At 56.0% G+C, this 57,671-nt stretch carries 59 protein-coding genes; 35 read left to right on the top strand and 24 right to left on the bottom strand.

Features of this window, described 5'->3' with window-relative positions:
* Positions 1-95 precede the first annotated feature (95 nt).
* The gene (locus MP439_05830) at positions 96-878 is read right to left on the bottom strand and encodes an enoyl-CoA hydratase-related protein (GenBank protein ID MCI2975580.1); all 783 of its coding nucleotides are present in this window, start codon (positions 876-878) and stop codon (positions 96-98) included.
* A 43-nt stretch (positions 879-921) separates the two neighbouring features.
* On the opposite strand from MP439_05830, the gene MP439_05825 reads away from it, so the two are divergent.
* The 6 genes from MP439_05825 to MP439_05800 are packed head-to-tail and all read left to right on the top strand — an operon-like array spanning position 922 to position 7,448.
* Positions 922-1,872, top strand: coding sequence for a TlyA family RNA methyltransferase (locus MP439_05825; GenBank protein ID MCI2975579.1), 951 nt, complete (start codon positions 922-924; stop codon positions 1,870-1,872).
* Positions 1,873-1,884: 12 nt separating this feature from the next.
* The gene (locus tag MP439_05820) at positions 1,885-2,727 is read left to right on the top strand and encodes an NAD(+)/NADH kinase (GenBank protein ID MCI2975578.1); all 843 of its coding nucleotides are present in this window, start codon (positions 1,885-1,887) and stop codon (positions 2,725-2,727) included.
* A complete protein-coding gene (locus MP439_05815; GenBank protein MCI2975577.1) occupies positions 2,720-4,291 on the top strand; it encodes an AAA family ATPase in 1,572 nt (523 codons plus the stop codon). Before MP439_05820 ends, MP439_05815 begins: the two co-directional genes overlap by 8 nt.
* Positions 4,292-4,321: 30 nt before the next feature.
* Entirely contained in the window at positions 4,322-5,929 is a 1,608-nt protein-coding gene (locus MP439_05810; protein ID MCI2975576.1) for a CTP synthase, read from the top strand.
* The gene (locus MP439_05805) at positions 5,930-6,523 is read left to right on the top strand and encodes an NUDIX hydrolase (protein MCI2975575.1); all 594 of its coding nucleotides are present in this window, start codon (positions 5,930-5,932) and stop codon (positions 6,521-6,523) included.
* Entirely contained in the window at positions 6,507-7,448 is a 942-nt protein-coding gene (locus MP439_05800; GenBank protein ID MCI2975574.1) for a tyrosine recombinase, read from the top strand. Before MP439_05805 ends, MP439_05800 begins: the two co-directional genes overlap by 17 nt.
* Here the strand turns inward: MP439_05800 and MP439_05795 are convergent.
* Entirely contained in the window at positions 7,445-8,494 is a 1,050-nt protein-coding gene (locus MP439_05795; protein MCI2975573.1) for a cytochrome c oxidase assembly protein, read from the bottom strand. The genes MP439_05800 and MP439_05795 overlap by 4 nt on opposite strands.
* A 182-nt stretch (positions 8,495-8,676) precedes the next feature.
* Between MP439_05795 and MP439_05790 the strand changes: the two genes are divergently transcribed.
* From MP439_05790 to MP439_05780, 3 genes are all read left to right on the top strand, one after another.
* Entirely contained in the window at positions 8,677-9,459 is a 783-nt protein-coding gene (locus MP439_05790) for a cytochrome c biogenesis protein CcdA (GenBank protein MCI2975572.1), read from the top strand.
* Between the two features lie 96 nt (positions 9,460-9,555).
* Positions 9,556-10,062, top strand: a complete 507-nt coding sequence (locus tag MP439_05785) for a bifunctional nuclease family protein (protein MCI2975571.1) — start codon at positions 9,556-9,558, stop codon at positions 10,060-10,062.
* A 312-nt stretch (positions 10,063-10,374) separates the two neighbouring features.
* Positions 10,375-10,689: a DUF308 domain-containing protein gene (locus tag MP439_05780; protein ID MCI2975570.1), complete on the top strand. Its 315-nt coding sequence runs from the start codon at positions 10,375-10,377 to the stop codon at positions 10,687-10,689.
* Here MP439_05780 and MP439_05775 read toward each other — a convergent pair.
* From MP439_05775 to MP439_05755, 5 genes are all read right to left on the bottom strand, one after another.
* Complete coding sequence (locus MP439_05775) at positions 10,659-11,456, bottom strand: MerR family transcriptional regulator (protein MCI2975569.1); 798 nt, start codon at positions 11,454-11,456, stop codon at positions 10,659-10,661. The genes MP439_05780 and MP439_05775 overlap by 31 nt on opposite strands.
* Positions 11,457-11,479: 23 nt before the next feature.
* Positions 11,480-11,851, bottom strand: a complete 372-nt coding sequence (locus MP439_05770) for an FHA domain-containing protein (GenBank protein MCI2975568.1) — start codon at positions 11,849-11,851, stop codon at positions 11,480-11,482.
* A gap of 108 nt (positions 11,852-11,959) precedes the next feature.
* Entirely contained in the window at positions 11,960-12,340 is a 381-nt protein-coding gene (gene gcvH, locus MP439_05765; protein ID MCI2975567.1) for a glycine cleavage system protein GcvH, read from the bottom strand.
* A 109-nt stretch (positions 12,341-12,449) separates the two neighbouring features.
* Positions 12,450-14,966, bottom strand: coding sequence for an NTP transferase domain-containing protein (locus MP439_05760; GenBank protein MCI2975566.1), 2,517 nt, complete (start codon positions 14,964-14,966; stop codon positions 12,450-12,452).
* A gap of 30 nt (positions 14,967-14,996) precedes the next feature.
* Positions 14,997-15,584 carry a CDP-alcohol phosphatidyltransferase family protein gene (locus tag MP439_05755; protein MCI2975565.1) on the bottom strand — a complete coding sequence of 196 codons (588 nt, stop codon included), beginning with the start codon at positions 15,582-15,584 and terminating at the stop codon, positions 14,997-14,999.
* A gap of 89 nt (positions 15,585-15,673) precedes the next feature.
* Between MP439_05755 and MP439_05750 the strand changes: the two genes are divergently transcribed.
* The 4 genes from MP439_05750 to gcvPB all read left to right on the top strand — a co-directional run bounded on the left by MP439_05750 (position 15,674) and on the right by gcvPB (position 20,270).
* The gene (locus MP439_05750) at positions 15,674-16,111 is read left to right on the top strand and encodes a hypothetical protein (GenBank protein MCI2975564.1); all 438 of its coding nucleotides are present in this window, start codon (positions 15,674-15,676) and stop codon (positions 16,109-16,111) included.
* A gap of 32 nt (positions 16,112-16,143) precedes the next feature.
* Entirely contained in the window at positions 16,144-17,181 is a 1,038-nt protein-coding gene (gcvT, locus tag MP439_05745; GenBank protein ID MCI2975563.1) for a glycine cleavage system aminomethyltransferase GcvT, read from the top strand.
* A gap of 249 nt (positions 17,182-17,430) precedes the next feature.
* Positions 17,431-18,759 carry an aminomethyl-transferring glycine dehydrogenase subunit GcvPA gene (gene gcvPA / locus MP439_05740; protein ID MCI2975562.1) on the top strand — a complete coding sequence of 443 codons (1,329 nt, stop codon included), beginning with the start codon at positions 17,431-17,433 and terminating at the stop codon, positions 18,757-18,759.
* Positions 18,756-20,270, top strand: coding sequence for an aminomethyl-transferring glycine dehydrogenase subunit GcvPB (gene gcvPB / locus MP439_05735; protein MCI2975561.1), 1,515 nt, complete (start codon positions 18,756-18,758; stop codon positions 20,268-20,270). The genes gcvPA and gcvPB overlap by 4 nt, the downstream gene beginning before the upstream one ends.
* Here gcvPB and MP439_05730 read toward each other — a convergent pair.
* A complete protein-coding gene (locus tag MP439_05730; protein MCI2975560.1) occupies positions 20,248-20,751 on the bottom strand; it encodes a phosphate-starvation-inducible PsiE family protein in 504 nt (167 codons plus the stop codon). The two genes, gcvPB and MP439_05730, sit on opposite strands and share 23 nt — an antisense overlap.
* A gap of 47 nt (positions 20,752-20,798) precedes the next feature.
* On the opposite strand from MP439_05730, the gene MP439_05725 reads away from it, so the two are divergent.
* The 3 genes from MP439_05725 to pyk all read left to right on the top strand — a co-directional run bounded on the left by MP439_05725 (position 20,799) and on the right by pyk (position 23,986).
* Positions 20,799-21,725 carry a DMT family transporter gene (locus MP439_05725; GenBank protein ID MCI2975559.1) on the top strand — a complete coding sequence of 309 codons (927 nt, stop codon included), beginning with the start codon at positions 20,799-20,801 and terminating at the stop codon, positions 21,723-21,725.
* A 79-nt stretch (positions 21,726-21,804) separates the two neighbouring features.
* Positions 21,805-22,314: a hypothetical protein gene (locus MP439_05720; protein MCI2975558.1), complete on the top strand. Its 510-nt coding sequence runs from the start codon at positions 21,805-21,807 to the stop codon at positions 22,312-22,314.
* 196 nt (positions 22,315-22,510) lie between these two features.
* A complete protein-coding gene (gene pyk, locus MP439_05715; GenBank protein ID MCI2975557.1) occupies positions 22,511-23,986 on the top strand; it encodes a pyruvate kinase in 1,476 nt (491 codons plus the stop codon).
* Between the two features lie 72 nt (positions 23,987-24,058).
* On the opposite strand, the gene MP439_05710 is transcribed toward pyk, so the two are convergent.
* The 7 genes from MP439_05710 to MP439_05680 all read right to left on the bottom strand — a co-directional run bounded on the left by MP439_05710 (position 24,059) and on the right by MP439_05680 (position 28,728).
* A complete protein-coding gene (locus MP439_05710; protein MCI2975556.1) occupies positions 24,059-24,583 on the bottom strand; it encodes a hypothetical protein in 525 nt (174 codons plus the stop codon).
* Complete coding sequence (locus MP439_05705; GenBank protein MCI2975555.1) at positions 24,573-25,745, bottom strand: DUF58 domain-containing protein; 1,173 nt, start codon at positions 25,743-25,745, stop codon at positions 24,573-24,575. Before MP439_05705 ends, MP439_05710 begins: the two co-directional genes overlap by 11 nt.
* Positions 25,745-26,722 (bottom strand): AAA family ATPase, encoded by a 978-nt coding sequence (locus MP439_05700; GenBank protein MCI2975554.1) that lies wholly within the window; start codon positions 26,720-26,722, stop codon positions 25,745-25,747. The genes MP439_05705 and MP439_05700 overlap by 1 nt, the downstream gene beginning before the upstream one ends.
* A complete protein-coding gene (locus tag MP439_05695) occupies positions 26,707-27,159 on the bottom strand; it encodes a hypothetical protein (GenBank protein ID MCI2975553.1) in 453 nt (150 codons plus the stop codon). The genes MP439_05700 and MP439_05695 overlap by 16 nt, the downstream gene beginning before the upstream one ends.
* A complete protein-coding gene (locus MP439_05690; GenBank protein ID MCI2975552.1) occupies positions 27,152-28,048 on the bottom strand; it encodes a DUF4129 domain-containing protein in 897 nt (298 codons plus the stop codon). The genes MP439_05695 and MP439_05690 overlap by 8 nt, the downstream gene beginning before the upstream one ends.
* Complete coding sequence (locus MP439_05685; GenBank protein ID MCI2975551.1) at positions 28,045-28,251, bottom strand: hypothetical protein; 207 nt, start codon at positions 28,249-28,251, stop codon at positions 28,045-28,047. Before MP439_05685 ends, MP439_05690 begins: the two co-directional genes overlap by 4 nt.
* Positions 28,252-28,326: 75 nt before the next feature.
* Positions 28,327-28,728, bottom strand: a complete 402-nt coding sequence (locus MP439_05680) for a DUF4232 domain-containing protein (GenBank protein MCI2975550.1) — start codon at positions 28,726-28,728, stop codon at positions 28,327-28,329.
* 46 nt (positions 28,729-28,774) lie between these two features.
* Between MP439_05680 and MP439_05675 the strand changes: the two genes are divergently transcribed.
* The 7 genes from MP439_05675 (at position 28,775) to MP439_05645 (ending at position 35,774) form a co-directional block, all read left to right on the top strand.
* Positions 28,775-29,125 carry a hypothetical protein gene (locus tag MP439_05675; protein MCI2975549.1) on the top strand — a complete coding sequence of 117 codons (351 nt, stop codon included), beginning with the start codon at positions 28,775-28,777 and terminating at the stop codon, positions 29,123-29,125.
* 183 nt (positions 29,126-29,308) lie between these two features.
* Positions 29,309-30,100, top strand: coding sequence for a TIGR02206 family membrane protein (locus MP439_05670; protein ID MCI2975548.1), 792 nt, complete (start codon positions 29,309-29,311; stop codon positions 30,098-30,100).
* A gap of 40 nt (positions 30,101-30,140) precedes the next feature.
* The gene (locus MP439_05665; protein ID MCI2975547.1) at positions 30,141-30,323 is read left to right on the top strand and encodes a hypothetical protein; all 183 of its coding nucleotides are present in this window, start codon (positions 30,141-30,143) and stop codon (positions 30,321-30,323) included.
* A 798-nt stretch (positions 30,324-31,121) separates the two neighbouring features.
* On the top strand, positions 31,122-31,841 hold the full coding sequence (locus tag MP439_05660; GenBank protein ID MCI2975546.1) for a TnsA-like heteromeric transposase endonuclease subunit: 720 nt from the start codon (positions 31,122-31,124) through the stop codon (positions 31,839-31,841).
* The gene (locus MP439_05655) at positions 31,835-33,886 is read left to right on the top strand and encodes a Mu transposase C-terminal domain-containing protein (protein ID MCI2975545.1); all 2,052 of its coding nucleotides are present in this window, start codon (positions 31,835-31,837) and stop codon (positions 33,884-33,886) included. The genes MP439_05660 and MP439_05655 overlap by 7 nt, the downstream gene beginning before the upstream one ends.
* 39 nt (positions 33,887-33,925) lie before the next feature.
* Complete coding sequence (locus tag MP439_05650; protein ID MCI2975544.1) at positions 33,926-34,903, top strand: TniB family NTP-binding protein; 978 nt, start codon at positions 33,926-33,928, stop codon at positions 34,901-34,903.
* A gap of 106 nt (positions 34,904-35,009) precedes the next feature.
* Positions 35,010-35,774, top strand: a complete 765-nt coding sequence (locus MP439_05645; protein MCI2975543.1) for a hypothetical protein — start codon at positions 35,010-35,012, stop codon at positions 35,772-35,774.
* 726 nt (positions 35,775-36,500) lie between these two features.
* Here MP439_05645 and MP439_05640 read toward each other — a convergent pair.
* The 7 genes from MP439_05640 to MP439_05610 form a co-directional block, all read right to left on the bottom strand.
* On the bottom strand, positions 36,501-37,448 hold the full coding sequence (locus MP439_05640; GenBank protein MCI2975542.1) for a hypothetical protein: 948 nt from the start codon (positions 37,446-37,448) through the stop codon (positions 36,501-36,503).
* Between the two features lie 498 nt (positions 37,449-37,946).
* On the bottom strand, positions 37,947-38,828 hold the full coding sequence (locus tag MP439_05635; protein MCI2975541.1) for a hypothetical protein: 882 nt from the start codon (positions 38,826-38,828) through the stop codon (positions 37,947-37,949).
* A gap of 96 nt (positions 38,829-38,924) precedes the next feature.
* Entirely contained in the window at positions 38,925-39,563 is a 639-nt protein-coding gene (locus MP439_05630; GenBank protein ID MCI2975540.1) for a hypothetical protein, read from the bottom strand.
* Positions 39,564-40,423: 860 nt separating this feature from the next.
* Positions 40,424-41,320: a hypothetical protein gene (locus MP439_05625; GenBank protein ID MCI2975539.1), complete on the bottom strand. Its 897-nt coding sequence runs from the start codon at positions 41,318-41,320 to the stop codon at positions 40,424-40,426.
* Between the two features lie 6 nt (positions 41,321-41,326).
* Positions 41,327-41,530 (bottom strand): hypothetical protein, encoded by a 204-nt coding sequence (locus MP439_05620; protein ID MCI2975538.1) that lies wholly within the window; start codon positions 41,528-41,530, stop codon positions 41,327-41,329.
* 6 nt (positions 41,531-41,536) lie between these two features.
* Complete coding sequence (locus MP439_05615) at positions 41,537-43,042, bottom strand: pentapeptide repeat-containing protein (protein ID MCI2975537.1); 1,506 nt, start codon at positions 43,040-43,042, stop codon at positions 41,537-41,539.
* A gap of 549 nt (positions 43,043-43,591) precedes the next feature.
* Entirely contained in the window at positions 43,592-44,239 is a 648-nt protein-coding gene (locus MP439_05610; protein MCI2975536.1) for a hypothetical protein, read from the bottom strand.
* A gap of 3 nt (positions 44,240-44,242) precedes the next feature.
* Here MP439_05610 and MP439_05605 point away from each other — a divergent pair, with 3 nt between their 5' ends.
* Positions 44,243-44,503 carry a hypothetical protein gene (locus MP439_05605; protein MCI2975535.1) on the top strand — a complete coding sequence of 87 codons (261 nt, stop codon included), beginning with the start codon at positions 44,243-44,245 and terminating at the stop codon, positions 44,501-44,503.
* Positions 44,504-44,736: 233 nt separating this feature from the next.
* Here MP439_05605 and MP439_05600 read toward each other — a convergent pair whose 3' ends face one another.
* A complete protein-coding gene (locus MP439_05600) occupies positions 44,737-45,066 on the bottom strand; it encodes a hypothetical protein (protein ID MCI2975534.1) in 330 nt (109 codons plus the stop codon).
* A gap of 271 nt (positions 45,067-45,337) precedes the next feature.
* On the opposite strand from MP439_05600, the gene MP439_05595 reads away from it, so the two are divergent.
* The 11 genes from MP439_05595 to MP439_05545 all read left to right on the top strand — a co-directional run bounded on the left by MP439_05595 (position 45,338) and on the right by MP439_05545 (position 57,005).
* Complete coding sequence (locus tag MP439_05595) at positions 45,338-46,213, top strand: DUF2971 domain-containing protein (protein ID MCI2975533.1); 876 nt, start codon at positions 45,338-45,340, stop codon at positions 46,211-46,213.
* Positions 46,214-46,866: 653 nt separating this feature from the next.
* Positions 46,867-47,574, top strand: a complete 708-nt coding sequence (locus MP439_05590) for a nucleoid-associated protein (GenBank protein ID MCI2975532.1) — start codon at positions 46,867-46,869, stop codon at positions 47,572-47,574.
* 308 nt (positions 47,575-47,882) lie between these two features.
* Positions 47,883-48,863, top strand: a complete 981-nt coding sequence (locus MP439_05585; protein MCI2975531.1) for a hypothetical protein — start codon at positions 47,883-47,885, stop codon at positions 48,861-48,863.
* A 705-nt stretch (positions 48,864-49,568) separates the two neighbouring features.
* Entirely contained in the window at positions 49,569-50,342 is a 774-nt protein-coding gene (locus tag MP439_05580) for a TIGR04255 family protein (GenBank protein ID MCI2975530.1), read from the top strand.
* Between the two features lie 356 nt (positions 50,343-50,698).
* Complete coding sequence (locus MP439_05575) at positions 50,699-51,175, top strand: hypothetical protein (GenBank protein ID MCI2975529.1); 477 nt, start codon at positions 50,699-50,701, stop codon at positions 51,173-51,175.
* A gap of 4 nt (positions 51,176-51,179) precedes the next feature.
* Entirely contained in the window at positions 51,180-52,151 is a 972-nt protein-coding gene (locus MP439_05570) for a hypothetical protein (protein MCI2975528.1), read from the top strand.
* A gap of 1,258 nt (positions 52,152-53,409) precedes the next feature.
* On the top strand, positions 53,410-54,003 hold the full coding sequence (locus tag MP439_05565; GenBank protein MCI2975527.1) for a hypothetical protein: 594 nt from the start codon (positions 53,410-53,412) through the stop codon (positions 54,001-54,003).
* A 68-nt stretch (positions 54,004-54,071) separates the two neighbouring features.
* Entirely contained in the window at positions 54,072-54,701 is a 630-nt protein-coding gene (locus tag MP439_05560) for a hypothetical protein (protein MCI2975526.1), read from the top strand.
* A gap of 81 nt (positions 54,702-54,782) precedes the next feature.
* On the top strand, positions 54,783-55,052 hold the full coding sequence (locus MP439_05555; GenBank protein MCI2975525.1) for a hypothetical protein: 270 nt from the start codon (positions 54,783-54,785) through the stop codon (positions 55,050-55,052).
* Between the two features lie 16 nt (positions 55,053-55,068).
* Positions 55,069-56,019, top strand: coding sequence for a hypothetical protein (locus tag MP439_05550; GenBank protein MCI2975524.1), 951 nt, complete (start codon positions 55,069-55,071; stop codon positions 56,017-56,019).
* Positions 56,020-56,111: 92 nt separating this feature from the next.
* Entirely contained in the window at positions 56,112-57,005 is an 894-nt protein-coding gene (locus tag MP439_05545) for a hypothetical protein (protein MCI2975523.1), read from the top strand.
* Between the two features lie 485 nt (positions 57,006-57,490).
* On the opposite strand, the gene MP439_05540 is transcribed toward MP439_05545, so the two are convergent.
* A partial coding sequence (locus tag MP439_05540) for a hypothetical protein (protein MCI2975522.1) occupies positions 57,491-57,671 on the bottom strand: 181 nt, incomplete at its 5' end.

Below are 57,671 nucleotides of genomic sequence, written 5' to 3'. Positions count from 1 at the left end.
CACCCAGGCGAACCCAACGTTGCGATTGCGCAAGGTTGGCAATCTGTGCAGCTGACCCGCCAAGAATTTACAGGAACCCACGGCTGGTGAGTGAACTAGCTATCGGACCAATTTGGGGGGCGTTTTTCAAGGAACGAACTCATGCCCTCTTGGGCGTCACGCGTCTGCGAGGCTCCCGCCATCGCTGCGACCGCGACCGAATACGCGTCATGAACTGGCAAATCAAGCTGTCGATAGAGCGTGCGCTTGCCAAGAGCCTTTGAGTAGCGCGAACCCCGTGAGGCTCGGTCCAGAAACTCGAGCGTCGCTCGATCAAGATCCTCAGGTTCGACGACACGGTTGACGAGCCCCCAGTCAAGCGCCGTAGCTGCGTCGATGACGTCTCCAGTGAATGCCATCTCTGCCGCACGCTTTCGGCCGATGGCATGTCCAATTGCGACCATGGGTGTGTGACAAAACCAGCCACCTTTGCCTCCAGGCGCGGCAAATCCTGCGGTGGTCGCGGCAACCGCGAGGTCGCAGGTGGCCACCAGTTGGGCTCCCGCAGCGGTTGCGAGTCCGTGAACGCGCGCAACCACCGGTTGAGGGACCGTAGTAATAGTCTCCATCAGACGAGTACAGGTCTCGAGCAGTCGTTGCATGTAGGCGTAATCTTGTCCTGCCATCTCCGAAAAGTCGTGCCCGGCGGAAAACACCGGCCCGTTGGCAGCCAATACGATCCCTCGGCTGGTTGCGGTCGCCGCTTCGCTGAAGGCATCGCAGAGTTCCTCCATGTGCGCAAGAGAAAGCGCATTGCGCTTTGCAGGCCTGTTCATGGTGATGACGGTGAAGTCGCCTTCAACCTCGAGTAGGACGTGATGACGAGTATCAGTTTGCATGTAACCCCCTTTGCCCCTCTATCCTAGACGAACGGGCCCCAGCATGCTTTTTTTGGGCAACCGCTCGGCATCGAGTACCCCTTCCAGGGTGGCCAAAGTGCGAGCGGGCGGTGGCCCTTATTCGTCCAATCCGAGCGGGAACGCCATCTCAGACACCACGGCTACCGCGGGGTGCGTAAACTACGGCGATATGGTACGTCGACAGCGCTTAGATCGCGAGCTGCTCCGTCTCGGCCTAGCCCGATCGCGTGCCCAGGCTGAGCGCTTGATCCTCGATCAACAGGTCACGGTCAACGGTGCCGTGGCGCTCAAGCCCGCCCATCTCGTCGCTGCCAGCGACGCCATCGTGGTCTCGGGTGCTGGCCAATGGCGCTCTCGAGGCTACGACAAGCTTCAAGGAGCCTTGGAGGAAACCCAGCTTGACGTCGCCGATGCGCAGTGTCTCGATGTTGGGGCCTCTACAGGAGGCTTTGTACAGGCACTACTTGATGCCGGAGCTCGGTGCGTGGTGGCCGTCGATGTTGGTACCGCGCAACTCGATGCCAAGCTGCGCACCGATGAACGGGTGCGAGTCTACGAGCAGACTGATATCCGCAGTTTTATTAGTCCCTTTGCCACACCACCGGACCTCATCACCGTCGATGTGTCGTTCATCTCGGTTACGAAGATCGCAGATGCCCTCGGCCGACTCGCTGGACCTGACACCCAGCTCTTGGTGCTTATCAAGCCACAGTTTGAGGTCGAACGTGCCATTGTATCGAAGCATCGAGGCGTTATCCGCGACACCGTCGTGCACGAACAGGTTCTCACTACCGTGCTCGGCGGCCTAGCCCAATACGGCCTGATCGCCACAGCGGTGTTGCCATCAAAACGTCGGGGTGCAAAGGGGAACCAGGAGTACTTTGCTCATCTGCACTGTGGACAGCTCATGAACATCGAGTCGGAGGATCCTCCCTGGCAGACCTTCATTGCCCAAGCCCTTGGCGGGCACTAGGCTCTTGCGTTGATGACGACTTTGGGATTTGTGCTGCACCCCGCGCATGCCGAGAGCGCAACGCTGTTTCGCGAGGCGTCTGCGTATCTCGCTTCACGTGGCTGTAAAACCTTAGAACTCGCGGGAGCGGGGGAGCAGGTGCCACCGGTCGATGCCGTGGTCAGCATCGGTGGTGATGGAACAATGCTGCGGGCCATGGCCTGTGCACATCACCAGCAGGTACCAGCCCTCGGGATCAACCTTGGCCAGCTCGGCTACCTGACCGAGGTTGAACCTGGCGAGATGATCGCTGCCTTAGCGTCCATTGTCGACGGCGAGTTCAGCATCGAGGAGCGCCTTGCGTTGATCGCCGAATTCGAGACCGACGATGGCCATCGATGCGCGATCTCGTTCAACGAAGTGGTGGTAGAACGAGAGGTCTCTGGCCACGTCATCCGGGGCGACGTTGCCTTCGGAGGGCGCCAGTTTCTCCGGTATGAGGCCGATGGTCTCATCATCGCAACTCCAACCGGTTCCACCGCCTATAATCTGTCCGCGAGGGGTCCCATTGTGGCACCGGGTCTTCGGGCGATCATCTTAACCCCTTTGTCTCCACACATGCTTTTTGACCGATCGCTAGTCCTCGACGTCGACCAGAGGATCAGCTTTCGCCTTGACCGGGGTCCTAACGCTTCGGTAATGGTTGATGGTCAAGTTGTGCACTCCTTGTGTCCAACCGGAGTGGTTGCTATTGGGGCACATCCCGATCCAATCCAGCTCATCCGGGTGGTCGATCTACCGTTCTACGAGGTCGTAAAGCGTAAGTTTCGCCTCAGCGACGCTCCTGGTCGCCCTGGAAGGCTCGACGATGCTTGAGTCATTGGTTGTTGAGAACCTGGGGGTGATTGGCTATTGCGAGCTCGAGTTCGCCCCTGGTCTCGTCGTGGTAACCGGTGAAACCGGTGCCGGCAAGACGCTGCTCACCACGGCGCTCGGTCTCTTGCTTGGGGCCAGAGGATCACCTGAGCTCATTGGGCCGAGTGGGGATGTCGCCCGGGTGGCTGCGGTCCTTGTCGAGCAGGATCGAGAGCTCCTCGTGCGTCGTGAAATTGGGGCCAGCGGTCGGAGTCGAGTGCGGATCGGTCGTGAGGTAGTAACACTGGGAGAGCTCGGTGAGGCGACCGCGTCTGGCGTCGAGATCTTCGGGCAACACCTCGCCGCTACCCTGACCCAACCAGCCGCTCAGCTGCGTATTCTCGATGGTTTTGGGGGTTGCGATGACAGCGAGCTCAAGCATCTACGCAGTCGCGCTGGCCAACTCAATGACCAACTTCAAGAGATTCGCACCAGAGGACAGGAGCGCCTGCGCCGGATCGAGTTCATTAACTACGAGCTCGAGCTGCTCGATGGGGCGCAACTCGAGGACCCTGATGAGGATCGTAGGGTCGAGGACGCGATTAGCCGACTTGCCTCAACCCGTGATCGCCAGGAACTTCTGAGCGCGTTGCACGCGCTGCTTGTTGGTGATGCTGGCCTCCAAGAGCAACTCGCTCACATCGATGCAGAGGCTCGCGTCCTCATGCCCCAGTTGAGTGCGCGCCTCGAAGGACTCATCGAAGAAATCGAAGATCTTGCGCATGAGAGCCGCAACCTTCTGGAGTCTGAGGCTGAAGATCCCGAGGCGCTAGCTGAGCTCGAGGCACGTCTGGGCATTCTCGTCTCGATGAAGCGCCGATTCGGAGGAACGCTGCACGAGGTGTTGGCTACCCAACAGGCCCTGCGTGACGAACGCTCTCAGCTCGAGCAATCACTTTTGTCTGAGGGTGACATTGTCGCCCAGCTCGCGGAGCTAGAGCCTAAGATTGAGGTTGCGCGTCAACAGCTACGCGACGCTCGTCATCGTGTCGCAGCCGAACTGACCGCCAAGGTACGTGAGCTGCTGGCCGAGGTGGCGTTGACAAATGCCGAGTTCTTGATCGAGTTTGGCGATGTTGATGAGACCCTACCGACCTTCCTCTTCTCGGCGAACCCCGGTATTGCACCCATGCCGCTGTCCAAGGTGGCCTCAGGCGGTGAGCTTTCGCGTTTGATGCTCGCGATAGCCCGGGTAGCCGGTGCTACAACGCCGACACTGATCTTTGACGAGATCGACGCTGGGATCGGTGGCGCAACTGGCTTGCGGATCGCAGAGGTTCTCAAGGCGATGGCCAACGAGCATCAGGTCCTCGTCGTGACACACCTGGCCCAAATTGCGGCGGCCGCGAGCCAACACATCGTGGTGTCAAAATCGACGACGGCTGACCAGGTCACTACCCAGTTCCAGGTCGTCGAGGGCGATGCGAGGGTCTTCGAGATCGCTCGGATGCTTTCTGGACACCCGTCATCGCCGACCGCCCAAGAGCACGCCAAGGATCTGATCGCGCGTTTTGCTCGTGATTGAGACGTATACTGGTTCGAAAAGGGAGCGGGGTTGACTAAGCACATTTTTGTCACTGGCGGCGTTGCGAGTTCGTTGGGGAAGGGCATCACGGCATCCTCGATTGGGCGACTGCTCAAGGCCCGTGGACTGCGGGTCACCATGCAAAAGCTAGATCCATACATCAACGTCGATCCTGGAACCATGAATCCCTTTGAACACGGTGAAGTCTTCGTGACGGCGGACGGCGCGGAAACAGATCTCGATCTCGGTCACTATGAGCGCTTCGTCGATATTCAACTCCGGCGCGGTTCTTCTGTCACGACCGGTGCGATTTACAAAACCGTGATCGAGCGGGAACGCCACGGTGACTATCTCGGCAAGACCGTGCAAGTCATCCCCCACATCACCGACGAGATCAAGGCTCGGATTCATGCACTCGCTACCGACGATGTCGACGTGGTGATAACGGAGATCGGAGGAACGGTTGGAGACATTGAGATTCTACCGTTCCTCGAGGCCATCCGCCAGCTTCGTAACGAGATAGGACGGGATCAAGCCTGCTTTGTCCATCTCACCCTTGTCCCCCATATCGGTCCCGCACAAGAGGAGAAGACCAAGCCAACCCAGCACTCCGTTGCTGAGTTGCGCTCGCGAGGCATCCAGCCCGACATCATTGTCTGTCGTTCGGACCGGCCAATGTCAACATCGGTACGCCAGAAAATCTCCATGTTCTGCGATGTTCCGGAGCGAGGGGTGGTCACCGCCATCGATATTGACAATCTTCTCGCTGTTCCCCTGCTACTCCATGATCAAGGGCTCGACGACTATCTTGTCGAGTTGCTGCATCTCGATGGCCTAGCACAACCGGAGCTTGGGGAGTGGGCTGACTTGGCGCGCCGGGCTTCATCGCCACTTCGTGATGTCCGCATCGGAATTATCGGGAAATATGTCGATCATGCCGATGCCTATCTCTCGGTGGTGGAGGCGCTGCGCCATGGTGGTTTGCATCACGATGCCAAGGTAGCCATCGAATGGATCTCCGCGGAGGAGGTTACTCCCATGATGGCGGATTCGTTCTTTGACGGCATCGATGGAGTCGTGATCCCCGGTGGCTTCGGACCCCGAGGGATCGAAGGAAAGATCAGCGCCGCGATGGTCGCCAGGGAGCGCGCCATTCCTTGTCTTGGGATATGTCTTGGCCTCCAGGTCATGGTTGTGGAGGTTGCTCGACATCTCGGGGATATGCCAGATGCTCATTCCACCGAGTTTGATCCTGAGACCAGTTTTCCAGTGATCGACCTGATGGATGATCAGCGTGAGCTGACCGACCTCGGTGGGACCATGAGACTTGGTACCTATCCGGCACGGTTGGAGGCTGGATCGCTTGTGCATGCCCTGTACGGCTCAGAGGTTGTCTACGAGCGCCATCGCCATCGATTTGAGGTCAACCAGCGTTTTCATGGCCGCCTCCGTACAACTGGACTCGCGCTCTCTGGCTTCTCACCCGATGGAAGGCTGGTGGAGTATATCGAACTTCCCGGCCATCCGTTCTGGGTTGGAACCCAGGCGCATCCAGAGTTTCAATCACGACCCAACCGTCCGCACCCCCTGTTCGCTGGGTTGATCGGCGCTGCGCTAGCATTTGCAAAGGAGCACTGAGTGGGGTTCAAGAAGGTCGGAGAGCGCGCACTCATGACCAACGGCTTCTTGACCATGCTTGAGCGGTCATTTGAGGCCGATGGCGTTGTCTATCAACGGACCGTCGTGACCCATCCTGGGGCCGTGGTGATCGTCCCGATTATCGGCCTAACCGAAGTGGTGATGGTCAAGCAGTTCCGATCATCGATTGAGGCTCACCTTCTGGAGTTGCCGGCAGGTAAGCGTGACGTTGTTGGAGAAGACATCCTGGTGACGGCGGATCGTGAACTCCAAGAGGAGTGCGGGCTCAAGGCTACGCGACTGGTCCCACTTGGATCGTTTTTGAATTCACCTGGGTTTACCGATGAGGAGACCCATGTGGTGCTGGCCCTCGGCCTTTCGGTAGTCGAGAGTGCTCCCCAGTCCCTGGAGGAGGCTGACATGCAGGTACGTACCTTCGATATCGGGGGTTTAGGCGAGTTTTCAACCCTTGCATCCCTCACCGACGCCAAGTCGATCGTTGGGCTCCTAATGGCAAAGACGTACTTGGCTCAACACCCAGCCGATGCCACCAGCTACCCTGACGCTCCGGAGGTCCGTGAGCGAGTCGGTTGAGCCAACCCCCGAGGACCTTAGCTCCCCGCTGGTCGATGAGTATCTTGTGTTTCTCGCCGCCGTTCATGAGCACAGCGAGTTGACCATTGCCGCGTATCGTCGTGACTTGCTGGCGCTCGAGAGATACCTGCGCCGAACCGGTCGGGAGCTGACCTCCGCAAATCGCTCAGATATCGATGCCTATCTTCAGTCGTATCGTCGAGCGACCTCTCCTCGGAGTGCCGCGCGGTCTGGCTCAGCGATTCGGGGGTTCTATGGCTATCTCGTCAGCGCCGAGCACCTCGATCAGGACCCCACCGAGGGCATTCGACTCCACGCTGTCGTGCCAACACTTCCTAAGGCGTTATCGGTAGCAGAGACGGTACTCCTACTTGAGTCCACCCAGCCGACGAATGCGATTGGCGCGCGCGATCGCGCGATGCTCGAGCTTCTGTACGCCTCCGGCATGCGAATTTCCGAGCTGGTGAGTCTGGACCTTGAGGACCTTCGCACGGTCTCGTTCTGGCTGACGGTCACCGGGAAAGGCGCCAAGGAGCGGCTGGTGCCGATTCCGCCGGTGGCAGCCGAGTCCATCGAACGTTACATGGGCGAGCCACGCCATTACCTCACTCGCCATCATCCGCTCGAGCGAGCCGTCTTTGTGAATGCCAAGGGGACCAGGTTGACACGCCAAGGTGCCTGGTTCGCATTAAAGCAACGGGCTGAAGTCGTTGGGCTCGGCCGGCGTTTTTCACCACATACCCTCCGTCATTCGTGTGCAACGCATCTCGTAGAGGCTGGAGCTGACCTGCGAGTAGTTCAAGAGCTGCTTGGGCACGCTTCGATCGCCACGACTGAGATTTACACCAAAGTCTCCACCGCCCATCTCGTCAAGGTCTATAACGCGGCGCACCCCCGCGCCACTGGAGATGCGCGAACTGACTAATCGAGCGGCCCAACCTGGGTGGTGGCGGTAACATTGTCGACTTCGGTCCCCGGTTGCGCGGCTCCGTTCGTACCCGAGAGAGCATCCTGGTGCTGCTCGCGAGCGATCTGGGCCAAGACCACCAGCGCCTCCTGATGCACAGGAGAGTCAACGGGAGTGCGGGCGATAATCTGTTGGGCCCAGTAATACTCCTTTGGCATTCCTTCACCACGCGTTGACAGTGGAAAGGCATCGCGGCTTGCGTTCATGCGCCGGTGTGCGCGATCTTCGGAGGCGATCCAGCTGCCGATGACGATGGCGAGCCCAATGGTCGTCATCGCTTCGCCAGCCCCCCAAAGCACCTGACCTCCAGCATGCCAGTCGCCAAGCGAGTAAATCGCAGGAGCCAGTGATACCTTGTTGGAGCTGATCGTGATTCCCAAGAAGGTCTCAAAGGGTATCCCGATGGCGAGCGAAAGGACCCTACCTCCATAGCCGAGCTTCCAGTGCAAGATTGTGTCCTTGCCGATCAATGGCCACCAGAAGAGCACTCCACCGGCGAAGAACAGGAGGTTCAAGATGTCCATGAGCCACATGTGTGCCATCGCGTACCCGATAGCAGTTGAGGTGAAGAACCACCACATTACGCCGTAATAAAGTATGAAGACAACGAGGGGGAAGGTGATTGCCTGGAGAAACTTTGAATGTAGGAAGCCGTCGATGAGCTTCCGGGCCCGGGGCCTGCTGGTTTGTAAGGCAAGGGTCACGGGTGCCGACAGCGAGAGGAGCCCTGGCGCGACGATCATCAACAGCAGATGCTGGGCGATGTGGGCGGTGAAGTAGTGCATGACATATACCGACACCGGACCGCCAAGGGCGTATTCAATCGCCAAGGCACCACCGAGGAAGGCCGCGACGCGAGCGTTTGACCAGGTACGTCCCTTGGCACGCACTTTGAGCACACCATCGAGGTACCAGGCACACAGCGCCACCAACGCAAAGAGTACAGCGACTGAAAACGGACTCAGTGACCATGCCGTGAGCAGCCCAAGATAGTGAAACGTCACCACCACACCTCCGTTCGTTATCACCATGATAGGTCAAGGCACGAGCTACGACAACACGTGAGTCTGCCCACTGCCGGCAAACTCAGAGAATCGGGCGATAGACCGGATTCCCGACTCTCACTCAGGCTCGCAAACGCGGTGCCAAAGCGCCATGATGAGAGATTGCTAGCGGTGGTTCAAGGTTGCACGCGATTGACTCCTATACTGGCGTTGTGGGAATTGCTGGGAGCTACGTGATCGCCTTCGGTGGAGGAGTGATCTCATTTCTCTCCCCATGCGTTCTTCCCTTGGTTCCAGCCTACCTTTCGGTGGTTTCGGGCCTCGACGCTACTGAGCTCGCCCAGGGGAGCCTTCTCCAGCTCCGAAGGGTCACCACCTCGACCTTGTTGTTTGCGGCTGGCTTTACGGTCGTCTTCACGGCGCTTGGCCTTACCGCGTCGGCACTTGGGCAGCAGTTAGCGCGTGATCACGTGGCAATTGAACGCATCGGTGGCGTTGTGCTCATTATCATGGCCCTGTTTCTTCTCCTCACCCAGTTCACCGCGGCACCCCAACTCGCCATGGAGCGTCGCTTCCATCCGCAACTGCAACGCTTTGGTAAGTTCGCTGCGCCGGTGGCAGGGATGGCCTTTGCCTTTGGGTGGACACCCTGTATTGGACCGATTCTCGGCTCGGTGTTGGCGATTGCTGCAACACAATCCTTGCTGCTCAAAGGCATGTTTTTGTTGTTGGCCTATTCCGTCGGGCTTGCGATTCCTTTCTTGGCCACAGGCCTCATCTTTACTCGAGCCATGGGGGCCATCCAGTTCTTGAAGCGGCACAACCGTGTCGTGACCGTAGGGTCTGCAATGATTCTGTTGACCTTTGGCGTCGTGATGGCGCTCAATCAGTTCTCATGGATAACGACCCATCTTGAGGATTTGGCATCCGCAGTTGGGCTCTCAGTCCTTAATCGCCTGGGTTGACGATGGATCCAGTCCTGATGATTTCTCCTGGATTGGTGCCTGGCGAGTTGACGAGATCCTTCGTTGCGACGATGAGGTAGCGCTAGAATGGGAGCGATGGTAGAGGTCGAGGTTGCAGGCGTTAAGGTGGATCTTCGCTCGAATTCACCGGTGCTCTTGTTGCAAGAGTTGTCAGCGCCATTTCGGGTCGTCCCGATCTTCATCGGTGTTCCAGAGGCCAATGCCATCGATCTGGCGATTGCTCATGTTGACCCCCCGCGGCCCCTGACTCATGATCTCGCCTGCCTCTTCCTCGAAGAGTTAGATGCCCAGATCACGCAAGTAGCGATTACCGAAGTGCGTAATGGAACCTATTACGCCGAGATCTCACTAATGGCCAACGGCATCGAACACCGCATCAGCGCCCGGCCTTCGGACTCTGTCGCACTCGCGATTCGCAGTAACGCAATCATTTATATCGATGAGGCAGTGATGAACGCCGAGGGAACCGTCTTTGATGACACGCAGGCCGATTCCGAAGGAGGGGTCGTCCAACAAGAAGAGATCGTAGGAGAGTTTCGCGATTTCCTCAAATCCATCAAGCCGGAGGACTTTTCGGAGTGACTTTTCGGGCTAGCTTTTCGGGGTAAGGTCGTCTAACAACCCACTCGTGACGTATGGTTGACGCCCGTTGCAGCGTATCTACGATCAAGAGACCTCATAAGCTCTCAGTTTGGTTGCAACCGCTAGCACCGCCTCCCATGCTCCAGAGGTCTTCCGGTCTTGTCATCCCACGATATTCCAGAGCTACCATGTGATGAGGGCAGGCGGCGAACAAGGTTTGGATAGTGCTCGCTACTACAATTTGCAAATTGGCAGCTTCAACGGCCTTTGTGTCGAGCGTTCTACGCTCGATTGACGAGAGGAGTACGTCGCATGCGCAAACCGATACTACTGATCGTCGCTGGAATTCTCGCCATCTGCATTATCGGGGCATTCTTCGTCTCGAAGACACTCGGATTAGCAGCGATCATCGGAGGGGTCTTCTTCATGATCGTGTTTGGCATTGCGCTATCTCGGCCGCCACTGCAGACCGAAGACGAACTTTACGAATCCTATGGTGAAGCGGTGCCTGATTCCCAATCAAATGACAACGCATCGCATACGGAGCAGCACACGCGCAGCGAGTATCCGCGCCAAGAGCAATCAAGCAATCAAGGTCACGACGAAGGCGGTCGCTCAGATGAGTAGTCGGTTAACTTCTTGAGTTGAGCAATGGCGTTATCGAGTAAGAGTCCCCTGAGCCCCGCTCCAAGCTCAACGAGTTCCTCAAGCTCCTCGGCCGCTCTGTGCCGACTTTCAGGACTTCGTTGACGCACCAATGGGGCAAGCAGCTGTTCGATCAGGCCCGCCTCTCGCTCAGTTGAGGTTCGATAGTGTCTCAGGTGGCGCGGTTCAAGCCCAAATTTGGAGAAGGAGTGAACAGCCCGAACAATCTCGATCTCGGTTGGCGTAAAGTGTCGTTCTCCGGCAACCATCACCCCGGCGATGAGGCCGTTACGGATCATCTCATCAATACTGGTCGTTGTGGCGCCGGTCAGACGCGCGAGTTCACCAAGCGGGAAGAGCTCCGGTCGGGTGGTGGAGGCAGGTGAGCTTGGCACTGATGCTCGTTGACTTGGAGCATCAGCGTCGCTCGAGATGTCCTGGTGTGGTTCGCTTGCCACCTCTGGTTCATCAATCTCTTGTGAGAACAGATCGACGCGTGTGTCTGCGTCGAGGTGCTCCTTGATCTTTCGCAAGGGCATGTAGGTGGATTTTTGCAGCCTCAGTACTTCGCAGAGGCGCTCAATGTCGGGTTGAAAGAACCTTCGATAACCCGCAGCATTGCGTTCAGGTGCAATAAGGCCCTGGCTCTCAAGAAAACGAATCTTGGAGATGGTAACTTCTGGAAACTCTTCCTGCAGGAGCCCTAAGACCTCTTTGATTGAAAATTCCCGTTCCGAGTCGCCCCGCAATACCTCCCAACGAGGGTGGGCTGTCAGCGGTCCAGCTCCTGGCGAAGGAACAGCATGCGAAATTTGCCGATCTGTATCTCGTTGCCCGGGCACAATTTCTCCTCCTCAACTCGCTCTCGATCGACGTACGTCCCGTTGAGCGATCCCGCATCCTTGATGTAGTAGTCGTCACCTTTGAGGGTGACCTCGGCGTGGCGCCGTGATACCGTCACATCATTCAAGAAGATATCACTGTCAGGGTGCCGCCCAATGCTCATCGTTGATCGGTCTAGCTGAAACCAGGAGCCGGCCTCTTGACCCATCTGAATCATCAGGTAGCCGTAGCCTCCTTCAGGCTCGATCCCTTCTGACTCTTTACTACGGATCCCGAGGAGCGTGGCATCGAGCACCTCCATCGAGCCCGTAGTCTCGTCGGGGCGTTCAAACAGGCTCGAACCGCACGCCGAGCAGAAGTGGGCGCTCGGGGGGTTGACCTCATTGCATCGGGGGCACACGGACATGGACTACTCGCTGTTAAGGAGCTTGCGATACGCCGCAATGTCAAGGAGCTGGTCGGTGTTCTCACCCTCGACGCTGATTCGACAGATCCAACCCTCGCCGTAGGGATCCGTGTTCAACAGCTCGGGATTCTCGCTTAGTCGACCGTTGACTTCGCCAACAACGCCAGTTACAGGAGCGAAGATGTCAGAGACCGACTTTGTCGACTCAACCTCTGCGATCGAGTCGCCGATCGACACCTGACGTCCGACCTCGGGCAACCCGACGAACACGACATCGCCGAGGGCGTCTTGTGCGTAGTCGGTGATTCCCATCGTCGCCGTGCCATCAACGATGGCTACCCACTCATGCTCCGCTGTATAGAGAAGATGCTCTGGAAAGTTCATAGTTGCCAAGGCTAACGGGTCAGCGCCGACTGTGCTCACTCACTGGAGAAAAAACCGCGTTGTATCCGGACAATGTTAGGTTTTACCAACCGTGTTGAGCTGCTTGGGCTCAGCTTGGATACGGTGCAGCATCGCGAATGACACGGACTCGTTCGTGGAGCGTCGCAATCATCGCGCTTGCTGCAACATCATCGTTGTCACAGACCCATACCTTGAGCAAGGGCTCAAGCTGATCGGGGGCGATAAGCCAGAAGCGGTCCTTGTCAGACACCCGAATGCCGTCGATGGCGATGAGTTCGGCGTGAGGGTCGGCCTCAGCCCACGTACGCAGCGCACGCATGGTGTAGCCCATCTGCGCGTAACTGACCGCAATCTCATCCACATGAACCTTTGGTACGGTAACCGACCGGCGCAGACGCGAGAGCGGTTGTCGGACATGTTCAAGCCCGGAGAGTAGGTAACCAAGGCTCACAGCGGAGTCGGGTACCGATGTGAGGTTCGAAAAGAGGAAGATGCCTTGACCGCCAACCCCAAGGGCTGGCCGCTCGCTCGATCGGACCTTGGTGCTGATGTCATTGAGGTCGAGTCCTGCCCAGGTAAACTCAACGCCCGCGTCATTTGCCAGGGTTTCGAGGGTGTTCGGCATGTTGACGGGGGCGATGACCTCTTCGATGCCATCGCTTTGAATTACAAGCTTGGTGAGCAAGGCAGCAAGTTCAGCATGGCTAATGACAGTGCCCTCGTCGTCGACGACGGTGATTCGCTCCGCCCCAGGATCCACCAGGAGACCGAGCTGCGCCGATGAGGCAACCACCAGCCGTGAAAGGGTCTGGAGTTGGTTGGCGGAGTCGTGGGTGATAGAGCGAATGGTTGACGGGTAAGAGTTGACCGCCAGCACATCCATCCCAAGCGAGCTCAGCAGCTGTGGAAGAGAAAGATTGCCGCTACCGAACGAGAAGTCGATCACGATCTTTGCACCAAGCCTGCGTATCCGCTGCATCGGTAGGCGAGCGTTGATCTCTGCCTTCCAGCTTTCGAACGAACGCGGATACGCGCGCAGATCTCCAACCTCTGAGCCTGATACTCTCCGGAAGTCCTCCCGCTCAAGGGCACGTTCAACCTTGCGCCTGGCACTCGAGGTGAGGTCGCATCCGTTTTCATCGACGAGATGGATGAGGAGTCCCTGCGGCTCACCGGGATCGAGGGCGACACGAACACCTGCCAGGCTATCGGAGTGGGCCACCAGGTGGCGCAACACCGGAAGGGTGGAGACCTCCAGGTCTTCAACCCCCATGCCGACGGAGTTGAACCCCACCATCATCGCCCGTTTGATCGCTCGGGCCGAGCGCGAGGTGTCTCGCGCTGCCATGACGACTGAGTGCGGTGGAAGCATCGAGCCATAAGCCATGGCAATACGACAGGCCAACTCCGGCGTGATATCGATGTTGGCGAGGCCTGCGATGCCAAGGGGACCGAAGACCGTTCTCGGCGATCCAGCCTCCCACACGATGGAGTTGGTGACCGTCGAGAGGGCTTCGATCTTCTTGGCCGGATAGATCTTGATGTCCGGGGCGAGCACCGCTTCACGCCCGACATAGACGCCATCGGCGACGATCACCCCATCGTTGACCACAGAGCGCGATCGGACTTCAGCACCTCGACCAAGGATTGCCGCGCGTATCCGAGTGGCCTCTCCCACGAAGACATGGTCGAAGAGCACTGCGCCTGAGAGCACCGAGCCTGTCTCGATACGAGCGTTGTCACCAATGACGGTGTATGGACGAATCTCGACCCCGGGACCGAGGTAGACATAGTCCCCAATCAAAGCAGGTCCCTCGATCTTGGCGGTTGGATCGACGTTGCAGTCTTTGCCGATCATGACACCACCCTGGAAGCTAAAACCCTGGAGCTGGGTATGGGTGCGGCCATCAAGGATATCTCTGCCTGTTTGGAAGAAGCCTCCAAAGGTTCCTACATCTGCCCAGTAACCCTCAGAGACATACCCGTAGAGCGCCTCACCCTCGTCGAGTAGCCGTGGGAAGACCTCACTGGAGAAATCGACTGCACGGTCGGTTGGGATAGCGTCAAGTACCTCCGGCTCCAGCACATAGATGCCAGTGTTAACCGTATCAGTAAAGACCTCTCCCCAGCTGGGCTTTTCGATCAGCTGTTCGACGCGCCCTCCCTCGCCGGTAGCGACGATGCCGAACTCAGTCGGGGCGTCGACGGATGTGAGAACCATCGTCGCGGCCGCGTTGCGGCGTTGATGAAACTGGACGGCATCGGTAAGGTTGACGTCGGTGAGTACATCGCCACTCAGGACGAGAAAAGTTCCTCGTAGCAGATGCCGTGCATGGGCAACGGCTCCTGCAGTGCCGAGCGGTGTCTCCTCTTGCAGATAGCGGACCGAGACCCCGAACTCAGAGCCATCACCGAGGTAGTTGCGGATCGCGTTGCCTAAGTAGGCGACGGTAACGATGATATCGGTGACGTTGTGCGCAGCGAGCAGCTCCACCACATGTCCAATCATCGGCTTGTTTGCGATCGGCAACATCGGCTTTGGCGTGGTGCTCGTCAGGGGCCGTAGCCTGGTGCCTTCCCCTCCTGCGATAATGACTGCCTGCATGAAAGCCTCCCTTTGGACAACGAATCCACGTCAGTCCAACTCTGGCAGTTCCTTCCGGTGAGCTGTTCTCACAAAGTTTAGGGCATAGAGAGCGAGAGCGACGTACAAGAACGCAACCGCGACCACCATAACAACGATCGCGAAATCCTTGATCAGCACCTGACTCAATCCATCGCCAAGAACTACCAATGGAAAGCCTAGCAGCAAGCCAAAGGTACCCGCCTTGCCGATCCAGACGACATCATTGCGATGACGATGAACGACCAGGTCGCCGAGGACGGTGATCGCTACAAGAAGCTCTCGCACCAATACGATAATCAGAAGCCACGTCGGAACGAGATGATCGACCAACGCCGCCACGGCGATCACGATGAGCACCACTCGGTCTGAGAAGGGGTCAAAGACCTTTCCGAAGGTCGTGACGGCACCCGTTCGTCGCGCCACAAAACCATCGAGGAAATCAGTGATGCCCATGACGGCGAGAAGGATGGCCGCGGCTACGTCGTGTCGACCGTGTAGCAAGAGAATCCAGACAGGGATGAGGAGCACGAGCCGAATGGCCGTGATAACGGAGGGGACCGCCGCGACGATGACGGATGCTACAGGACGTGAGCTCACGGCTTCTAGCATAGACCTTGCAGGTATTTTCAGAATTCTCCCTAGCCTTCCTAGGGTGGGGTAGAATAGGTGCCGTGCCCCAGGGATCCATGCTTTCGCTCGTCGTTTTCCCATCGACCATCGTCTTGATGGGCATCGTAGCCTTTCTAGTGGGCTGGAAACGCCACGCTCGCTTCATGAACTCCATTCGGGCCAAGCGTGCAGCACAATACAATGCGACCCACATCGCTACCACCATGGCCTATGAGCCCGAGGTGATGATCACGAACGTCATGCGTGCTGATGAGTCGTTGTTGATCGGGTATCAGCCTTACCTTCACACCGCTCAGGACGTGACGAAGGCGCAGGGGACATTTGTGGCCTTTGGGACTACCCAAGAGGTACTTGAATGCTTGGAGAACTGGTGCGCTCAGCAAGCGTGTGTTCGAGTTGAACTCAACCACATGGACCACCGGCTGCGGCTCTGCCGGACTTACACCACTGAACAGGTCGAGCTTTCGATGGTGCCCAGCAAGAATGTTGGGTAAGGCTACCGAGGGCCGTTAGCATGTCAGAAGTGATGAAGACCACTGCTCTGCATGGGACCCACCTGGGGCTCGGTGCGAAAATGACGCAATTTGGCGGCTATGAAATGCCTTTGGCGTATCCTGCTGGGACGATCGCCGAGCACCTCGCGGTCCGTAACGATGCTGGCGTCTTTGATGTGAGCCATCTAGGCACGGTCAGGGTACAGGGGCCTGATGCCTTTGACCGACTGCAGTCGGTGTTCACTAACGACCTCAGTCGCATCGGACCAGGCCGAGCCCAATACACCCATCTGTTGGACGACACAGGATCGGTCCTTGACGATATCATCGTTTGGTGGCTGACGAGCGATGGCTTCGATGTCATGCCAAACGCTGCCAACACAACCAACGTCCTTGCCAGTGTCGGTGGGGTTGATGTCACAGATCAGCGAACGATCCTTGCGGTTCAAGGGCCCCAGGCTCGGACGTACGTCCGATCCGTCCTTGAGGTGAACGAGTTGCCGTCCAAGAACCGGATCGTGACGGGCCGTTATCGAGACGCCCCAATCGTAATTTCTGGTACGGGTTACACGGGCAGCGATGGGGTAGAACTATCGATACCCAACGAACGAGCTGAGGCGTGTTTCCTTGATCTGATTCGCGCTGGCGTCCAACCATGTGGACTTGGGTCACGTGACACCCTTCGACTTGAGGCCGGCCTTCCGCTCCATGGACATGAACTTGGCCAGAACCTAACGCCATTCAATGCGCGACTCGATTGGGTTGTGAAGTTTGATAAGGGCGACTTTCCAGGCAAGTCGGCGCTGTTGGCCCAGCGCGAAGCCGGGGTATCCCCACTCTTGAACGGTCTCACCACCAGCACCCGAGCTCCATTGCGAACCGGTGAGCGAATCTATGCTGATGGCGATGAGGTTGGCTGGGTGTCGAGTGGCGGTTATTCTCCGCTGCGCAAAGAAGGAATCGGCCTCGGATTCCTTGATGCTGGGGCCCCGGATGCACTAGTTCTTCATCGAGGAGAGCTTCGCGTGCCGATTACCCGCTGCGCCTACCCATTTGCCGCACTCACTTAGATACGTTGCAATGTTGTGCTTTTGTAGAGGTTCCTTTGCGTCCAGCATGACTCCTGTAAACCATGGGATGCCAGTGCGGCTACCCAAGACCAATGAGCGCGAGACCAATGAGCGCGAGACCATACAGCGCAGGATGAGAGAGAGGCTAAGTGACAAGATTGAGATCCAAACGGAGCCACAGTCGAGTTCTAAAGCCGATTTCGTACTCGCCTGAACGTAACTGACGAGACACTGAAGAAGGAGGATGGTTTGCCGTCTTTTGCCCCACACACCGATGAGGAGATCCGTCAGATGCTGGCCGATCTTGAGCTGACATCCTTGGATGAGCTGTATGCGTCAATTCCGATCGCACTGCGGCGCAGTGAACCGCTGAATCTACCCGAAGATCGCTCCGAGATCGACGTCATCGAGGAGTTTGTCCATTACGGGGCCTCTAACAGCGCGGTTCGCAGCTCCCTAATCAGCTTTGCTGGGGGAGGTGTCTACGACCATGATCTTTCTGCAGCAGCGCGACATCTCGGCACCCAAGCAGCCTTCGTCACGGCGTATACGCCCTATCAGCCGGAGGTCGCCCAAGGCGTCTTACAAGCGTTGTTTGAGTTCCAGACCATGATCGCCCGACTCTTTGGTCTCCCCATCGCCAATGCCTCACTCTACGATGGGGCGGCGAGCCTGGTCGAGGCGGTCAATATGGCGGTGGGCTATACCAAGCAGCACCGTGTCATCGTGTCAAAGGGAGTCCACCCAAACTATCGAGCGGCGCTCGCCACTTTCGGTGCGGGCACCAAGATCGACGTAGCCACCCTTGAACTTGGTGCCGACGATACGACCATCGTCCCTGAGGCTAGGCCCGGCGGACCGGTGGCGGCGGTGATCGTCGGGTATCCAAACTATTTCGGCGCGATCGAGGATCTTCATGAATTTCGGGCACTGGCAACCTCACTTGGGGCCCTATTGATCGTTGTCGCCGACCCGATCGCTTTAGGGCTGCTTGTGTCGCCCGGAACTCTGGGCGCTGATATCGTCGTGGCCGAAGGGCAATCGCTTGGCATACCGCTCTCGTTTGGTGGCCCGCTACTCGGTCTGTTCGCCGCTAAGCAAGACTACGTCCGACTAATGCCTGGCCGACTTGTTGGCGAGACCCGCGACCTTGATGATCGACGAGCCTTTGTGACGACCCTTCGTACCCGTGAGCAAGATATTCGTCGTGAGAAGGCTACCTCAAACGTCTGCACAAACCAAACCCTGATGGCGATCCAAGCTGCGATCCATCTGTCTTGGCTCGGTAAGGCTGGCTTTGCCAAGCTTGCACGGCGCAACTATGACGGTGCCCACTATCTGGCGGCGCGACTGGGTGAGATCGGGCTCGTCCCGAGCACGACTCGATTTGTCCGCGAATTTACGGTGCCCGTTCCAATGAGCGCCACCGAGCTCGTCCACCGCATGTTGGCGCATGGCTTTTTGGCTGGCGTTGTCCCGCCAGAGACCGATGATCGGATCGTCATGGCCGTCACCGAGGCCCGCACCAAAGCCGAGATTGACCGCTTTGTCGACACCCTGGGAAAGGAACTGCAATGAGCTTTCTAACACACAGCGCAGCCGGTGGCAAGGCCTCCTCGGCTCCGTTAGTCGGCGACGCCGAAGAGCCAACCATCTTTGAACTCTCGGTCGCCGATCGGCGGGCGTATTCGCTCCGAGACACTGAGGTGCCCGAGATGGATCTTACGAGCATCGGCGAGTGGCTCCGTGAGGAGCCCGTTGGCCTGCCCGAGGTATCTGAGCGTGATCTCGTTGGTCACTTCACCCGCCTCGCTAGCCGTAACTACTCGGTTGACCTTGGTGCCTATCCGCTTGGTTCGTGCACCATGAAGTACAATCCCAAGTTTGCCGATCAGATCGCGTCGATCGACGGTCTTGCAAACGTCCATCCCTTGACGCCGCCAGAGGCGATCCAGGGTTGGCTTCGACTCTTGAACGAACTCGAGCATTACGTCTGCGAAATGACCGGCATGGCCCAAGCCACGCTCCAGCCCCCAGCAGGGGCCAGTGGCGAGTTGACTGGCTTGTTGATTATGCGGGCTTATCACGCCGCTAACGGTCGCAACCCCTCGAAGATCGTGATCCCTGACTCTGCCCATGGCACGAATCCTGCGTCGGTTTCCCTTGCTGGGTTCGAGGCCGTCACGGTACCAAGTGGACCCAATGGGCTTGTCGATCTTGCCAAGCTTCGTGCCTTGGTGGACGATGACACCGCAGGCATCATGTTAACCAACCCCAACACCCTTGGGCTCTTCGAGCAAGAGATCCAGGAGATCTTGGCGGTGATTCATGCCGTTGATGGGCTCGCCTATTATGACGGAGCGAACCTCAATGCGATCGTCGGTGTGGCCCGACCTGGTGACATGGGGTTCGATATCGTCCATTCAAACCTCCACAAGACATTTGCGACCCCTCACGGCGGTGGCGGACCTGGTGCCGGACCGGTGGCGGTCGTCGAGCGTCTTGTGGACTTCCTTCCAGGACCGATTCCTCGATCGCTCGATGGTGGCGCCACCTATTTGTGGGTGACCCCTCCCAGATCCATCGGTCGAGTCCACGCCTATTATGGCAACGCAGTGGTCCTTGCGCGAGCACTCGCGTTCATGCGCTATCTCGGCCGCGACGGTCTCAAGCGGATGAGCGAACTTGCGGTTCTCAATGCCAACTGGCTCAAGGCCCGTATCGCCAGCACCTTCGACGTCGCCTACGAGCAACCGTGCATGCACGAGTTTGTCGTTTCGGCCGAGAAGCTCAAGACCCGAACTGGAGTCCGTGCACTCGATGTCGCGAAGGCCCTGCTCGATGCTGGCTTTCACGCTCCGACGGTGTATTTCCCATTGGTCGTACACGAGGCGCTCATGATCGAACCCACAGAGACTGAGTCACCACAGACCTTGGAGGCGCTTGCTCGTGCCTTTGAAGAGATCGTAGAGCAGGCAAAGCAGGATCCCCGGGTCGTCTTGGCGCAGCCACAAAACACGCCGGTCCGCCGACTCGATGAGGCTCGAGCCGCTAGGAATCCGATACTTACTGAGGATGGACGTCACTAGTCGCCGAACGCTGCTTGCTTTTCCGGCGGCTAAGGGCATGGAGGTAGAGGGCGACGGTCAACGCGAACACCACCAGCGTCTCAACCAACAACTCTATGATCGACGCATGAAACTGCGGGGCGCTTGAACTCGTCTCGTGTAGCGTTGAGAGCTGGGCGCCAAGTACCAAGATCCTTCGAACCGATGAGACGATGCCGATGATAAGGAAGGGGCGAAGCTGAAAGCCTCCGTGCTTGAGGTGGTTGTAGACGGTGCTCATCAGCTCCAACAAGATGATCACGAACAGGATCTCATTCAAGGTACCAACCAGGGCTCGCGTGACATTGCCATTGAGGTCAATGCCGATAAGTCCATGGACCGCTTGGTAAAGCACCGCCGCAGCCATCACCGCCAGGAACAGCGCTACGATAAGGTAGAACAGCGTCTCGACACTCGAGACATAGTCAGCTATTCGTGAAGAATTGAGGGGGGAGTTACTCATGTGCAGGGTAGCATATCTGGCCGCATCGCGATGAGCGTTCATATCCGGTGAATTCCCGGCACCGACGAGCTCGGACAAGCCTGCTCGCAATCACCGCTCTTTGGGGAGCCACGTTCTCGCTTAACGAGGTTGCGCTTCACTCGATTACCGCTCCTACATTGACCTTCCTTCGCTTCGCGCTGGCATCGGTGTTCTTATTGGTGATCTTCGGACGTCATCGGTCGTTCTGGCGTGATCTGGACCAAAGGGAGGTTGGAGCTGGTGTTGCAACTGGAGCGTTGCTTTTTGGCGGCTATCTGACCCAGACAGAGGGTCAACGGTTCATCTCGGCGTCGCTGTCGGGCTTTCTCACCGGACTCTCGGTGATTTTGGTACCAATTTTGCTCCTTCTTTTCCATCGTCGGCCATCCAAGCTCCAGATTTGGGCGGCGATTCTAGCGCTTGCGGGGCTCTACCTGCTCGCAGCCCCCACGGGGGCAGGACATCTGTTGGGTGTAGCGCTGATGCTCGCGTGCGCGATGTTTTTCGCCATACAGCTCGTGGTGGTGGAGTTTGTTATCAATCACGTCCAGGTAGCACGGTTTACCTTGATCCAGATGGTGACGGTCGCTGTGCTCGCCGGGCTGGTGACGCTGGTGCCGGGTCAAGGAGGGTTGTGGCCCGCTCACGCCTCCGGTGAGGCCTGGTTGACGGTTATCATCAACGGGATTGGGGCTTCGGCGGTCGGTTTTCTCGCCCAGACCTGGTCGCTGCGTTGGCTCGATTCCATCGAGATATCGATCATCTACTCGATGGAGCCGGTCTTCGCAGCGCTGGTTGCCCTGGTAGCCCTCCATCAACATCAGCAGCTCTCCGGATGGATTGGCGGTGCCATCATCGTCGGGGCTATGCTTCTCATCTCGGTGGGTTCACGCGGTGATGAGCAACCAGGAGCTCAGCCTGGAACACAGGGACCCCAAGAGTCGTCTTTTTAGGGGACTAAAGTCACACGCGATCGGCATTGTGGGTCCTGATCGTCTGTTTTGCCTACGATTGAGAGGGAGATGAAGTGCCGTGGTTGAGTACGCAGACAATGACGCAGCCTTGGGTGGCGAGAGCCAGCCGGTTCGTTTTGTCCGTGATTTTGTCGACCTGGATATGGACTGGGAGGCAGCGGCCCTGCAAATCACCCAGCATCCCTCCAGTTGGCTTGGTGAGCTCATCACTGGGACAAGATTGAGCCAGAGCCCGGTGCAGGCGAAGATGGGACTGAGGGCGGCAAAGATCTTTGGTGCCTCAGTAGTCGTGACGCTGGCTGCACCGTCAAGGTCTCGCGATAGCGTCATCTTCCCGATCACCTGGGCGCCAGTTTCACGGTCAAGGCTGTTGCCGACCTTTGAGGGGACGCTGGGTGTCTCAGGGCTCGAACAAGGGGCGAGTCAACTATGGCTGGAGGGAACCTACCGTGCCCCATTGGGTCGACCCGGTCAGCTGATGGACCAGGCGGTCTTTCATCGCCTCGCTGACTCGAGTATCCGGGGCTTTCTCCTCCGTCTTGCACGGTTGCTCCAGGAGTCGAACTGACCGAGCGTGACACGGGCCTCATGGTGGGTGAAGCCCGTTAAGGGATGCACCCGAAGGCGCTGGCCCAACCCTCAAATTCGCTTGACACCGTGGCGAAAGGACCTTGTTGCTAGTTAGGCGTAAATGGGGCGCCACGGGTCAACTTGTCGGCTTGTCGGTCCCGTTAGGGTGATAGAGAAACTGGACTGGAGTCTCTATGAATGGACCGCGACGTACCAAGATCGTCTGTAGTATTGGGCCCGCCTCGCAGGGGGTGGAGCAGTTGGTCACCCTGATCGAAGCGGGCATGAATGTCGCGCGCATCAACATGTCACACGGCACCTTCGAGGAACATCGAGCGACCATCGAACATGTCCGTGCCGCAGCGCTGCGAACCGGGTCGACCATCGGGATCCTTGGCGATCTCTGTGGGCCAAAACTGAGGATTACCGATCTCCCGTCGCGGCTGCATTTGGTCAAGCCTGGCGACCAGTTTCTCGTTACCGAGGGTGACCCAGCCGATCAACCGGATGCGATCGCAATTACCTCACTTGGTGTCCTCGGAGAGGTTGAGCCCGGAGATGGCATCGCCTTCGCCGACGGTGCCGTGCGCGGTCTTGTCCAAGCCAGCGACGAACATGGGGTCAGCGTGCTGGTGACCCAAGGAGGATCGCTCTCCGTTCGCAAGGGAGTCAACCTACCCGACTCACACCTGAGCATTCCTGCCATGACCGACAAGGATTACCAGGACACCCTCTTCCTGCTCGAACAGGAGGTTGACTTCATCGCCCTCTCGTTCGTTGGCGTAGCCGAGGATTTGATGTTGGCTCGGGATTTCATACGCAACAATCTTGAGGGCCCAAACACGCCCAGGCTCGTAGCAAAGATCGAGCGTCGCGATGCCTTAGGCCGCATCGCTGAGATCATCGATGCTGCCGACGCAGTCATGGTGGCCCGTGGTGACTTGGGCGTTGAGATCCCCGTGGAAGAGGTCCCGATTGAGCAGAAGAGGATCATCCATCTTGCGAACGCCAGAGGGAAAATGGTGATCACCGCCACCCAGATGCTCGAATCGATGATCAGTGCACCGACCCCAACGCGGGCTGAAGCCTCCGACGTCGCCAACGCGATCCTCGATGGAACCGACGCGATCATGCTCTCTGCTGAGACCGCGGTCGGCTCCTATCCGAGCGAGGCCGTCGGTCAGATGGATCGGATCGCTCGAGCAACCGAGGCGATCGTTGCCGATCAGAGCCTGACGTTGTTGACACACCCAGCCAGAACAATCCACTCCACGGCGGATGCCATCGGGTTCGCGGCCGCTGATCTGAGCCGTAATCTCTCACTCAAGGTCGTGGTCGCGGTGACCGAATCTGGACATTCCGCACGAACGATCTCGCGCTATCGTCCAACGGTACCTATCGTGGGTGCCACCCCCGATGCCTTTGCGGCGCGTTCGTTGACGCTGAGCTATGGGGTCATCCCGATCACGATCCCTCGGTCACCAAGTACCGAGGTGATGATCCAGGAGGCGATCGAGGCAGCGATCGATCTCGACCTCTGTGAAAATGGGGATGTCTGTGCCTTGGTTGCTGGTATTCCTTTCGGTGTGCGAGGAACCACCAATCTCATCAAGATTCAGATCGTCGGCGAAGGTTTCCTCACCATCAACGAACGCTTTGCCAGTGACTGATCACTGCCCTCATAGCTAGCGTCGAGCTGGGTTGCGCGAGCTGTTGCCTACCTACGAAGCACGTGGCGTTGTTTAGTTCTCGGTGCCTGGACTCCCGGGACTTCTTGCCTGGAAGGCAAGCCGGGAGAGGGCTCCGAGAACGACGATGGTACCCACGCTGGCGAAAAGCTGTCGAGGCAGCGCCGCCAACTGCGTGATCAGTGCGACAATCACCACAAGAGCGGCGAACACCCCCGACCCGAGCACGAGTATCCATTCAAATGGCCACAAGCTAGCGACCGGCGAGTGTTGCGAGGTGATGAACAGTAGGCCAAGCGTGATACAGAGTCCAAGCGGTACCATGATGATAAGGGCTGCTGCATGCACCGGTGGCGACGCGGCCACGATGGCCAGGTCACACACGGTGCTCACGCTTGCGAGCAACGTCGTAGCTCGCGTACGGAGCAAGCTTGCGAGCACGCAGCTGATGATCCCAACCCCAGCTAGACCCCCTGACAAGAGGCTGGTGTGCGACGGTGCGATCACCCCAAGCGCGGCGCCCGTTGCCAACAAGAGCGTGCCAAGGACGCGTGACGCATGCGTAGAGTTAGAAGACATCGACATCAGTGCGTTCTCGCCAGGTGTCTTGGTCGATGACCGTGATGCCAAGATTGGCGATATCGGCCAAGAGTTGCCGTCGAATCAGGAGACCAAGGCGCGCAACTTGGTTGGGCGACGGCTGCACCGGCGAGGTCGTCGGCCGCACCACAATCACCGGATGACCGGCGAACTTGAGGTCTCGAATCGCCTGCACGATTCTGGGGTCGTCCAAACCGCTTACCACCATGACGGTGGCTGCACGGGGGAGTGCGGTCTTTGGAATCAGATCAATCCGCTTATCCGCGGCACTTTCATACGGCCTCACGAGGAGCAATCGCTCGCCAATGAGGCGCTCTTGATAATGTCCGGTGGCCGGGGGAAGCCAACCGATGGTTCCTCCAAACACCACCAATCCAACCCGATCGAAGTTGCGCAGGTGGGCTCTGGCGAGGTTCGACGCGAGTTTCGTGCGCTGTGCGAGATCAGCCGATGGGAAGGTGTCGAGGAAAATGACCAGATCGAGCGGCAGCTCACTACTGCGTTCATTGAGCCAGATGGCATCAGTGCGTGCAGTGGCCTTCCAATTCACGTCGGTCAAAGGGTCACCGGGACCTGCCTGGCGTACGTCCACAAACTCGAGGCCCGCGTGGCTTTTGACCGTCGATCGATGTCGTCCAACGGCGTAGGGTGCCGATACCATTCGCATAATTGGCGCGACCTCCTCGATGGGAGGGAATACCTTGACAGCATCGTCGAGGCGCAGGGGCATCGTATCCTCAAAGAGGCCAAAAGGCCCCTCTCTGATTAGCGAACTCCCCGATAGGTCCACGCTGCCAAAATGGGCAAGAGCAAAGCTGATAGTGCTGGTGGCAGCGGTGACGGCAAAGGATCCAACGAGCAGACCGCGATCCCGCAGAACTACCCGATAGCGCAAGCGTCGATACGGAGTAATGTCGAGCTGAAGAAGCAGCTCATCACCTTCGAAGCAGATCGGTTTGTCATCCAGGGCATAGGTGACCGTACCGCCGTTATCGCGGGGCCAGAGCAGGCCAACGACGGCGATGACCATCAACGGAGCTCCTGCGACGACGACCGCAGGACCAGTCAGCGATCCGAGCACAAGGGCGGTCCATGCGCCAATGAGCACTGCACCAAAGCGTCGCGTATACTGGCGCTGCATCACCGTGCGCTATTGGGCGCCTCGACAGCGACCGGCGCAGGAATCGATCGGATCGCCTCGGCGATGATGCTGTCGCGACGAACCCCTCGGATCCATGCCTCGGGGCTAAGACGCATTCGATGTCCGAGGGCGGGAACCGCCATAGCCTTGACATCTTCGGGCGTGACAAAGTCGCGGCCCGCCACCGCGGCACAGGCGCGAGCCAGCAGTGCGAGAGCAATGGAGCCACGAGGGCTAGCTCCCAACGATACCGACGATCGCTCACGGCTATAATGGGTCAGTGCCACGATGTAGTCGATGATCGCCTCGGAAACATAGATCTGTTGCAGCACTTGGCGTGCGCCAAGTAGTTGGTCCCTGTCGATGACTTTTGACGTGAGTACGTTAGCGGTTCCCGTGCTCAAGTGATCGATAACGACCTGGCGCTCGTCGAGGGAGCTCGGGTATCCGATGGTTGTTGACGCAAGGAAGCGATCAACTTGGGCCTCTGGCAAGGGGTATGTTCCCTCGAACTCGATTGGGTTCTGGGTTGCGATGACAACAAATGGGTCGGGTAGCGGATACGTGACCCCATCAACCGTTACCTGGGACTCAGCCATAGCCTCAAGGAGTGCGGACTGAGTCTTTGGCGAGGCACGATTGAGTTCGTCCGCCAATAGCACGTTGGTAAAGATCGGACCCCGTTGAAAGTTCATCCGGCGGTTCTCGGGATCCCAGATGCTCATCCCGATGATGTCACTCGGCAAGAGATCCGGGGTGAACTGGATGCGGGCAAACTCCACCCCCACCACGGTGGCCAGACTCCGTGCAAGCAGTGTCTTGGCAACCCCCGGGACATCTTCGAGGAGAATGTGTCCACCAGCGATGATGGAGGAGACGACCAAACTCACCACCTGATCCTTGCCGTGGATCACCCGATTCATCTCGTCTATGACATCCTTGATCGTTTGATGATATTGCCCTAGTGTGGTTGCCAACTGTCCTCCAATCTGCGAAGTGTCAGCTCGACGAGCTCAGCGTCAAGCCTGCGGACCTCAGGGTCGTCGTCGGCCTGAGGCGTCAATTGGGCCTCGAGCTCTGCGATCGCCACGCTGTCGTGGCGCAGCCGGGCAGCCCGCACGAGCTCTAGCAACGTGTTGCGAAGCGCAACTTCGGCCCCCTTGTCAACCGAGTAGCTTGACAACAGGAGCTCGAGGGGGTCATTACCGATTGGTTGGTCGAAGCTGTGGTGCTCTGCGACACCAAGTCCTAACCAAGCCACGACTTCCGAAGGGAGCGAAGCGACCACGATGAGAACGCAAATCGCGACCGTACCTCCCCGGATCGCGTCTGATGTCGACGCAATATGGAAAAAAGCAAGCGCAATTGAGAGAGCAGCGATCAAGGCGATGAGCACGAGCACTGACTTACGCATGAGCCGTCACCCGGTCGCAGGCGGCATCCAAAAGGACGGTCAACGTGTAGGCAAGGTCGGCGTCCTTGGCCTGGATAGTGTGGTCCGAGTACCGAGCCTCAACAAAGAGGCTAGCGATCGTCTGTAGCTCTAACGCCGGGAACGGTAGCGTGCGAGCAATCCTTTGAGCGAACTCGGTTGGTGACTCGAATGGATGGCGAGCCAAACCGATATCTCCAAACCGTGCCTCAACGTGGTCCCAACAGGCATACACCTTGTCATGTGGATCATCGATGGCCGATATGTCCTCAAGCTCCTGTGTCACTCGAGACGTTGGACCTCGAGGACTTAAGTGCCGCAAGAGGCCCAGATTACGCTTTCGCAGTAACCGCTGGCGCAGGAGGGCTCCGGCTCCAAGGGCGATCAGAATCACGACCGCGATAAGGATCGGCACAAGGTAATTGAAATGGTCGAGTGCGCGAGGCGGTGGCACATACTTGGTGAATAAGGAGTTGCCAAGGTGTTCGATGGCGGTCTTTTGACGTTTGCGTCGAGGGGCCAGCAGGACAAAGACAAAGCCCAGGAAAACTAGGAAAAAGATGGCGGCTGCGGTGACCAAGAGGCGAAGCCAAAGAGGGAAGGGGTTATCTTGGTGCAACAGCAAACGTTCGCCGCGCCGACCAGGACTTCGAAGTGCTAGCGCAATGAGAACACCGACACCAACAACAAAGACGACGACGACGCCGCTCAAGAGTGCACGCACGAGGACATCGAGGAGCGCCTTGTGGGCGATCGAGTGGGTCGGGGATGATCCAACGCTATCGATCCCGCCAAAACCGATCCCAATAATCAGAAGTAGTATTGCGGCACCGAGGGTCCATTGACCTCGAGAGCCAGTCGGCTTGGTCACGCCGTGTGACCGCGTTGCTCAAGACGACGAACAGCGTCTTCGAGTTCGCGAACAATCGCTCGTGAATGCGCTCCAACCTGGCGCAGTGGTTGTGCTGGTGACTCCAACTTCACTGCGAGCAACGCACGCTCAATGTGTTCGACTCTCGCCGCGAGTTCTCGATAGGTCGAGACCAGAGATCGTAGTTCGTTAGCATCTGACATGAGATCTCCCTTGGCGACACGAAATAACCTCCGTTAAGGATAGTAATCGGCTACCGACAAAGGAGTAATCGTGACTCACGAAGGAATGGGCGCCACCGGTTCGACGTCAATCGTGCCACACTGCAAATTCTGTGTTGTGCCGCCGTAGGGTTGTAGCTTGCCAGCGGGGCCTGTGACGGTCAGATAGTGATAATCGTTCGGTGGCGTAATCTCCAAGGAGGTCGATGTCGGACACGACTCACTGCCATACCCGGTCTGAGCGGCGTACTTCATTGAAAACTCGACACTGACATCATGGGCTATCTTGATGGTAGTCACCGTGTCTGGAGTCCTTACGACCGTGGTGGTCAGCTTGGCGCCAGAGGAGGTGAGCATCTGTAACCCTGGATATCCTACGAGTGTACAGGTGTTCGTTCCAGTGTTCGTGAGCGTGTATGTCCTGATCACACTCCCAGCTGCTCCCTGTACGGAGGTCATGTGCGCGACCAGATCGGCCGAGCGGCAACGTCCATCAGCCTTGGATGTGGAGGTTGTTGTACTCTTCTTCGAGGTCTTCTTGGCGGTGCCATTTACCGACGAGGAGCTGGTTGACTTCGTCGTTGTTGAGGAGGGGCTGCTTGACGATCCGCATGCCGCCAAAGTGATGCCCGCCGTCACGATCAGCACCGTCGCAGCGAGCGGCCGCTTTGGCCTGATACCCACGCTGGGGAACAAGTTCTTCGGCATAGTTTTGCTCCTCTCACCTGTAACCATCTGGTCTCAGGTTTGTCCTGACTTGGTTCACTCTAGGGTTTCTCACAAAAGGATCGGACCATTGGCCAGGAAACCTGATGCTCCAGGTGAGATTTATGTCGACGGTCACCAAAACGCTTGATACACCCACCTCTCGGCCATCGGCCCCACCGGCACACCACGAAGGTCCAGCTCAGCGTTGGGCGGCTCTGAAGATCGCTGAGGACAGTCGCCATGAGGATGGCTCGTGCGACGAGGGTCGATCATAAGGAAAACCAAAAACGTTGAAGGCAAACAAAGACCAGCTTGGCATAAGGTGGCGGTAATGACCAAGGATACCCTGATCTTGTACCTCTCGGGAATTGGGTTTGCGGTCGCTGTGACAGCCATCGCGTGTTACCACGCGCGAAGGGATCCAACTCGCAAGGGGGTTTGGATCGCCAAAGCTGGGTCCGTGATCCTTCTCGCAAAGGGTGCCCTGTGGTTCTATACCATTTTTACTGACGGCCCATGGCACGCCAGCTATGGGTTCCCGTTGTACCTCTGTGATTTCGCAGTCTTTGTTGCTGCGGCAGCCTGTTGGTGGAGAAGCAAGTTTCTTGTTGAAGTCATCTATTTTTGGGCTCTAGCTGGATGCATCTGGGGTCTGATCACGCCAGACCTACCACCGACGCTTTCGCATCTCCTGGTCTTCCAATACACGCTAGGACATCTGGCGATTGTAGCCTCTGCACTCTATCTGGTCATTGGCCTGCGCATCTATCCTCGCCCCTTTGCAGTCCTCCGAGTCTATGGAGTCACCTTGCTCTTTACCGGTATGACCGCTGTAGTGGATCTTCTCACCGGCGGCAACTACATGTTCCTTCGACGAACGCCGCACTCGTGGAGTGTGCTGAACCTATTCGGCCCATGGCCCTGGTATCTAATAGTGGCCGGCATTGTAGCATTTGGATTGTTCTTGCTGTTAAACACGCCATTCTGGTTAATGCGCCGTCGGTGCAGCCCCCCCTACCAGCGGAGCTTCGCTGACCGGGACCCAGACGATGCAGCCCACTCCAATGAAACCATGGTTGGACTCAAACAAAGTTATTCTCGAACTGACGGGTTGGGTCTTTAGTCAGCTTGCAGGTTACACTTGTAAGTGTCAGGAGGTTGACGTGCAAACAAGCGGTCGCGAGCGGACCTGGAGCGGCAAGTGGATTGGCATCGTGTTGATTGTTGCGGTGCTAATCGTCACCGTTCCAATTGTCCTGCTTGCTATTGCTGCGGCCAACCATCATGCGCCGGGAGCAGCTGTAACCACCGGGCTGGTGCACGTTTCGTCGACACTGTTACCCTGAGGAACCAGAGGCGCATGGCGCCATGGAAACCGGAGATACCTGCAGTGGATGTTGATCGTTTACCGAACAGTATCGTGTGCCTCGGGTTAGGTCGTTCAATCGAGGACAATTCCCCAGCATTCGCGACCAAACGTTGTAGACATGGCTGTGTGCACGAGGCAACCGCGATTGCAAAATGTCACCCGCTGCAGGGTGTTCCGACATTGTCCTCCAACGGAAAGGGGAGGGCGGAGTCTGCCAACGATCATCTCAAACACTGGCGAGACCTGCAGCCCAATTCCGTACACCATTGGCTATAGAAAGACCTGGTCATCACGTTGAGCCGTCTGCGTCGGCGCTACACAAGGGCACCCACGGCGCACGGGTCCATGTCCAAAACCCATTACCACAGTTGACTTTGACCCGCAAGACAAAACATACCAACTGGCTGTCGCATACGCTCAGCCCATGGTAGGGGTACAGATAGGGGCTAACCTTGTGCTCGTCTGCCGACCTATCTGCATCAACCTCGATGAAGCAAGAGTCCGACACGTGAGAAATCCCAGCCGCACGGTGTTGTGGTGGCGGACGACCTATCGTAACTGCTGATCTTTGCCATGCCGTTGGCTAATCTCAGCTGAACTTGACATAATTACCATTCTCGGCGCACAAAGTCACTCGAATAAACCGACACTTTACTCGGTAAAACGCTGTTGTCCCGTCTCAATCATCTTGATCAAAATCTCAATAAACATGATCATTGGGCGAAAATGAAGAAAAATCTCAATATAGATGATAAACGTGCCGATCAGAAGGCCTATGCACGTTACATTTGCCAGTCTGGAGTATCTTGACCCTCAAAATCACCGTCTGGAGCTCCAGAGCGCATCAGAGCTGGTCAGAGTCAGTTTTGAGACGGCGCAACCAGTTCGGAGCTTTGTGTCCTATCGGAGCAAGAAGAACTACGAAGGCCTCTATGCGTGCGTAAATCTGGACTTACAGGTGCGATTCGAATCGCTGCTTGAGAGTTTGTTCCTACTGCAACTAGATTGGGAGAACACGGCGACTGCGATCGCTGCCCAGCCGTTCTGGGTTCACTGGCAGTCTGATCAACCAATCAGCCATGCCCCAGACTACTTTGTGCGTCTGCGCAATGGCGATGGCTTGGTGGTCGATGTCCGCCCAGCGGAGCGTATTGACGATAAGGCCCACCTGGTGTTTGAGCAAACCAGACGACTCTGTGAGCAGGTTGGCTGGAGATATTGTGTTTTTGGTACCCCGCAGGTTGATTTCATCAATAGCTTGAAGGTGTTTCGCGAGTACTCATCCTTCCAGCTTGGAGACGACGACAAGATTGCAACGCTGCTAGGCTTCGCACAGGTTCCAACCAGCATCGATGAGCTCGTGAGTACTGCCCAAAAGATCGATCTGTCGGCCGGTGAGGCTCGAGGAGTGATCTTCCGGTTGCTCTGGGAACGCCGCCTGACTGCCGATCTCTCGACGGCGATGAGTTCTGCAACCAAGGTCTGGACATGCTAGCACTTGAGCAGTACGATACAGTGCGCTTCCGCGGTGAAGACCACCAAGTGCAAGCGATCACCGGCAGTAAGGTAATCCTCCGGAGCCTAGTCAGTGGCAAGACGCTCGAGACAACCGTCAGTGAATTGTTAACGAGTATCCGCGTTGGTGGTGATGGGCCTACGTTCGCAGCAGAGCGAATCCTCGATACACTCTCTGATGAGGATGCCAAGGTGACAAGATTTTGGTACGGCCATGTCACGGAGATCATTACCGGTCGCAACCCGAACCTCCCTGACAGTGCAAGTCCAAAGCCCGACTACGCCATCGACAAGTCGCTCGGTCAAAGGATCCAGGCCAAGTGTATGGAACTCAGCCGCGATGGTATCGAGGTGTCCCAAATTACTATGCGACGCAAGGTGCAGGCCTTGAAGCACCACGGAATTACCGGTCTGATCGATTCGCGCAAGCAACGTACCAGCTCAGAAACTGGGCGCGTGCCTGAGGAAATTATTAGTTTAGCACAAGAACTGATATCATCCCAGACACTGTCGTCGACGCGAGGTAAGTCCTACATGGTCGAGGTGATCGCGCACGAGGTCGCACTTCGGGGGATAACCGCCCCACTCCCCTCTCGTGCGACCCTCTATCGGCTGCTCAGTCAACTCGGCGACAAGCACCACACCTTTGGCTCCGCGATGACAAGGCGAACGACCGCGAACTCCAAGCCGGTCGGCCACCGTCCAAGACTCGCACGCTTTCCTGGCGAGACGGTGGAGATAGACTCAACACCACTCGATGTGATGATTATTCTCCCAGATGGTGAGATCGCTCGGGCTGAACTAACTGCAGTGATTGACGTAGCGACGAGATCACTGTGCTCGTGGGTTATCAAGCAACGTGGCACAAAGGCAGTTGATGCCGTGGATCTTCTCGCGAGGGCCATGACTCCGCTACCTCTCCTGCCCGGCGCCGACGAGCGAATGGCATTGACTCGCTCTATCCTTGCTGACACCATCTTCCTTGCAGACGGTGACTCCGCGGTCGACATAGCTGCTAAACCGGTGATCAAGCCCTTGAGCATCACTGTTGACCATGGGAAGGTATTCATATCGGATACGTTCCTCCGTGCGTGCTCGCGCCTAAATATCCAAGTCATCAAGGCATCGCCATATACGCCCACCGACAAGCCACACATCGAACGCAGCTTCGCAACGATCAACTCCCTCTTCACCCAATGTTTGCCTGGTTACGTAGGCAAGAATCCTGCCTTCAAAGGCAAGGACCCAACGACAGAAGCCATCTTGACGCTCGATCAGGTTCGATCTCTATTCGAGTACTGGGTCATCACGGTATACCAGAACCGCCCACACGATGGACTTCGACTGCCACTGATGCCGAAGAAGCGCCTCTCACCCAACCAGATGTACGCAACCCTCTCTGAAGTATTCCCTCAAGCGGCGGTATCCTTTACCAAGGACGACTACGTTGGCCTGCTACCGGTGAGATTCAGAACGATTAAGCGCGATGGAGTCACGAATGATGGCTTGCGCTACGACTCCCCTGCGCTGCACCCCTACCGTGAGATGCGCTCTGGCAACAAGCGTGAAAAGGGTAAATGGGAGATTCGTTATGATCCCTATGACCTCACCTCCATCTGGATAAAAGTCCCAGATAAGGAGTCCTTCATCGAAGTAAAGTGGGTCTACGCAGAACACCTCGCGACCAGCTTCAGTATCGAACTTCTCCAAGCAGCGAAAGCGATGCTCACTCACCGTGAGCCTACGCAATCAGATATTCTCGCTGTGATCAAACAACTACAGAACCCCAATCAATGCGCCGAAGATTCGAAAACAACTACTCGTCGCAGTACTTCCAAGCAAGGGGCCAGGCATGACTCACGTACATCAATCGAACCGGCGGTCCGCACCTCACCAGAGGACTCCGTTGCACCGCTGTCTCCAAAAGCAAGCGATGACGAAGGCGAACAAGCCGTCGATGTCGAGTCCGAGGAGCCAACGGTGGAGCCCTACCCTATGGTTGGAAACCAACACAGTTGGTGGTAACAAGTGATTCCCTCCGATCGCAAGACCTGGATGGAAATGATGGCACGGGAACTGCCGGATTCGCCAGATCGTCTAACTCCAACCGCTCAAAAACGCCTCTCGACTGAGGCATCTGAGGAATACAACTCGCGCAGGATTAATTTTCTGTGTGCTGAGCATCTTATCCATACTCCCGATCTGGACCATATCATGCTGGCCGCCCGCAAGGCTCTCATTCGCAACGCTCATGCCTCATACGTGGCGCGTACCGGTCTTGCGCTCAGCGGACCGAGTACGGTAGGTAAGAGTTCAGCGATCCTTGAAATAGGCCGCCAGCACCATTGCAAGATGATGGTGGGAAATGAGCATCGACCAAACTTCCAACCGACGGTTTATGTCTCCTTTGGCATTGCACGGACACCAAAGATGGCACTCGCGGCCTTTGGCGACTTTCTCGGATTGGCATTTTCTAAGACTGCCACGATTACCGATATCGGGAGAGCCGTTGCTGCCGTGATGAACGATCTTGGAACCTCGCTTGTCATCGTCGATGAGGTTCACAACATCACTGGGCTTTACAATCATGGGGTGGATGGCGCGGCAGGAACCCTGAAGTGGCTTACCGAGCATGTCAATGCTACTTTCGTCCTCGCTGGCATCGATCTTCCCGCCACGGCACTGTTTACCGGCGAGATGGGAACGCAATTCCGCGGACGTTTCCACACCCTTAAAATGGAGCCATACACCAACCGGTCCAAGTCTGAACGCCTGTCGTGGGCAAGGCTAGTTGGCACCCTCGAAAATCATCTGCTTGGGAGTTTGACCCAGCATGAAATAGGAACACTCGCCGCTAAAGCCGAGGACATCTTCGCAATCCCCCTTGAGTCGGACATCCTGGGAGGGGGTCCGCTCCCCCACTCCATCGGAACCCTCAAAGAAACCCTTGTCCTGGCGGCGATTGAGGCGATTCTCACTGGCAAGGAAAGAGTAACGGTGCAAGACCTGCAACGCCAGTATGCACCTCAACTGACGAGGTAAGTCGCGAATGTGTGGGAACCGTCTTCAACTGCAGACGATGCGGCTGCTTAGACCTCTCCCAATTCGCGTCAAGTATTATCCATGGGAGACACCCACATCATACGAGATGCGGCTCGCTAATGCGAACCACCTTAATCGAGCAGACCTGCGGGCCGGCGTTGGTCTTTCGCCGAGTCAGGCTCACTTTTCGACTGCCTACCCTAATGCATATCTCAATGCCCTCGCTATCCTTGGTGACCTTGGGTCTCGCTCGCTCGACCTTCCTCCGGATCATGGCACGATTGCTGAACGAGTTATGTGTCTCCAATGTTCAGCGGGTGAGATCGTCCACGTCAGAGATCCCACCTCTGGATATGTCTGCCCGAAGCACGCCTTCTGGCTGCGAGGATCTCGACCAGTTGCCTTTTCCCCCATTCCAGAAATCATCAACGCAGAACATCATCTGCGAGAACTAGTAGCAAATGGACGAGAGAACATCTGTGGTACTACCACCTATCGCACATGCGAGGAATTGGCGTTCGCCGGCATTGGTGAGGAGCAGTGCGCGAGGCGCGAGGTTGCGACTGGCCTAAAGCTTACATCGCTCGTCACCTATCCCGAGACGATCCAATTTGTCTCGCTCTTCACTGATCCGACATTTATCAAGCGTATCACCCCTATCAGAGAATCCAAAGCACGACGCTATCGCTACATCGAGAAGATAATACCTCCAGAGTTATCGTCCGAGGGACGAACACGAGTGTCGTCTAGACTCAAACTTTATTCCGACCGGCTCGAAAGCAACTTAGGTGAGGCATGGGACGCGCGCGACCGCAAACTGCGCATTTTCCAGCATCGCATGACCGATAGATCTCTAGGCAAGCATGCCTGAGGCGGGGTCACCGCTGAATCACCCTAAGCACCATCACCTCAACCCTCGCATACTTTGTTATCGACCCGATTGCCACTTCTCAGTACCTCACTGCGGTACTCGTGAACCACCTCACCCATCACAGCCAGACTACCGGGAGTCCGTCCGTCTCTAGGATCACTCGACAGCAGGCGGCAGGTCATCGCGATCCGGCTGCATGCGGACGAAGCGTGGAACGACATTGCGGCTCTCGTTGGCGCTGACAAACTTGGTCTTTCGACAAGGATCTGCACGGACAGACCGAAACCGAACGCGGCCTTCCACCCTCGGTCGGAGATCAAGGGCCCATCCACGCTCTTGACTAACTGCAAGGTAGGCGCGCGATTACACGATCCAACAGACAGTCATTCGCAACCCGGTATCTCCCCTGACGCAACCGGGAATGCCCCTTTGCTTGTGCACGCCTCTACTTGCATTCTGAACTAAAGCAGCGTGGCAACAATTCGGTGGAGTGAAGATACGTTGACAAGTCTCTCCCCCTACAGCGCCCGTCCCCAAACTCCAACCGCTGAAAACAAACGGCCACTTCGGACCAAACGGTGCAACTTCGTCTACTACATCAAGCGAATTGAGAGGCCCCTCGTGATCCAATCGCGTGCCGACTCGCCTAGTTCGAGTGATCAAGTGGAAGTAGCAAATACTCAGTCCGTAACTCTCACCACCAGAATGAAATGCTTGCTCACGTTGCTACCACGACTCCTCATATAGCCTCGCTATGTGAACCAGCCCATGACCTGCCTTCCAAAAGTATGACCGGTTACCAATGCTCAACACTGCTTCGTTGCCGGATGGTGAGACGGCCAGATAGGTCTGGAAACTCGGAGCGACGACAGAGGCGACCTGGATCGCCTTGTGCTGATGGATACGCACGAGCATGAACCTCTGTGTTGCACATTCACGATCGGCACAGTTTACGTCATGGGGTCCGATAGATGCAACATAGAAGAGCTCGCCGTTCTGGGTAAAGGCAGGTGATGCCTGAGTGCATTCAGAGGCGCCCTTGGGACATGGCAAGACGTTCGCTGGACTCGCCTCTGGTGTGGCGCTCGCCCATGCATAAAGGTAGATCTTCGTAGTTGATTGACTCAAAGGGACTGCTAACGCTTGCTGTTCGAGCGCAAGTTCCGATCCGTTGGCCGTTACGGCCATGGATTCGACGAAAGTACGGTATTTCTTCACTTGCGTCTGGCCGGTCTTCACATTCATCTTGTGCAGCGCATACGGAGGTCTGGGGTTACAACCCGCACTTGAAGAGAGCCAGAGTGCCCAGTGTCGGTACGAGGTCATGGTAAAGGCGTTGATCTGTTGGCCCTGGACTATCGGATGGCTCTTGCCATCGATCAGCTTTTTCTCAATGTCAGATTCGCAGGTCTCGCTACCTGGTGTTGAAGTGGTGAAGTATACTGAACTCCCGTTGGGGCTGAGAAAAGGGAAATGTCCAAACGGGGGTGCGGTAAGTTCCCTGAGTGGCCGTCCGGACAGCGGACTGTAGATAGATATTCCACCTTGTGATGGTCCAACCCCGACAAGTAATCCACCACCTACGGCATTCGGGGCTGTTGCGCCAGGTCTGGTCGTGTTGCCATTGATCCTACCGAAGATAACTATTCCCATGACGAGAACAACTACTAGCACAGCGGCTGATACTACCGACACTTTAGTCTTGCTCATCATCCCCAGGAGACCTCCACGACCACAATTCTGACCAAAACATGCTCCATACTGACCTACATGGTGAGACTACAAACAAATCTATAAGGCAAAGTGAACCACCAGAACCTCACTATTTTACAACTTGGGCTAGTTCCCGTTCCGCTTTAATGCAGCAGCCGACGGTTCCTTTCTGGCTTCCCCGTTGAGCATCAAGCACGAACAGCGTCCTACTCGGACAACACCACCATCCAGTCGACATATTGCGCCACAAGCAATCCATCCAGCCTAGGCAGTCCAGGTCTTCGCCGTGCATCGCACCTCGTCAGGGAACTGTGCGAGCACGTCTCAATTACAACCCAGTGCTCAACTTCCGCCATCTGAGGCATACTCGACGTGTTCATCGCCGCCAGCAGCTTGCACTAACGAAGCAGAACCTCATTTCCCCAGGATAACAGGCCCTATGAACCTACCCATGTCGAACTAGTTGCAAGCACCGCCTTGACCGCTTACGATTTGAGAACCATTGACTTGGTCATAGTCAGCTTTCCCCGAAATCCACTGCCACGCCACAGCACATGCAGAATTCTGGTTGTAACCTGCGTAGAAGTCCGCGATGTAGCCAACGGGTGATTTCCAGCCACTCGCACAATTGCCTGAAGAGTATGATCCATAGGATGTCTGCGCAGTCCACTCATATGTCCCGCCAAGAGTGCCCGTCATGTAGTTAGACCAGAAGTTTGCGGTGGCGTAGACACCAGCATAGATTTCCCGTTGAGTACCCTTGATGGAGACGAGTTTCTGATGCACCTCGTTCCAGAATCCGTTGAACACGTCTCGATTTAGTGAAGTAGTCCCCGAATTCCAGGTGTACTGCGAGTTCTCAAGATCAGCATAAATTATCGGGTTGGACGGTAAGTTGATTCCACTTTGACCATAAAATGAACCCCAGTTTTCCATCGCAGCATTACCTTGAGACTCACCCCAGAATGTTGCTTCAGTAGCTGTACCGTTGTATGAAGGATCTGACTGAGGTGGTGCAATCATAAAGGAGTTCTGGCTTCCGACGCCGTATCCTGATGCTTGATTCGCATTAGCCGCATTCGAATCTGAAGCAACGTTATAAGGGCTACTCACTTGGTTGAGCTGGCCTGTATACGAGCCATAAGCCCCACCACAGTTCGGCATCGTGTACTCGACTCCCGTCCCCTGAGGGGCTGGCCCGGAGCCGTCTGAGCCATACCAATATCCTGTTGGCGTATCACCAGCATACGCTGCAGTGCCGGTAAGTGCGATGACCGCCGCAACGGCTAACACCAGGAGCGTTAGGGTTCCGCCTATTCGCCGAAGGAATCGTTCAATCACTGGAGCCTACTTTCATTGATCTCTTGCCGCTGAATCACACTGTAGAAACCTGGGGTCCGAATGGTATATCTGGGGTCCGAATGGTATATGGGGCACCTACGGCGCGTTAATAAAGGCCGCGGTGTTCTTGAGCGGGAGATCTCCTTGACTAGTGCGGGTATACGGAGCACCGACGAGATTGCTCGCCTCACTCCAGGTGATAAACGGGGAGAACGCCACTGCAGTGCATGACGAAAAGGGAGCTCCGGTTGGATCAATCAGCGACTTTGACGTCCCTGCTTTAGCGGGCATGTACACGTGTACCGGGGACTCATTTCCCAGTGAGACGGCGATGCTACCTCCGACGGGTGTCGAAATACAAGCGGGATCTCCTGGTTGCTGATTGACACCGACGGTACCGAAAAGGATGTCTACTGCCGTACCACCTGGAGCGAGGGTGATGGGAGCAGGGCTGAGAGGGATCGCAAATGATGATGTCGCAGGAGCTTTAGCGGACCCATAGGCCAAGAAGTCACTCGATCCCTTTTCCCCCGCCGGACCAGGTAGCAGCGGCATCGTCGCTGGGGTGCCGTCGGCATTTGCCAGATACAGAGAGGAAGGATACACCGGCAGCGAACATGCCTGACCTGACTTATTGATGAGATTGAAGCCACTCATCTGGTTGTCGAATCCCGGCAAGCTGGTCCAGTACTGCGTCTCAAGCTGCGTCGACGTACAAAGTGGAGAGCTTACCACCGCACTTCTAGTCGCGCCTCCACGCTGGGATGGCTCCCACGGTGGACCCCCCGTGTTCTTAGAGGACGGTATTGACTTGAGTGGAACAAGGCGCGGCGCAGACCTCCTCGTCAATGCGAAGCTCCCGGCTGCAGCGAAGACCAAGACTAGAGATGCAACCACCATGATCAGTTTCCTGTGCGTTATGCGCATCACGCCCTCCCACGTCGGGGTTATGAGTTATCATTGATAATGACCCCGCTAACACCGACATCTTAATCATCATCACGACGCGTGTCATGTGGTTCGAGATACTTTTTGAATAATTTCAGTGAATCAGTTACTTCTTTGGCCGGTTTCGCGCTCCAAGTGGCGATCGGTAACGCAGGCGATGTGGAGATTGTGTACGCCAATCGCTCTGGGTGTGCGACATAGGCCTTAAACAAGACGACACCACGTAGTTTACGGACACGGCTCTCTCATCAGTAATGGACTGGAGTGGTGAATACTATATAATCCACCTGAAATGCGAGAGGGGCGAGCAGAGTAGAGCTGAGACAGGCGCTCATAATCCAAAAGGCCTTCCACACTTGTGGAGAGCTAAATCGTTGCAAAGGCCGCAGGGTTAAAAGGGCACACGTTTCGCTGACACCATTGCCACTTTGTAGGCTCCGTTGCGTTTTCCTGCAGGTCTATAGGGTTGGCACATGCCCTGACCTGGGGGCCGTTTGCGAAACTAGGTTGACCTACCCGAAAGTAGCGCCGAAATTTGCATAATCCTCTCTTAACTTAGCGACTGTCCTTTGTTATGATATGTGGTCCGTGGCCTGCCGAGCTGGTATTTCATATCACATCAGATAGCTACGGTGCTCCCTGCCACATCAACGATCGAGCCAGGCGAAGACCTGTTGTGCAACACTTGCCGTACCAGCAACCAAGGCAACGGCATCGGCTCGCATCGGTACAAAGTCCTTAATTGGAGGATCGGTGTGCAGCGTCGCACTCCCAAGGCTGTGAAGTGCATCGATCACACCATGAATTCGCTGTAGAGGATCACGGCTCTTCGGGTCTCTCGGAAGCGATACCGTTACAGGACTCAGTTTGCGAAGCAGTTCCAAAGACAGCCGGGCTTCGGTGAATGAACCCAAGTAGTCTGCACCATCGATCTTCTGTCTTGCTGACTTGATGTGGCGGATGACATCCGCTCGGTCTGCATTGGGCTCAAGCGCCACGAGCGGCACCAATACAGGGATGCCCACCCCTCGCTCCCACCGTTCGAGCACTGTAGCCCATTTGTGCTGGTCAATACGAATTTGGTCCTGAGAGCCCCTCACTGGGTGCGTGGCGTAATAGCTTTGTGTTCGTGGTCTCTTCGGTTCACCGTCGTCGACAAGGAGCACCGTCGTGTCGATCTTCAGCGAGAAGTCTTTGCCCTGGCGACGCTCTTCGAGTCCCTCGATGACTGAAGGAGCCATCGGCAACTTCAGTTCAACGTTCCAAGTTTTCTCATCCTTTGGAGCAGGATTCGGTTGGACATAACTGTAGTTGTCGATCCAGTTCAGAACGTACGATCGTGGTGCTGTCGTTCCGAGGAATGCATGCGTTCTAACGATATCCCAAGCCGTGACTTCGGCAGTAATCTGTACAACAGCCCCGACCCCATACCCTTTGGCCGTAAGTTCCCCCTTGAGAATGAGCTGGGGGGTCAATCCAGGAAAGCCATCGACATCGGTCCAGTCGAGCCGGATACTCCCTTCGCCAAAAAGTCCTGAATCCATATGGTGCTAACCTTCTTTCTTGTTGTTGCTATTCAACAACTCCGTGCTCGCCAACACTTGACCGATCCAGCCGGTCTCCGAATTGGAGCCTCGCGATTTGCTCTCGCTGAAACTTGCCACGCGCGAGAGCGCTGACCGCCATCGGCAATAATCATTAAAATCGTGGATCACCTTTACCTTGCCTGAAATATGTCCAAATACACGCTCCATTTATGTCTACTTTCGGATGGAGATGGTGATGTTTGACGGTGGAGGATTAGGGATGCCAGTGGGCCAGACGCAACCATCACTGAAGCTGATATCCTGGAGATCAGCGGATGTTTTGAAACTTGCAGGGTTAAACTTTACATCCACATTCAAGGTGGCGGATGTAAAGCTGGCGGCTCCCGTGAACCTACTGTTAGTGAAATCGATGTAGCCACTAAGAGCAGCATCAGCGAATGTAGCCTCAGCCAGAGACGCTCTAGTAAAATCAGCCCCACTGCACAACTTCACGCCACAAAAGCTCACGCCGTCAAAGACCGCCCCATCAAACGTTGAGGTACTTCTAAACTTAGCGTCATCAAACATCGCAGCGCGCCAAACAGACTTTCCACCTCTCTCGAACTTCGTCTCGATAAATTCAACGTCCCCCTGGAAGTCAGCACGGTGAAAGTCAACCCCGTCCTTGAACTTTGCTAGATTCATTTCCAGTGACTGATCAAAAGTAACATTGGTACAATTAGCACGTTCATTGAAGATAGCTCTAAAGGCGTAGACCTTTCCCAAGAAGGTAGTCTTCCAGAATTGCGCCTTCTTTTCGAACATGCAGTCCATGAAGTAGGCATCCCCGGAGAAGGTTGCAGGGCCTCCATCGCTGTCGGGACCACCGATGACATCGATGGCTCCAAAGCGGGCGTCCCCGGAAAACGTGGTCTTAACGAACAAGGACACTCTCGCAAAAGTGGCTCCCATGAAGTAGGCATCCCCGGAGAAGGTTGCACCGGTGAAATCGGCATCTCCGGAGAAAATAGCTCCCATGAAGTACGCGTCCCCAGAGAAGGTTGCACCGCTGTAGTTATAAGCGTAGGCGGCTTCCACAAAAGTCCCCCCTTGTTGCATTCTCTTCACCATCTCTCGAAGGATAGTTTCGCGGACCGTGTGCTCCGTTGTCCATGCGGGGTTGACCTTTGTTCGCCTCTCTTCCTCTGGTATGAGAACGAGAATTTCCTCATCTCGCCAAGGGAGTCTCAGGTAACCACAGAGAACATCGATAATCTGCTGGCGGTGTTCCTTCCACTCGTCGGCTAGACGAAAGAGCGAGTAGACCCCTGCGAGCTTGACCGGTACTCTGTCGTCTGCTAGCTGGTTGGTGAAGTCAGAGAAGTGCTTGGTAAGAGTTTCCTGACGATCTATATCACGCCTTGCCAGGACTTCGTTTCTATTGAATGCTTCCTGGTCTACAGCTCTGTTATTCTGTTCCTCGAGTACTTGCTGGCGACGGTAGTTGACTACTAGGGCTACCGCTGCACCTGCTCCGCCTATGACTGCGAGTGATGCTTCGATCATCCGCACTCTGGCTCCTGAGTTATCACCAGCAAATATGAATCCAAAGACCAGAGCGACAATTGCGAGTATTGCCAATGGGGTTATAACAACCAGTGAGTGCTGAAAGATCGATCCTTGTTTTGATGGATTACGGATCCAAGCGAATCTACCTTCGTTGTCTGGTTTCTCTACCATGCACACCAACCCCCAACTTGGAGTAATCTTACCGCTCGAATCTCTGCCTTGGTTACCGAGCTCTTCGCAAGCGAACCCCATTGGGATGGCTAGACCACCCCAATTCTTTGATCCATGGTGGCACTCGTTCTATCGCGATGTGACCTGGCCAAGACACACCTACAAACAGCAAAGCCTTGGTATGTTCTCGTCCGAGAAGCGGACGAACCCAAAGACACGGTCGTAGATTTGGCCAACAGGTTTGAGCAAAATTCCGGCAAAGTTGATCACCCCACTGATCAGGCCGTGTTCTCTGCTCCCATGGACCAGCCATCTGCTCTGCTCACCAATGTCGGGGTCATGCACTCGACACCTGTTCTCATGATCCCCGTATCTCGTATAGTCACTCAATCTCTACGGGTTGATCGCCAAGTCGTGCGATCGCCACCTGTGGCGGGGCTTCGATCCCGATCCGCACCGAGCCTCGTTTTGATTCGACCACGGCAATCACAATGCGGATGGATGTCTAATTGTTTGTCCCCGTCCATCTGAATGCCGAGGTGCTCCCCACTAATCTATTGGCCACGGCGCAACGATTTTCGACGCTCGTGCCCCCTCGTAGATCCGGTGGCGAAGTGTCAAGTACTTTGTCCATAATCGCCATACGAGCTTCCACTGGTCAGATGCAGGATCTATTCTTTCAACGGGCAATCCGATACTTTTGGCATCATTTGCTCCAAGAAGGGCTCCATGAAATCTTGGGGAGTCGATGAGGGGATCGAGCAACCTCTTCGAGAGTTCATCTGCTTCGGTTTTGCTGCGATCTGGATTGCTTGCGATTGCCTCTTTCATCAAGTCAGCGCTGCGCGCTAGAGCTGATCGCGCTTGTTGTACCATCAAAGCGGTAACATCAGCCAAAAGGCCAGCATGGAGCGCAAACGTTTCAGGCTTGGCTTGCACCGCTGCCTCAGCTTCTGCGACCGCAGCAATGATGTCCTTGGCAGATATGAGCGCTCTGTTCGGCGCTGACAGTTGAGGATCGATTGGTCCAAGATCGCTGGTGGGTCCCATGACGATCCCATGCGCCCCCAGAGCGAAGATCGTTCCGGCACTCTTTGCCTGATCAGGAACCAGAACGGTGAGACGATTGCATCGTTCCTGGCAGGAGCGCACCAATCGTACTGCGGTTTCTCCGTCGCCTCCGGGAGTAACAAGCATGACATGGAGGTCTTCCTCTCGATTCGCGTCAAAAATCAGTTCTTCGAAAAAGGAAACGCTATAAGGCATAAGCTGGTCAAATACAACGACCAGCCTGCAATCGTGAATCCTTTCATACTCGGCGATCAGCGTCTGACGGCTATATCTCTCGGCATTCTCCGCATGGAACAGAGGCGACTGCGTGGGGTGAGTGACTATTGGTTCTTCGAATTGCAAATCGTCCACCCGGAAGAGAATATGACTGGCTTCCCCTCACGGCGTTGAAGAGCGGCATCCCTCGCCTCCTTCGCTCTGGCAATTTTATCTTGCCAGTTGGGATCTACTCCAGCGGGCACTGCCAAGGCGCCGCCATTCGAGATGTCCTCCATTTTGCCCCTCATAATTTCGACCTGCCAACATTCTAAGACATTTTGATCGTCCATTTATGGCAGAAAATCAAGTTTAGTTCAGAAAAATCACCTTCCCCGAAGTTGGCTGGCGGTTTTGGCTCACTAAAGCTAGCGCCAGCTGTCAGATCTGTTCACATCGGCACCGGGTCCCGATGACTCGGCATGTCTCGCAACGGACAATGCCTGTGGCAGATCCTGCTCAACCAAGCCACAGACGCGTCCTGTCTCCTTACTGTCGATCTTGACGAAGTGGTCGCACTTGGCAACCTCGCCGTGTCCAATCAGCCTCGACTTTTCACACTGAAGCGAATACGCCCGCAGCTTGTCGTCGCCGTTGACGTTGGGTTCGTAGAACTGCCTGAGGAGAACCATTGATGCTAGAGGCTGCTCACGCACGAGCGTCGAGGTAGTGCGGATGGCATTCCGTCGGCTGTCCACTATCTCCTTGAGGCGCGATGTTCCGATGCCTCTGGAGACCGTGAGCTGGGGTGTGCGAGACGCAAACTCGTCGGAACCGACAGTGCTTGCAAGAAGGACGGCGCGTCCAGTATCTTGGGATCAGTCGCGCCGAAGAAGCTCCGCGATGTTCTTGAAGGCGAGACGAAATGCAGTCATAGGAAGGCATGGATGTTAGCGTAAGTATGTGTCCTCATCGCGCACCAAAACTAGGTTTCGGCATACGGATCCTGCACCGAGCAAACGTTCCACCGTGGGAGATGGTCCAGAGTTGCTATACCACTACACGGATGCCGCAGGCCTAGTCGGCATCATCACGACTGCAGAACTATGGGCAACAGATGCGCTTTACCTGAACGATGCCAGTGAGTTCACCTACGTCTTCGAACTCATTCGCGAGGAACTACAACGACTCATAAAGAGTGACCACCCGTATCCTCCTGGTAGAGCAGAAGTCGTGGGCATGATCGAATTTGCAAGAGAGCTTGCGCTCGACTCACTCCGCGATGACATGTCGTTCTTCATCGCATGCTTTTGTGAAGAAAAGGACCTTCTGAGCCAATGGCGTGGATACGCGAGAGGGACCGGGGGATTCGCTATCGGTTTCAAGCGAATTGAGAAGGAACGTTTGGCTCCAGATTATCCGCCCACTTCCTGGAAGTTCGAGCGGGTCGGCTACGACCCCACTATGCAGAGAGCAGAGATCCAGAAACAACTGAAGAAAGCCCTGAGACACAATAAGCCCACAGGAGAGAGTTGCGAGGCTCTCTTTGACGCTTGGAACTCATTCAAAGACGGGTACTTCGGCGACATCGGCTCCAAAGCACTCCTCTACAAGCATCCTGGATTTGCTGAAGAGAAGGAATGGCGTATTATCGTTCGGCTGAATCGAGCGAAGCTGATCAACGCCGGTCTCCCTAGATTTCGCACCGGCTCGCTTGGTCCCGTGCCGTATGTGCTGGTCGACGGATACGGTGCGACATCCCCATCTCGGCTCCCCATTGGAGAAATTGTCATCGGTCCAACTCAGAACCCCGGCCTTGCGGAGCGCTCAATCCGACTGCTGCTCGGATCATCCGGCTACGATGATGTGGCAATCACGCATTCGGCAATCCCACTTCGAGCTTGAACAAAGATGTGGCACAGTCAGTTCGGCCATCCTGCTGGCGCTGCTCCTTGCTCCCATAGATAGGCCATCTGCTCGATGGTTGTGTCTCGCCCTGGGATATGCAAGTTTCGGAGCCATTTACCCTCCACCTAATCTCATGTGGGGCGCACCACTGGATTACTCGACCCCAATCGGTTATGCGTCTTCTCGTGCGCTCGTTACCTCCGGCGGCGCGTCGATCCCGACCCGCACGAACCCCGTTTCGCCTCCACCACTGTGATCACGATGTCATCGTCGATGACGATCCTCTCGCCCTCCTTGCGGGTTATGATAAGCATCCATGCCTCCCTTCTGATGGTTCATCCTACCAGAGACGGAGCACGGTGTGGAGGTCGTGAATCCGTCAGTGCGGTGGCTGACGGTGCAGTGGCTAAGTCTGACGGTGGCGGTTCAGCACGCGACATTTGCCCATCCTTTGGGAGTCCTGCGTTGCCCGCACCACTGTTTGCCGTCACTGCATCACCTACTTCTCGTGTGCCTTGGCAGGCCCAACCCCATCAACCCAAACTTCCCCTCTCAGTGAAGACTCCCTAGCCGTGCGCGCCTGGACTAGGATCACTACTCTAAGGCGACTGTACGGAGGGGCTGTGGTTCAGGATCTTGGGCGATTGCGAGTGAAGAAGATCATAGTCCACGCGGTGCCGTACCACTTGGCCAGCGCGGTCAGCGGCGAACCCATACTCAGTGATGTAGACAGTCCTCTCACTCCGGTTATACGTAACTTTTTCAAGGAACGCATAGCTAGCAGCCTCGGCTCCGCCGCCTACGAAGTCGAATTGGATGCTTCAGCCCCCTCGCCAGTGCCGCGCCTAATCCTCAACAACCTGGCTCCCAAAGCAAATGGCTTCGTCGCGATGTCCCAGGAGATGGCTCGCCACCTCTATCGCTGTCAAACGGGGAATAGCCCAGAAGGACTACTGACGGTGTGCGGCGTTAGCGTAGCCGACAGGAGCGGTATTGCTATCTTGAAGCTGGAGAAGGAAGAGGGAGCTCGCGTAGAACTCGGGGAGACCGACGGAAAGCGTACATTCAGTGTTCAGCACCTCCAGGACCTCATGCTAACCAAGCGTACAAAGGTATTTAAGGTCGGTCTCTTCGTACAGGCTGAAGCCGGTCTGAATTCCGTCGATGGTTGGGTCTGCGACACTCAGCGCAGCTATGACAGCACCGTCGCCCATTTCTTCCTGGAACGGTTTCTTGGTTGCCGTCTACGTGAGCAGCCAGAGATCACCACTCAACGTTTTTTCTGGGCTGCAGAGAATTTATCAATGATAAGATTGCTGACCCGGAAACCAAGGCCCGATACCAGGTGTCATTGTTAGCTGAATTGAACTCAACCCGAGGCAAAGTCTCTCTCTTAGACTTTGCAAGTAACTATCTCGACACCACCGATCGATCGTCATTCATTGAACAGATGGACGAAGCACGATTGCCCACGGCCGGCTTCGACAAGGACATCCGCCTTGTCCGGAGTCACCTCCGGCGGATTCATATAGGTTTCGAGAGCGGTGTTGTAGTCCTTGCACCACCCAAAAGTATAGGAAGCACTGTCATAATAACCGAGTTAGCAAACAACAAAGCCAAAGTCGAGGTAACCGACCTGTTGAAACAAATGTCGGGCTAACCTGCGATGACCGCAATTGACTTAATGGCGCTACGAGAACGTTACCAGGCCGAGCAACCACGATATCAGGCTCTCGCTGCCTCGGTAGTTCAACAGCTACATACGGCCACCCGCCAGCATGGGCTTCCATGCAGTGTCGAAGGTCGCGCAAAGGACACTGCTAGCTTCCTCAAGAAAGCCCTTCGCAAGGACTACGCGTCGCCCTGGGATGATATCCACGACAAAGCCGGCGTGCGCGTCATTACACTGTACCAATCTCATGCTAGCGAGGTCGAGCAAATCATTCGAAACCTCTTCCATGTACGCCACTATGAGGATAAGCGACGGGATCTTCCACCGGACAGATTGCGGTATCTCGGAGTTCATTTCGAGGTATCTGTCCCCGATGAGGGAAACCCACCAAGAAGCACAGAGGATGCTGGCGAATTGGTCTGCGAGATCCAGTTGCATACGCAGGCCCAAAATCTTTGGGCAACAGTTTCACATGAATTGTTATATAAACCAGTTCAAGAAGCACCCAGTGAGGTGGCTCGAGGGGTGTATCGTCTGATGGCACTCTTAGAACTTTTTGATGGCGAAGTCGAGCGGGGTCGCGATCAAATCCGTCGGCTTCCCGGCTACGAGGAGGCGCGTATGTTAACTATCTTGGAGCAGCAATTCTGGACCTTGGTTGCACGGCCAACGGACGTCGATCTATCAAAGCGGATCATCACCGTACTGCTCCCTCTAATTGGTTCCGATAACGCCAGTGACTATAAGAGCACGCTGGACACGTTTGTTGAGACCCATCGCGAGAAGCTGGACGAGATATTCGCTGACTACGCGGAGGATGATCGCAATGTTCTTCTGTCGCAGCCCGAATGTCTACTGGTGTTCGAACGGCTGACGGTTGACCCATTCGCTCTGGTAGACGTCTGGCAGCGACACTTACCAACCGATCTCCTGACATCTCTGTCAGAAGTTTGGGGCACCCCGGTCACACTCTAACCAACTCACCACCACCCGGCGCCCGCCACCTATTGATGCGGGCCAAAGCATCCCGCTTGGACGGCCCCAACAAGCACCAAACATCAGCGTATTCACATCCGTGAGTCACACCGAACCGGCGAACCAGACTCAATCCCTTCGGACTTGCGCCGAAGTGATCAACTAAACTGAGATGAATAACCGATTTTGGGACACGGATGATCAACATGATTGAGATTTTGGGATACACTGCCGAAGCATCTGCTCGCCAATTCCCAGCTCACAACCGTTTTGGATGATCAAGATGATTGAGAAATGACAAAACGCTGTTGTCCCATCTTGATCATCTCAGTAAAATTCTCGAAGAACGTGATTATTGAACGTCAATGACCGGAAACTCTCAGTAACGAGAAGCTGGTTGCGCGGGGTGTCAATACCCCCTTGAGGGAGCAAATGTGCGAGCCGTAGTGCTAACAGGAGCGAGTCTAGGCCCTCGCACGATTGACAATGAAGGAGCCCACCGCTTATGTCAAAGCAAAAGGGGAACAGATCGTGCACCCGTGAGTTGGCAGTTCAGCTACCCCGCTACTCGTTTGTCAGAGAGTCCAACTAAAGTCTAGGTTGATATCGATGGTGGAATGAGTATTGGAATCATGAGTCAAGAGTCGTCCGCTCGCTGGGCTGCTTGGGGCTGATCGCACTTTACTCGCGCATCCGCCTTTAGAGCTGGCTGTTGCGGAATTCCGGACCGAACCCCGAGAGGAAGAGTGGTCGCCTGACTCGGCTCTGCGCTTCAAGGAGCGTCTTGGTGAACTCGGTGTGACCTTCGATCGCATGGAGCCGATTCAGCAGCAGCGCCTGTCCTTGAAAGTGCAGGCAGGCGTGGCAGCTTTTCCTCAGGTAAAGTTAGGTACTCACGGATGGCTGTTTGTGTCGGCTGATGGTGCGACACAGATGCCGTTGCTCCCAGAGGCTGTGGTGTACCAGACCTCTAGATACGACCACTGGAGTGTCACGATGCGTTCCACAATTAAGGCGATGGTCACTGCGATGAATGAGTTGCAGCCCTCCTCCCTGGTGATGCGCATCGGTGTCCGATATGTGAATAGTCTTGTAGACACCAACGCGTTGACTGCACAGTCGTGGATCCCGCACCTCAATGAGCACTTCCTTGGATCGTTGTGTCATGAGGATCTCGGTGTTCATGTGCGGACCTCCCAGCAACAGGTGGAGCTCGCCTTCTCCAACACTCAAGGTGCTCTCGAGCGGCATGCCCCCTTTCTCGATGCCACGGTCGGGGGATCATCCAGCTACCTCATAGATATCGATGTCTTCGACACGGAACCGCTACGCTTAGGTGAGGCTAACGTGATTGAAAGGATAGAAGTGTTGAGTCGGACTGCTGCCACTTTGTTTCAGGCGGTCTTGAAGCCCGATTATCTGAAGCACCTCCAGCCAATCGATGTGGAGGAACGGTCCAACGCAGGAGCCTCGACGTGACCGCAACGTTCACGCCTACTGGCTCTACACTCGGCGACTACGAGGACCTTGCAGCATGCGAGGCGGAGACGAACGACCACCATACTCACATCGGGGTCGTTTCTAACCCTGGCTTGCTTGAAGTTCTGAATGGGTTTAATAAAGCAATTCGGGAACCCCTCGCTGCGCCTCGGTGGTTTGTTCGAGAGACTATGGCAGTGGATCCGTCGCGATCACAATCAAGTGATCCATCCTGTGGTAAGTGGGAACCACAGCGCATCCCTCTCGTGCTAAGTGATCACATGCCTACCTGCATCGTGACCTTGCTTGTATTGGGTCTGACAACGGATGATACTCCAGCGTCTGAGATTGGCCGCGTGCATTCTTCTCCAGTCTCTGGTGTCGACAATGTTGTAGAGGTAATCGAAGAGACTTCGCGGCGAATTGCTCTCCCGCTTAAGGACGTCTTGGCTGCTGCTGGGGTGAAAAAGAGTACATACCACTCCTGGAAGGCGGGGGGCGTCATGACGCCTCAGCTGGCCAGTCAGGGTCGTTTATGGGAGTTGGTCCAGTTCGTTGAAGATTTCACTGAGGTTCATGACTTCCCCATCCAACAGTGGCTTCTAACAGACGAAGCTCGCCAGCAACTCTTCATGAGCGGCCATTTTGCGGAACTGCGTGAGATGCTCCTTTCGCAACCGCGATCGCTCGTGGGAGCCCCGGAGTATGCGAGGTTAGCCGCAATCGGCGGCGAAATCGTAATTGATGACCACGATACCGAACCTGGTAGACACCGACGAGGCCGGGCCAGCCGGGTACAAACCATAGAGGCAGCCGACCAAGGCCAGAGTTGATTGCATGGACGCCATCGAGTCGGAGCCGACATTGCCGTGGGCTATAACAGATCAGCTGGACGACATCTTCGATCTCAACAAGTTGAAGGCTACACCCTTCAAGGACTCACTTGACTATTGGCGACAGGGCGATTTAGTTCGTGGTATTCGCTTGTTTTGGGGAAGTGGATCCGGTCTTGACTGTCTAACCGGTATGAACATGGATACTAGCTCCGATGGAGGGTGGAGTGTCAAGCGCTGGGCGCATCCGAACGGTTTAGGGGTCGATGACAACTCCCCAGAGCCCATGGCGATCATCACCTCGCAGACATGTGATGTCGTCGCAGCGGGACCGGGAGGGCGACACCCTACTGTTCAAGTTTCCCCACTCGTTCAGCTCTCTCAGATCGGAACTGACCGTGCCGCAGCCGTCGACAAGGGGCGTGCAGTTGACATGGTCCTGATTACCCACACGCCAGACTCAAAGGAGTGGGCGGCGGATCTGCGGATATCTTTACCTCTTTCAAAGTCCGTTCTTGCTGCTCAACAACCGACGAGGGCCTTTCGCACAACACAGGAAGAATACGCCTTCGCCGATCGTCTGGCCCTAAAGGTACGACGGGCCGCGGCACATGACGCCATCGTCAAACTGGCCCAGAGCTTAGATCAGTTCATCAAAACAAGCAGGCAGTCTGGGGCGACTTGGATTGATCGGGTTGAGCAAGTGCGGGTTCGCGCCACCTCTGGCACGTTACTTGACCCAAAGACACTTGAGTTGTTTGTGATCACCCTTGATGGACGGTTCGAGGCCGAGCAGATGTACCCCCTTCGCCAGTGGCGCCAGAGCAGCGATGTGAAAACATTATTGAAGTCACAGGTCGGCGGCGCAACAGTGACCCCGCTGCGCTTTGTCGAGCTGGAAAAGATGAAGGTCCAAGACTACAGGGAGTCGGTACCCTTGAGTCTCCCGGAACTGGGACAAAGACCCTTCTGGTAGCGGCCAGGGATGCTTAGGTTGGGAGTCCAACACCCTTTCCACGAGAACTCGAAGACCCTTGCCGATACTCGTTCGATGCACGACGGAGTTGGGGCTGGATTGAATGGGATGCGGTGCTTAGCCTTTGTGCCCCCATAGGTATTCTTTGCACCGATGCCAGGTCGTCTCCGTGACACCGAAGCTGCGAGCAGCCCCGAGCGATGGTGTTGCCCTCGTTTGCGCATCCGATCACCCTAATGGAGTTGTGTGATGACCTGATCTGGTGAGTGCAACCAGGCCCAACAGGGACTTAGCTCCCATATCTATTCTGGTCCGTCCTCTCACATTGTGGGTGGCTCACATAGGGTTCAACGGGTCACCCATAGACTTGCTGGATCTCGACTCCTCAGTCCAACTCTCTCGCCACGGCCAAATCATTCGCCAATCCGATTACCACTTCCTGGCCGGAACTAGCACTCTCATAGACGGCCTGCCAAACTCCCTGCTAGATGATAAACTTTCGGTAATAACTGCAAATGTCGTGCAATCGTCGCCATGATGTGTTAGGTTTTCAATTGTACCAGAAGATAACTCTGGTAGCGATGATTACCATAGAGGGGGTAATAACGAGAGTACGGAACGTGATTCGAGGGGGGCTATCGTAGCTGCCAGTTTTGGTCTCGCTAGTTTGGGAACTAGGATGGGATTGGCAGCCGATCACATGCCCACCGAAGCTTCTGGAATCGGGTTCTACCCACTTATCGGGTCCGCAAGAGCCCATTCGATTTCCGGGTTCTCCGAGCCTCTCTATATCTTCGGTGGGGGTGATGGTCCGAGTGTGCAGTCCTGCGGTGCATGTGGTACTGTGGCGCTAGCAGCAACCTCTATCTCATCTACTGCAACCCGCTGGGAAGTCGAGATAAACTCGGTCGCCCCAGTCGAATATGCCGATGACTTCAGAGTGACGTATGACGTCGGGAATAACGTTGGAAGCACCTACTTTGACCCAAGAGGACTCGAATGGTCTTCGTACAGTCCTACCATAGAGGCATATCAGCAGTATGGCGATGTTAGCCCTGATTTCAGCGGATTTGTCTATGATACGGGTATCGGTTGGTGCTAATTCAACACGCCGGAGCTTTATTACGGCTTGAACTCATGGTAGTTCGTATCTGCTAGAGGATAGAGGAGTTGCTCATTGACCTTTGATCCCGTAGATTTCGTTCGAACGGAGTACACATACGTTGGCCTGAGAGCATCTCAACTGGAGCTTATCGCCATGGATGATCCACGAGGCGGGTACCTGACGTTGCTCTATGGTCAAGGCACGCACAATGGTCAGTCTGAGTCCGCGAGAGCGACACTACAGTCGTCCGATTCCGGGGTGATCGCTATCCAGATGCATCCCTGGATCCCGAGGCATGCCAAGGAGTTTTCCGATGGTCAACTTCCCTATCGATCATTGTTTGTCGCGGGGGTGGTAGCCAACCGCCTCGATGTCGTGTTTCGCTTCTATCTCCGCGAAATCGAAGGGTTGACCATTGATCCTCGTACTGCATTATCCAAGGTACAGGCCAAGTTACAAAGTTGGCACGAGGATGCGGAGTCCAACCCATGGTGGCCGGGCGCGATAACTGAACCGACAGAGGCCCCACCCCTGGACCTGCCTGTGGGTAATGATCACGTTACCTTGCGTTGCTTTACTATGGGGAGGATACTGGTCTCGATTCCGACCTTGATCACCATCGACGATTCCCAGTTAGTAGTCATTCTTGCCATCCGAGGCAACGGAGCATCCGACCTTGCTTTGTATCGTCTGGACCCCATGGATGTCGTGTTTGGTGGGTATCCTCGTCTGTTGCTACCGCCGTAGAGCACAAAGACAACGCGGTAGATGAGCTTTGTGGAGCATGTGAATGCTCGGGAAGGGAGCAAGTTCGGATGGTCTTTGTCATTGACAGCTTTGGCGCAGTGCCATCTGCCGCCGTCGGTGCTGTCCGACTCAGTGATCAACATGACGACATGTATCAACTTGTAGCAATGGTGTCAGAGGGTCGGGAATCAAACGTTGAACTTGGCTACGTGTTGAGGACCCAAGGACCGAACGGCCAATATCCGAGCGACGTCGCCGAGAAGGGGGTGATCCCTCGGACAGCCCCGGCCTTGTTGATCCAAACGAGGATACCTGAGCCGCCATCCCAAGGGAAGAGCCTGAAATCTTTCGAGATGTCCTACTGGGCTAAAACTGTCCGCAGAACGGATCTGGGGTGGGCGTCGCAGCCCGAGCTGAGCGCGCGGTCGGCGAACGGCAACCCTTGGTGCAACCAAATGTCGCCAGTATATCTCGAGGAGGTCGACTTCGATTATCACTACGACGGCGACAGGTACGTCACCGAAGGAGTTCGCTATCGAGATAGCTGGTCCTTTGGGGCGTCGATACTATGGTACGAGCTCCCAGCGCTATTACTCGTGAGCGGTCGGGGTATTGAGGCTAGCGACCTCTGGTTTGAACCCGTCAACTCAGAGGCCATCCTGGAACTGCAACGACTACCACGACTGATGCTCGGCTAGCCCCTGTACGAGCCTCGCAACCCCAACTATCCCGGTCTTCAATTTGGCTGGGCAAAGGCCTATTACTACCATAAGCTCGACTTGCAACCAATCCTGGATGGAATCGGTATTAGTACGGAAGATCCGAACGATGCTGGTGTTCTCAGGGACTTTCACTACAACGCCGACGACGATGTGAATCTGCAGGTGCGTATCGTAGCGTTGACACAAAGTGACGTTGGTCCCTACTCGATCCCCAACACTGCCCCAGTCGGCCTACCCACGGCCCTATTGCGCTGGAGTGGACTATCCGCCAAATCCAATCACGTACTACAATCGGCACTGCCCCTCTTAGGTCAATACATCTTCTAAAGAATGGAGCTCTCCTATGCCGTGGAGTGGAACACCACCCTCTCATCGCGATGACTTTAGGGAACCCTGTACCTTTCGGTGCAGCAATGTCTCCACGGCAGAGGTGCTCTATCAGGGGAACGAGGGCTACTACGAGGACATAGCATGCACGTTGAAGCTGTCGCTCTTTGGGGGATTCACCCGTAGTTTCGCCATCTATGATGTCGGCTTCTTCTCGACGTGCATGCTCGACAACCCAATCCCCTTGAACCCAGAGGATACGACGCATGTTTTTGTTGACCCAGAGTCGACCGGCAACGTCCCACGCACCTGGTGTCTTGTCTTCATCTCCTACACCACCGTGGCCCATCTTCGTGCAGGTCGAGAGGTTCTCCATTCCTTGGGTGTCACCGCCGAGGACGGGTTCTCTCACGAACCACCGGACCTGAGACCGGGTTTTGAGGGAGGTAGTTCTGATTATTATGAACCACCAGGTGAGGCCAGTTTCTACTTTCCAGAAGGTGTACAAAACCGCTATCTGAAGCACGGTCTCGAAGAGCCCCCCGACCTCATCCTCAGTATGGTCTTTGACGGCTGGCCGACCTACCAGAGGAAGTTTGATCAGCTCAGCTGGCTCCGTTTGGGACCACCAGAACCATCCATGGCAGGAGCCCAACCACTGCATCTGCACGTAAGTGAGGAGGAGCCTCATGGCCGAGATGTCACCGATGAACTTTCCGGACTCCCACTAATCCCGGGCACCCAGGAGAGGCTCTCATCGCTATGGCTCCTTGGCGAGTATCGTGTCAAATATCTTGGTGCCTATGCCTTCTTCTGTGATCCAGTGTCTCAAACGAAGGATCGTCGGGTGAGCTGGCACCCCAACGAAGATGCCAGCCTCGCCGAGATCCTCGAGGCCACGACCACGGTTGGCCTACCTGCTGGAACTATGGCTTGCTTTGAGCGCAATGAACCACCCTCTACCTGACGGTTGGTCCCGACTCTGAAACGTGTGACAGAACCTATTGCACTGATACCATGACCGATCACGTTCACCCGTGGTTAAGCTGAGGAGTACATATGAACGAAGACGCAGGTGAATCGGGAGGGAGCCCCCGAGAAAGGCTCGCTCAGATAAGAACTCTACTCAATGGAGTCTTTTCGACTTCAGACTCCGAACGCCCCCAAGCGTGGGTCGACATGATGCACGGAGTACTAACAATACCCCCGTCTGCTGTGTTGTCAACCTACGAACATGGATTGTGGCAGGCGTTCTTGAGTTACGATCCACCTTCTGCCAACCACGGAGATGTCAATGATCTGACTGCGCTGGGTTGGTTGACAACCACCTTCCACCAGGCGCATGCCTCCCTCCTGCTGGCATCAGAAGGACTCGGGGGGATCGCAGTTGCCAATGTGCGAGCAGCGATGGAACATGCCTTCTTATTGTCGGCCTTTTCCAGTACGGAGGACTCTGAAACCATTTTTGATAGCATCACGTCTCGACATCGCAAGGAATTAAAGAGATTACTTGACTTCGTTGGCGGACAAGACGTGCCAGAAGGTGAGGTCGTGGAGGCGATTGCATCACTCATCCCCACTGGCGATAGCCAGGATACTGAAACTTGGCCGCAGAAGATCAAACAAGTCTGTGACCGACTCGATACAGGGGAAAGGATCTACCACGAGTATGGGTTGCTGTCTGGGCGGTTACACCCCGGACTCTTTAGCGTACTGCTTCCTGCCGTTCTTGATTATCCAAAGGCAGACGCCTCTACCCCACCCGACCTCGATGCCTCCGAAGCGGACAGTTTTCTCATACGGTATGACCTCTGGATCGCCATCGGCGCTTGTGCCTGGGCCGGCTGGGCTGTTGATCGATTCTTCAATACCCACCACTTTGAGCCATTACTTGCAGAGTTTGCCGGTGAGTTGGGCTTTGTTCCGATCTTCAAGGCAGGAACACTCCCGTAGCTAGACCAACCTTCCGATAATCACCTGTATCAGCAGTTCGACCCGGTGCCAACTTCCGATACTGGGACAAAACCCCACCACTTGGGACCCAAAACACCTTCCGATATTACGAGTCACACCCTCGCACTACGCTAACCCCTATGACCACCCCTATGACTGCTGCTCTTGAAACCTATCGCCTTGCTCTCACAAAGTCACCGCTCTCGACTAACACCAGCCGTGCCTATGAGTCACGAGTGGGTGGATATCTCGCGTGGCTGGCATGCGCTGATCTTGACGGTGACCCAAGTGCAAGAGACTGGGCGGTACGTGATTATCGTGCATGGCTAAAGATCAAAAGGGAGTCCAAGGCGCCTATGCGAACACTCAACGCAGTCGATGTTGAGAGTGCTAAAGTGTAATGCCCCACCACCTGGAGAATTGGGACGACAAGACCTAAGCATCCCACGATGCGAGAGTGGTAGAGGTTTCGTGAATCGTTCGAGCTAGGCGACCCTCTCGGTTACGGTGACGTCGAACCCGAGAGCCTCGATCCGCTGAGCCAGTCGCTTTACCTGAGCTTCGGGATCGTTGTGCTTCTCGAAGTAATCAGCCCCTAGATCTTGGTAGAGTTCTCCATTGGTAAGGAGATGCCAGACGACGTTTAACATGGAGTTGGCGAGCGCA

The organism is Ferrimicrobium sp., from assembly GCA_022690815.1.
Taxonomy (GTDB): domain Bacteria; phylum Actinomycetota; class Acidimicrobiia; order Acidimicrobiales; family Acidimicrobiaceae; genus Ferrimicrobium.
The sequence above is the reverse complement of the archived record's forward strand: the minus strand, read 5'-3'. Positions and strand labels throughout refer to the sequence as shown.

Excerpts from the sequence above, each read along its gene's own strand:
- MP439_05820 (MCI2975578.1), top strand. The coding sequence starts at position 1,885 with ATGACGACTTTGGGATTTGTGCTGCACCCCGCGCATGCCGAGAGCGCA.
- MP439_05560 (MCI2975526.1), top strand. The coding sequence starts at position 54,072 with ATGGTCTTTGTCATTGACAGCTTTGGCGCAGTGCCATCTGCCGCCGTC.
- MP439_05605 (MCI2975535.1), top strand. The coding sequence starts at position 44,243 with ATGGAGGTCTTCCTCTCGATTCGCGTCAAAAATCAGTTCTTCGAAAAA.
- pyk (MCI2975557.1), top strand. The coding sequence starts at position 22,511 with ATGAATGGACCGCGACGTACCAAGATCGTCTGTAGTATTGGGCCCGCC.
- gcvT (MCI2975563.1), top strand. The coding sequence starts at position 16,144 with ATGAAGACCACTGCTCTGCATGGGACCCACCTGGGGCTCGGTGCGAAA.
- MP439_05830 (MCI2975580.1), bottom strand. The coding sequence starts at position 878 with ATGCAAACTGATACTCGTCATCACGTCCTACTCGAGGTTGAAGGCGAC.
- MP439_05760 (MCI2975566.1), bottom strand. The coding sequence starts at position 14,966 with ATGCAGGCAGTCATTATCGCAGGAGGGGAAGGCACCAGGCTACGGCCC.
- MP439_05670 (MCI2975548.1), top strand. The coding sequence starts at position 29,309 with ATGACCAAGGATACCCTGATCTTGTACCTCTCGGGAATTGGGTTTGCG.
- MP439_05685 (MCI2975551.1), bottom strand. The coding sequence starts at position 28,251 with ATGTCAGATGCTAACGAACTACGATCTCTGGTCTCGACCTATCGAGAA.
- MP439_05565 (MCI2975527.1), top strand. The coding sequence starts at position 53,410 with ATGGATGATCCACGAGGCGGGTACCTGACGTTGCTCTATGGTCAAGGC.
- MP439_05815 (MCI2975577.1), top strand. The coding sequence starts at position 2,720 with ATGCTTGAGTCATTGGTTGTTGAGAACCTGGGGGTGATTGGCTATTGC.
- MP439_05825 (MCI2975579.1), top strand. The coding sequence starts at position 922 with ATGCTTTTTTTGGGCAACCGCTCGGCATCGAGTACCCCTTCCAGGGTG.
- MP439_05785 (MCI2975571.1), top strand. The coding sequence starts at position 9,556 with ATGGTAGAGGTCGAGGTTGCAGGCGTTAAGGTGGATCTTCGCTCGAAT.
- MP439_05620 (MCI2975538.1), bottom strand. The coding sequence starts at position 41,530 with ATGGAGCGTGTATTTGGACATATTTCAGGCAAGGTAAAGGTGATCCAC.
- MP439_05615 (MCI2975537.1), bottom strand. The coding sequence starts at position 43,042 with ATGGTAGAGAAACCAGACAACGAAGGTAGATTCGCTTGGATCCGTAAT.
- MP439_05705 (MCI2975555.1), bottom strand. The coding sequence starts at position 25,745 with ATGCAGCGCCAGTATACGCGACGCTTTGGTGCAGTGCTCATTGGCGCA.
- MP439_05645 (MCI2975543.1), top strand. The coding sequence starts at position 35,010 with ATGCGGCTCGCTAATGCGAACCACCTTAATCGAGCAGACCTGCGGGCC.
- MP439_05750 (MCI2975564.1), top strand. The coding sequence starts at position 15,674 with ATGCTTTCGCTCGTCGTTTTCCCATCGACCATCGTCTTGATGGGCATC.
- MP439_05680 (MCI2975550.1), bottom strand. The coding sequence starts at position 28,728 with ATGACCTCCGTACAGGGAGCAGCTGGGAGTGTGATCAGGACATACACG.
- MP439_05585 (MCI2975531.1), top strand. The coding sequence starts at position 47,883 with ATGACCGCAATTGACTTAATGGCGCTACGAGAACGTTACCAGGCCGAG.
- MP439_05730 (MCI2975560.1), bottom strand. The coding sequence starts at position 20,751 with ATGAGTAACTCCCCCCTCAATTCTTCACGAATAGCTGACTATGTCTCG.
- MP439_05695 (MCI2975553.1), bottom strand. The coding sequence starts at position 27,159 with ATGCGTAAGTCAGTGCTCGTGCTCATCGCCTTGATCGCTGCTCTCTCA.
- MP439_05545 (MCI2975523.1), top strand. The coding sequence starts at position 56,112 with ATGAACGAAGACGCAGGTGAATCGGGAGGGAGCCCCCGAGAAAGGCTC.
- MP439_05550 (MCI2975524.1), top strand. The coding sequence starts at position 55,069 with ATGCCGTGGAGTGGAACACCACCCTCTCATCGCGATGACTTTAGGGAA.
- MP439_05650 (MCI2975544.1), top strand. The coding sequence starts at position 33,926 with ATGGCACGGGAACTGCCGGATTCGCCAGATCGTCTAACTCCAACCGCT.
- gcvPB (MCI2975561.1), top strand. The coding sequence starts at position 18,756 with ATGAGCTTTCTAACACACAGCGCAGCCGGTGGCAAGGCCTCCTCGGCT.
- MP439_05625 (MCI2975539.1), bottom strand. The coding sequence starts at position 41,320 with ATGGATTCAGGACTTTTTGGCGAAGGGAGTATCCGGCTCGACTGGACC.
- MP439_05710 (MCI2975556.1), bottom strand. The coding sequence starts at position 24,583 with ATGTCTTCTAACTCTACGCATGCGTCACGCGTCCTTGGCACGCTCTTG.
- MP439_05610 (MCI2975536.1), bottom strand. The coding sequence starts at position 44,239 with ATGCTTGTTACTCCCGGAGGCGACGGAGAAACCGCAGTACGATTGGTG.
- MP439_05655 (MCI2975545.1), top strand. The coding sequence starts at position 31,835 with ATGCTAGCACTTGAGCAGTACGATACAGTGCGCTTCCGCGGTGAAGAC.
- MP439_05570 (MCI2975528.1), top strand. The coding sequence starts at position 51,180 with ATGGACGCCATCGAGTCGGAGCCGACATTGCCGTGGGCTATAACAGAT.
- gcvH (MCI2975567.1), bottom strand. The coding sequence starts at position 12,340 with ATGAACTTTCCAGAGCATCTTCTCTATACAGCGGAGCATGAGTGGGTA.
- MP439_05770 (MCI2975568.1), bottom strand. The coding sequence starts at position 11,851 with ATGGAGGTGCTCGATGCCACGCTCCTCGGGATCCGTAGTAAAGAGTCA.
- MP439_05780 (MCI2975570.1), top strand. The coding sequence starts at position 10,375 with ATGCGCAAACCGATACTACTGATCGTCGCTGGAATTCTCGCCATCTGC.
- MP439_05660 (MCI2975546.1), top strand. The coding sequence starts at position 31,122 with ATGCACGTTACATTTGCCAGTCTGGAGTATCTTGACCCTCAAAATCAC.